The organism is Dyadobacter koreensis (assembly GCF_900108855.1).
Lineage (GTDB): Bacteria > Bacteroidota > Bacteroidia > Cytophagales > Spirosomataceae > Dyadobacter > Dyadobacter koreensis.
The window spans coordinates 890,664-948,334 of the sequence record NZ_FNXY01000002.1 but is presented as its reverse complement, the minus strand read 5'-3'; the positions used below and the strand labels follow the sequence as shown (position 1 = coordinate 948,334).

Sequence of the window (57,671 nt, the reverse complement as noted above, 5' to 3'; positions counted from 1 at the left end):
AAAGCCCCCGTAACCGAGAGCTTTTTTTGTATTAAAATTAAATCAAATATTATTTTCCCGGTATGGAAGTTAACGCAGGAACATTGTTTTCATATCCTTTGTAACCTTTGTTCTGGTTAATAACTCCCTGGGTATTTCCCTGAATAGTTGCGGATGGGATTGGCCAGAGGACATGGTACGGGCTCATAGTATATTCATCTCCATGACGGGTTTTCACACCTTTATTATAAAAATTACTTTTCTCCATCACACGGTCATAGAAAAAATTGTTGTCTGAAAAAGTTGCCAAACTATACGTTTTTCCATTGTAGGCAGCCTTGCCAGTTTGTGCTAAAATATAAGCAATCCTTGTAAGTTCAGTTTTCCGTGGTTCTTCATAATATAGTTCGCGCGCTCTTTCATCTAAAATGGTACCAATATCGATCTTCGCAGCAGCGATGGGCGCACATCCGGCTCTTTCCCGTACCGCATTTATATCCTTCGCGGCATTGGTCAGATCGCCTTTCCAGAAATATGCTTCTGCACGGAGTAAATGTGTTTCTGCTAATCTAAAAACGTACCAGTCTGTGTGCCCTCCTGATGCCTGAACTCGCTCCGGGTCAGCCACAAAAAGTTTGTAGTGGGGCCAGTCAAACCAGCAGCGAATGGTATCAATTGTTAATAATGCCCCGGCATCGGTTCTAAGTCGGAGATTTTTACCATAATCCACATCTTTCCCTTTTATAGATGGATTATTATACACCAGATCTTGCATTCTCATCCAGTTGCCCGGCGCATGGCGAAGGTCATTTTTATCATCCCAAACTCCCTGCGTCGAGTACCAGGTTGGGCGTAAGCGGCCAATGCCTCTTCCATACTTATTAACCTGATCAAATTCAATTGCATAAGTATCAATTGTTCCTCTGTTGCCCGACGGCGTATTGATGTTATTGTGCCAGAATGGAACAGCATTTCGCATACTCTGAATACCACCATCGAAGTTACCGTCAATCAACAGGCGATCGATTACTAACAGCAAAGCCTCTGAGTTTACACTTGCTGCTTTGTTTTCCGGACGATGTAAATCCCAAATTATATTTTTGGTCGCATCACCTGCATTGACCCCGAAACGGTTGGTCATTAATTTATGTGTCCCTCCGTCGATAACATTGTTTGCAGACTTTATTGCGTCATCAAACAGCCCTAATGAAAGATTAACTTTCGTTAAAAGATGGCTGACTGCTCCCCGGTTAACCATTCCCTTGTCGACTGCAACAGGCACCCATTTCTCAGCAAATTCCAGGTCTTCTTTCATTTTCTGAAGAATGACTTCTCTTTTGGTAGATTGAAAATCAAGCTTGGGTTCTATCACCTCATCCAAAATAAGCGGAACGTCACCAAACTGATTTACAAGCCTGTAATATCTGAAGGCCCTGTGAAAATAAGCAGTTCCCAAGAGCTCGTTCTTTTCCTGTTCATTTTTGTAAGTCGGCTGATCAATCCGGGAAATAGCTACATTAGCATATTTTATTCCTTTATATCCTTCCAGCCAATACCACCCGATTCTGTTATAATCTGTACTGTTGAGCTGTGCGTCCGGAGTAATCTGAAGATTCATATTCTGTGCAGGACCGGACTTGTCAGTAGTTCCATCAACAGCTATATCAGAAAATATACCTTCTGTGACAATTGGAGGGTTATCGCCATACCATTCATAACGCATATTGCGTTCGCAGGCAATAAGCGTTGCGCGCAATCCGGCAGGATCGTTAAAAGTATTTTCCGGTGCAAAAAATGACAATGGTTTCGGGGTCAACCGTGATTCATCACAGCTTAAAAGTGTTGCGGTAAGCAAGCAAAAGCTCATTATAAAACTTTTGCCTGAATTTTTATATCTAAATTTCATAGTTTCTTTCTCTTATATATGATTACAAAGTAATGTCGACACCAACTGTAAGAATTCGAGGCGAAGGGACATTATTATTATCGATATCAGGCTCAGCATCCCAGTAATCCCATTTTGGTGCGTAGTATCCTAGATTTTTAGCTGAGAAAAAGAATTTTAAGTTATCGATGCTAATCTTTTGCACAAGCTTTTTGGGCAATGTATAACCTAATGAAATATTATCGAGACGAATGAAGGACCGGTCTCTGTAAACATTAAAACCACTCGACCCTCCTTCACTTGAATAAAGTCTAGCCCATTCATTTGAAGGGTTTTCTTCTGTCCAGTATGGGAATTTGTACGAGCTTGTTCTATCAAGAAATCCATCTCTGTTTTTCATTTGATTGAACGCCGCCTTGTGTCCCCAATAAGAGTACACTGCAACCCCAACATCCAGAACTTTGAAAAGCTTGAAGTCGTTTCTTAAAGTCCACCGGAAACGTGGGTTGGTGTAACCCTGAAATACCTTATCCGCATTGGAGTATTTGCCGTCATTGTCAACATCCCGGATTTTAAAATCGCCAGGTTTGACGCCGTATTTTGCGGCTTCATCTTTTTCAGCAACCTGCCAGACTCCGTCGATTTTATAATCCCAAATTTCGTCAAGGGCGTGTCCGATAAACCGCCTGTTTGCCACATCGTCCTTCTCTTTTCCATTAGCATCCTTATCTCCGTATAGCGAAACTATTTTGTTTCTGTTTAATTGGAAATTTGCTGTCGACCTCCATGTGAAATTCTCATGGTTAATGTTCACAGAATTCAGGCTAAATTCAATACCCTTGTTTTGGACCTCGCCAAGGTTATCCCAAACTGAACTAAAACCAAGAATATCCGGAAGAGCACGCTGAACCAAAAGATCAGTCGTTGAAGATTTATAGACCTCAATAGACCCTTCCAGCACATTATTCAACACACCAAAATCAAGTCCAAGGTTAAATGCTGCTGTTCTCTCCCACTTTAATTTTGCATTCTGCATTCTGTTTACATACAACTGATTAACCAGATAGACGGTACCGTCAGGTCTTACATGTAAATATTTGCCTGTATTCAAATCAGATAAAGCCTCGTATAAACCTATATCACGGTTGCCATTACTTCCCCAGGACGCACGTAGTTTCCCATAGTTAATCCAACTGCTTTTGAAGAATTTTTCATCGGAAAATACCCATCCCAACGCAGCCGAAGAGAAAAGAGCTCGCGGGTTCTGCTGTCCGAATGCTGAGTAGCCGTCCCGTCTTGTTGATAAGGTTACCATATAGCGGTCTTTGTACGAATAGAATAGTCGCGCCATTAGTGCATCACCTGTGCTGTATTCGTCATTACTTGCAACAGTCGGAAGAATTCCACCGCCAATACCATGATAACCAAGTACATCCGTCGGAAGATTTCCTTTGTTAGTCATTGTATTATCCCATCGCTGGTATTTTTCAGCATTGGCCAGTAAGGTCAAATCGAAATTATGTGCCCCGAATACTTTATTCCACTTGATGATATTATCTACCTGCCAGTTGAATGTTTTCCTGTTTTGTCTGCTCGAACTACCACCAACCGCAGCCCATTCCGCATGTTTCGCCGATTCATGATTGAACCGCTCGTAAAATTCATAGCGTGGCGTATAATTGATGCGATAAGAAAATCCAAACGGTAAGGTTACAACGCCATAGAGTGTCGTGTTTAAAGTCGTGTATTTGACTCTGCGATCAATAAACTGACGGGCGTAATAAGGATGATTACCACCACTTGCCTCGTTGTTTGGTCGCCATTTGTAAGTACCGTCTTCATTAAATTCAGATCCCCAGGGAGAAAGTATACGTGCTAAATTATAATCAACAGGCACCTGACTTTCGTCTTTGTCTGCAAATTGCGTAGTCATACCTACCGACAAAAATTTGCTGACTTTTCCTTCCAGATTGACACGTCCGCGGACGGTACTAAACTGATCTCCGGTGATTATACCCTCATTCTTCAGATATCCCAACGACATAAAATATGAAATGGCTTCCTTTTTACCGGAAAGGCTTACGGTATGATCTTGTCTTATTCCGGTCTGGAAAACTTTTTTATACCAATCTACACTTTTGCCAGCCTTATAATTTTCTATTTCAACGGGTTGCATTCCGAGTCGCTGTAACCAGATCGTTGTCGGGTCTCCCTTAGAGCCATCGTAAGCAAGCCACTGATCGAGTGATATGTCCGAAGGTAAATTCGCCGGATTATCAAACTGATGAGGTTTGTACGTGGAGTTGATGTTCTTCATCACATCGCCACGCCAGGCCACAAATTCGTCAGGACCGAGAACAGGCTGATTTTTCGAAACATTCCCTATCCCCATGTTCGAATTGATATTAATTACAGTCTTCCCGTCCTTTCCTTTCTTTGTTGTAATCAGGATAACGCCACTGGCCGCTTTTGCTCCGAAGACCGCTGTCGAACTTGCGTCTTTCAATACGTCGATGGTTTCGATATCGTTTGGATTAATATCGGATAAATCTCCGTAATAAATCGTCCCATCTAAAACAAGCAATGGACTTGTAGCTGCGTTAATCGAATTTCTACCACGTACTAGCAAACTACCACCTCCTTTTGCAGATGGCGACATTCCAACATTTAATCCGGCAACATTACCTCTAAGAATGTCCTGGACTGAGTTAGGATTTTCATTTTCCAGTTTGGCGGTATTAATTTGAGAAACTGCCCCTGTAAGGTCTCTCTTTTTTTGAGTACCGTAACCTACCACAACTACTTCGTCCAAGGTTTTTTGGTCAGATGCGATTGTGATGTCAATATTATTAGTGCCTCCAACAACTTTTTCCTGGGTAAGAAAACCAACAGCAGAAAAAACGAGAATGGCATTATCGTCAGGAACACTGATTTCATATTTTCCGTCAATATCAGTGGTGGTCCCGATCGAAGAATTTTTGACAACAACAGTAACACCCGGAACTGGTGTATTGTCGTCTTTCGCCAGGACTTTCCCGGTAATTTTTTTGTCTATCCGGGATTGGATCAGGATGTTAAGATTGGGATTAATCCCGCTGGCCGTAGAAAAAACGGGGGGCAGCAGCATTGCTAAAAGCATATAGCACTTTCCCGCTTTTGAATGAGATGATAGAAATCCTCTATTCATTGGACTTAAGTAAAATGGTGAGTAATTTGTTTAGGAATAATAGCACAAGATTAAAATCAATTAATATTTCAACCGATTGCATATCAAAAAAACCTGACGAAATTGTACCATTCCAACCCTTAAAATCCTTTATTACTATTTTTTAGGGGAATTATTAAAATATTCAAATATGTGTCTGCTGGGCTCAAAATCAGTATTTTTAATGCTAAAAAAATTATAAATCAAAAAGCCTGGAAATTTATGACGAGCATAAAATTCCAGGCTTTTTAATCTCAAATGACAACCATCAAACTGTTATAACTTAGTATCCGGGATTTTGGGCGAAAACAGAAACTCCTTCTGCATTTTTTGCGCTACGGTCAATCTGTGTCTGAGGAATAGGTCTCAGTAAATGCCTGTCGGCTACGTTGGCCGCTGCCTGAGGATTGTATTTTTTTACACGGTCGACCAAATTGCCCCAGCGTTTAAGATCCATCCAGCGTGACTGTTCACCGGCCAATTCTCTCGCCCGCTCTTCCATTAAAAACTCAAAAGTCATTTCGGAATCTTTAATTAACATGGCGTCTTTTTTACCAGCCCATCCAGCTCTTGCACGCACAACATTTATGGCAGTTGTTGCATCTTTCACATTACCAACACCCAGTTGAGCTTCAGCAAGCATCAAATAGGCTTCTGCCAGTCGGAATATGAAGTAGTCGCGACTTCCCGCTTCATACGTCATGTCCGGACGTTTTGTATCAAAAAACTTCTTTAAAGTTGGAAACAATGCTTCTGAATATTTGCTTGGCACCAGAACCTGGTATTTTTTCTTAGCTCTGTCTGCTTTTGACATCTCAAAGCCAGGAATGAATATCGCTGTATCGCCGGCGGCAAACGTAACACTGGCTTTTGAATCGTCGAATGCGGTATTATAAGTACCCGGCTTATTGGACAGCCACGTATCTTTAAATGTCTTTTTGTATCTTGAGTCGTTCACTCTTTCACCAAAAACAACGTCTGTGAGATATGTAGTCGGTCTGAGACGTTTGAATGGACGCCCGTTCAATATATCGCGCTGCATACCGGCCTGAACGTCATACTGCATTCCAAAGAAAAGGTGCAGGTTATTTCCACCATTGGTCGCGCCGGTATTATTTGTAAGGTTGGTCAACGGATCAGATGTATATTGTGCTGCCCACACTATCTCTGTATTTCTCTGGTTGCCTTCATCAAACACACTGGCAAAATCGTCCTGTAATTTGAAGCCGTAATTGGTTGTAACACTCTTGGTAAGTTCGATCGCTTTGGTAAAATCGTCAGCCGCTTTCTGCGCAGAATATGCTTTTGCCAGATAAACTTTTGCCAGTCCCATTTCAGCAACCGGTTTGATAATACGGCCATATTGTGCCGAAGTCGCAGGCAAGGCAGAAATCGCTTCCGTCATGTCCTTGATGATGGCTGCATACATTTCTGCATCCGTATATCTTTTCGTTTCCTTAGTAGCTACCACAGTTTCGGTCAAGCGTAAATCGACGCCTCCATATTGCTGGAACAAGATAAAGTAATAATGTGCACGAAGAAATTTCATTTCAGCTACCCTTAACTTTTTGACGTCATCACTGACACCGGCAACGTTAGGAGCTCTGTCAATAATCGCGTTACAGGTATTTATTCCACGATAGAATTCATCCCATAATATTGCCAGATAGTCAACCGTTGGGTTCATTTGAGTGTCATAAAAATGAAAACCTTTATAACCGCCATCCGCTCCGGTGGCATATATATCAGTTCCAAATTCGGTCATGGTCAGCCCAAGCTGCGTTGCGTAATAAATCCGCAAAGCGGAGTATGCAGAATTTACGCCGTCCTCAAATCCCTTCGCGGTATTAAGGTAGTTCGTGTCAATTCCTGATACTACTACTTCGTCCAGCAAATTATTACAGGCCTGCCCCGATAGCATCAAAGCAGCCATGGCAACAACTTTTGCAGGTTTGGTTATATATTTGAAATTCATGTCCTAGTCAATTAATATTTTTACAAATTTCTTAAAAAAACCTATCAGAACTTAACATTTAGACCAACGGTCCAAATTCTGGTAGCAGGTGTAATTCCATTATTAACGGAGGTTCCATCCGTTTCCGGATCCACACCATTATACTTCGAAATAAAGCTGGACCAGATTTTAGGTTGCTGAATACTGGTAAAAATTCTAAGAGATTCCAGACCCAGTCTTTTGGTTACATTATTGGTAAAAGTATATCCCGCATTAATGTTACGAAGCTTAATAAACGATCCGTCAAAATAAATAAGCGTGGTATTATACTGGGGAAACTCCTGGCTGCTAAAAGGACGCGGATACTGTGCGTTCGGATTGTCCGGTGTCCAGTAATCTACTTTAATCTGCTGATAACGACCTGCCAGAGCATTGTTGTTCTGATGAAAACCACTTATGATTTTTTGTCCGAACCTTCCAAAAAAGAATAACGACAAATCAAATCCTTTGTAAGAGAAACGGTTGGTCAAACCCATACTAAAATCCGGAACGTCCGACCCGAGCAAAACACGGTCATCTGCGTTGATCACCCCATCGTTGTTCGTATCCTGAACCTTCACCTGACCCACACCCGCGCCCAATGCGTTGTTCTGATCACCCGGGTAGTATTTCTTGGCTTCTTCCGCCTCATTTACTTGCCAGATACCGATTTTTTTATAGTCAAAGAAAGAATTCAGAGGCTGTCCAATAAACCATTTATTTCCTACATCATCCACTTTTCCGTTATAAAGAGAAAGAATCGCTTCCGAATTTTTTGTGAACTGCAAATCTGTATTCCACTTGAAGCCGCCTTTGGTATTAACGTTTGTCGTCGTGATACCTAATTCAACCCCTCTGTTTCTTGTTTCACCAACATTACGGGTCACTGCGCTGAATCCAATTGAGCCCGGAAGCTGATCGGACAGAAGAAGGTCAGTTGTGTTTGTTTGATAAACCTCAACAGATCCCTGAACACGTCCTGCCAAAATACTAAAATCAACACCAATATTGGTAGAAGCTGAGCTTTCCCAGCGAAGATCACTGTTTCCGATTGTACCTGGTCTGTATCCAAATGCACCTGTATTATCCCAGGCATACACCGTTCTGTTTAGCAAGCCCTGTGTCTGATATGGAGCTACCCCTTGGTTTCCCACTTTACCCCAGCCTGCTCTCAATTTTAGCAAATCGAGCCACGAAGTACCTTTCAGGAATGGCTCGTTGCTGATGTTCCAGCCCAAGGCAACACCCGGGAAATTTCCCCATTTTGTATTTTCCCCAAAACGGCTTGATCCATCACGACGCAGAGTTAATGTTACAAGATATTTATCGTTAAAATCATAATTGATCCGACCAAGGAAAGAGCTAATCGTCCATTCTGTTAAACCACTGACAGTCTGCAAGATGGTGCTAGCATTTCCCATGTTATAAAACTGCTGTGACTCTACCGGCACCCCTTGAACCTGCGTTCCATAATTTTCAAAGCGGTCGCGCTGAATAGACTGAACAAACGTTACACCCAGATTATGTCTGTTGGCAAATGTTTTGTTATAGCTAACGATATTTTCAAGTGTCCAGTTAAATCCGAAACGGTTCAGGTTACTTGCCTGCGCATCACCGCCTTTACGTGCATTGGTTTGCGCGCCGACGAATCTTCCCATACGCGAAACTGTAATATCCGGCCCAAAATTCACACGGTATTTTAAGCCTTCCAGAATTTGTACCTCTGCATAAATGCTATTAAAAATCCGGTATCTTTTTGTGTTATCAACTTGCGCCCCTTTTACAATTTCAGCCAATGGATTGGTCAATAGTGCATCATTGGTCGGTGCAAAGTTAATCCTTCCATCTTCCAGGAATGGAGATCCAAGCGGATTTTGATTAATAGTAAAACTATATGGATTCAGGGTTTCTCCATTTCTGTTACTGTACATTAAGTACGACGAAATACCCACACGAAGTTTCTTGTTGATACTATGATCTATATTTGTTCTGACAGATGTACGGGTATAATCCAAACCTTCCGTTATACCTTTATCCTGAAAAACACCTGCTGAAATATAAAACTGGGTCTTCTCATTTCCTCCCTGAACACCCAGAGTATGGTTTTGCTGAAAACCCTTTTTTAAAATAAGATCCTGATAATCGGTGCTTCGTCCTTGCTCAATCCCCGCTTTTACGTTGGGGTCACCACCTAATACGGCAATTTTTGCATCAGCCGCCGGATCTGATTTACCGGTTGGTACATATACGCCATTTGCATCAGTATAGATAATTTCACCCTTGCTGTTTTTCGTTGAACGATAGGCTTCTCTCACATACTCGGCAAACTCAGCGCCATTGAATAGGTTAATTTTATTCAAAGCTTCTGATTGTCCAAAATAAGTATCATAGGTGACGGTTGTCTTACCCTTTACTCCACCACGTTTTGTAGTTACGAGTACCACTCCATTAGCGCCGCGGGCACCGTAAATAGCCGTAGCTGTAGCATCTTTCAAAACCTCCATTGACTGAATGTCATTGGGGTTAATATCCTCATAACCAGCAGACAATGGTATTCCATCCACTACATACAGAGGATCATTCCCGGCATTGAAAGAACGACGGCCCCGAATAAGAATTTTTGGTGCAGTCCCCGGTTTAGAACCTGCCTGGCTCACGTCCACTCCCGCTGTGCGTCCCTGCAAAGCCTGTCCCAGGTTAGTGATTGGCATTTCAGTGATTTCTTTGGCAGAAACCGATGAAATCGCTCCCGTCGTCTGGCTTTTCTTCTGCGTACCATACCCTACGACGACCACTTCGCTCAGGTTTTTCATGTCACTCGCCAGAGTAATAGTTATTTCGCTTTTTCCACCGACCGGTATTTCCTGTGTTACAAAACCAACAGATGAAAACACCAGTATCGCTGAATTATCGGGTACATCGATTTTAAATTTCCCGTCTGCGTCGGTATTTGTTCCTGATCTGCTTCCTTTCAGAACCACTGATACGCCGGGAACAGGCGTATTATCATCGGCTGAAAGCACCTGACCGGATACGCTTTTGTCAATTTTCGTACCCTTGGTGTTCGAGGAAGAAAGCACCGGTGATCCGTGAGCTACAACGCCCAGACCCATCACACCTACCACGGCACATCCTAATAAGTATTGCCTGATACAAGTAAAGTGTTTTTTCATATAAACTGGTTATGTTAGATTTTAAGATATTCTGAAACTCAATGATGCTGACGACTATATAACGCGATACCCTTATTTAAATGATGAAATTTTTTCTATAAATATTCATAAAGTAATTTGATAGTTACATAGTTTTTAATTCTGCCTGCCAGAATCTATTTTTTCATTGGGGGCAAATAAGAATTGGTTATTAATGCTGCGATGAAGTATTTTTTTGAAAGCCTTTCTAAGGGTTTACGGTATTATTCCTTTTTTACGAACTTCAATTGCATTAGAATCGGAAAAGTAACTTTCATGTTCGAAAAAATTCTATTATTTCAATTATATTATTTCTGACAAAAATTCATTTCAACCGATTGCATAATCTTGAATAAAAACAATAAGACTATTTTTTGCACGTAAAGTACAAAATCAAATTATTAAGTTGAGATTAGATAAATGGAAAGACAATTGAAAAGAAACAGGCAAATTTATTTACGCAAACGTTCTCGGGAACGTTGCCGGAATAGGGATTCTTAAATATTTAATTGTAAATTTCGACTAAATAGTTACTAATTTAGTCTGTCGTCTATTCGAATTCCTTGATAACTAATTGTATTATATTAATATTAACTAAAATTAAATAATCTTAAATTTACTTAATTCTGTACATTGAACACTTCCTTAAAGCACTATAAATCCTTACCTGTCAGTTCATTAAAACAATGAATGAAAGTTAATGTAAATACCTGTACTGCACATTCGCCAAGTGCTAAGAAAATACGGATTTAAATGTCAAAAATTATCGCGCGAAAATCATCTGACCGTAATCGCTAATTATTTTCTAATTAAAAGTGGGCAACGACACTTTTTCCGGCCAAACCCTCGGTTGGTAAATCGAAAGAAATTAATGTTATATTTTTAGATTTGTCGTAAACAGAATTCCACTGATTACCGTTTTTGCCAAGATTTCCCGTCACTTCCAGTTCAATGGATTTTAATTTTTCAGTAGGATCAGATACGACGATCTGCGCCACCTTATTACCTGCCATACTTACCAGTACAAGGCACGGATGTAATGCTTTCAAAGTAACTTTTTCGGTAAGTTTTAATTGCCCGGATTTGTAAAACACAATTTGTGCCTGGCTTAAATCCTGATTCAAAACTGCTTGGAGGTCGGCAGTATTAGAAAGGATTTTAACAGCTTGTTTTTTACTATATCTTTCAAGCTGTTCCGAATTGGTACCGGGAATTACAATATAAACGTATGAAGCATTTTGCGGTCTTTTCCCGTGATCCATCCAGACAGTAAAAACATCCAGTTTCACTTCCTCATCCGTTGCCCAGGCCTGATGATTTATTTGCCGCCAATTTCCACTCGCCGAAGTATTGGAAATATTGATCGGAGTCGGTTTGGGAAAAATATATGCGACACTATCATGAAAAATCCAGTTTACCCCATTTAACTGACGTGCTCCTTTTTTAAGTTCTTCCGTTCTTCCCGCAGCATTAACAGTGACCGGTCCATTTAATAAACATTGATTTAGCGTAGTGGCAACATGCAGATCTGAATCAGCGTTTATTCCAGCTCCCAAACTGACAATTTCTTTATCAAAAAAGAACCATGCTTTTCGTGCTTTCAATGGATCGTGCACGCTGGCAAAATCAAATGCTGCAATTCCATAACGGCCATCCGTGACACCACCCGAAAAATCGGTAAGGCCTTTTTTCGCAACTTCTTTGAAGCCGGCAACATCAGGTTTTTGCAAAATGGTGGTTCCCGGAATTTTCTGCCAGTCCCAAACAGGAAAAATCTGATAATATTCTTTTCCCGTTCTGGAAATAAAATTACTCCCGTCGCCATAATGGTGATTTTTCAATCCTTCTTCATTATGCGGTTGCTCCATATTGTTGGCACGGCTGGAATGCATACGAACTGATACATAATAATCCGGTCGCTGATGTGTGTAATAATGAGAATGCCAGAAATAATAGTCCTTTGTTAAGTTCGGTTTCACTTCCCCTTTTCGTATTGCGACGATATATTCCAGCTCCTTTTTACGGTACAAAGATGCCTTCAAAAGATCTTCAGGCAATTCCGGACCGACTGAATTCAAAGCAGCCTTCCTGCTAATCCCCCGGTTTTCGGCACCGGGATCAGGGTATTTCCCATAAATCAATGACTGACAAATTCCATCCAGATAGTAATCGATCAGCAAGTTCATCGCTGAGTCAGGCAATTTATATTTCGTCCCTTCGATCTTGACTGCCCAGTAGGCGAATGAACTTGCATAACCCGTACCGTAAGCCAGCGTTGAAATGACGTTATCCGTACGATGATGAAAACTCAGATCCGGTTTCATCCCACGTCCCGTAGAAACTTTAATTTCGGAAGCCATTACTTGAATAACTTCCGCCAGTATTTCTGCATTTCTTTGAAACAGTGCTTGCTTTCCTCGCATCCCCGCAATCTGAATCAGGTCACCGCCCGGCCTTGCACCCGATGCTTCCAGATTAGCCCGTCCTGCAATTCGTATGCCTTCCACTTTTTGTTTTTCGGTAAGGTCATCGTCCATAACCAGCAGAATATTGATCATTAAATGGGGAGTGCCCATCTCATTCCACCACCAGTTATCACAAATAAAATCGTGGGTGATCCAAAAATCCAGCGCTTTTGAAAAAGCATTTTTTACATCTGCTTTATCAAAAAAAGGCGAGCCGGATTTTTTGTATGCCCTTGCTAGTTCCAACATATTCCGCAGATGTTCGCTATGTTCAAAGCCGGTTCTTGACACATCCTGATAATTAATTTCCGGCCAGGTTCCGTCTGCTCTTTCCGCTTTTAACAATTCGCCTATTTCATCTATTTTTATTGACGGTTTCAGCAGATCTGCCACTACGCGTTTCCTTATTACTTCAAGGTCAGGATCATTCGCAACTTTTCCAGCTTCTACGGGAATCGATCTGTGCGGCTCAGAAACGGGGTTGTTTTGAGAAAAGCTTTGGAAACCGATAAACAAAAAAATAATCAGGAATTTTTTCATGGACTTGGAGTTAGGAAATCGCTGCGTTAAATCAGATCAATTATCAATTCACTTACTTTCCACCGACCAGGTCGATAAAGCAGAAGCTGCCGGCATCTTTTCAGACGTCGTGAAAAAAGCATTGAAAGAATGTTGCGAATTTTCAGAAAGTGTGGTTTCAAACCCGATAAACTGCGTATCCGGATTTGGCGCATCGTAATCGTGCGTTGGCGCTGTCGGCCAGGTTTTTATCTCAATTTTCTCTTTTGTATCAAAGATTAAATACATCTTTTTCCCGTGCTGGGTCAGCTCTACCGTCTGGTTATCCAGTATTCTCACCGACGCAGGCGTTAGTAAGTTCCACCGTACGGTAACTGGTTTTTCCGATGTTTTAATTTCATCCCGAACAACAACGTAAGATTGATTTTTAATAGATATTCCCCGTTTTGCCGATGCAACCTGGCCTTCATAAATTTTGGAAAGATCAGAAATAACAGCTGGCTGACCAGGCTTCGCCGACCAGGCGTCGATTTTCGCATAACCCTTTACCTTTTGCAGTTGCCCGTTAAAAGTCAACGTATTATGCGCAAGATTATTCAACCTGAAAACTTCCCAGCGCTGCGAATTTTGCGCGCGGTTCCAGAGATCGACACCTTTTGTTTCCAGGGAATTATAGTCCTGCATGCCAAAATCCATTGCCCAACGTTCTCCATTGGCATCCAAAACAAAAGATCCGACATCCATATGCGCATGATTTACAGAAGGAGAACCCGCTTTAAATCCGACAAAAATCGCATTGGTATCCGACCAGGAAGTTCGCATCAACCCCACCGGATTTTCACCCTGCCCCACCCAGACTTTCTCTTTTGGCTCCTTGACTGACCCAAGATCTGTTTGTGCACCCCAAATCAGCAAAGCCGGAATAATTCTATTTCTCACATAGCTATTACCAGGTTTTTTAAGCAATTTTTTCTAATTATATAGTAAAGACGGATCTTTGGTTTTATCGGCAAACCAAAACATGGCAGGACTTAACCCATCCCGTAAACCGCTATCTCCCCAGTTATGGGCCATTCCTGTCGGGCCGATTAAATTTTCAAGGAACCCGGCTGTTTTCAAAAATCCGGGAAATCTATTTAATCCGAAATCAGTATTGAGAGATTTTTCTAATGAACTTATAAACAACACATTAAAGCTTGTACCATATTCCCAGTAGCTAAATCCTTCCGGGTAAGCACCATCAGGCTTGTAAGATATTGACATGGATTTTGGAATGGATGCTACTGCCCTGTTGATAACTTGCTCTGCTAGTCCAGGTTCATTTTCAGCAATCGCCAGGGCACCAAATGTCATTCCTGCATTACATACCTGGTTCCAGTTATTTTCTGCTTTGACAAAAGAATTATACTTATTATCGAAAGATGGATTTATTCCTTTTGTTATAATGGCCTCACGGATGATTTTCCGGTTTTCTTCTGATAATTTATCAAAAAGCCAGTCATAGCCGATCGCAACGGCCATGGTCATTTCTGCCACATCCAGAAAATGGGTCGGATTCCAGTCTTCAAAGTTAGATACCGCGATCAGCTCCTTTTCCGCACGTTTCAGATATTTTTCATTTCCCGTAGTTCTGTAAGCATAAGAAAGCTGAAAAACACGCCGCAGACATTCACGTGATTTATCCAGCAGGCGCCGTCCGATCTTGATCCTTTCAACAGGCGGGAGTTCAATAATTTTATCACATTCAGCCAAGATTCCCTGATGTATGGCATTCCATTCTTTATGTTTTCCGATCTGTTGTAAAATCGACTTTTCCTCTCCTTTCACCAGTAAAAGTCGGGGATGTCCTCTTTCCAGCGATTTAAGAATGTTACTCAGCGGTGCTTGTTTATCATCTTGTGCAGACGCACCCAAATGAAAGAAAAGAAAAATAACGATCAGAAATTTTTTCATGGTCCAGGAATTTGGTGATAGTTAAATCAAAAATCCCGTCATTCTCCGGCCTAAATCAAGCTAGGCGAATGACAGGATGTTTTATTTTAGCGTATATCGCTTCATACTGATCTTTGCACTTTTGGTCCCGTTATTTACAGAATTCATATAAATGTAAGCTCTGTATTTTCCATCAGCAGTCTCGACCCAGGCACCAGCTTCTGCACGCATATTAATTGCATAATCAGGCGAATTGGTAATATCAAGTTGCTGAAAATCAAGATCATCAATATAGACACCAAACTGAAGACGAGCCAAGTGAAAATCACGTAAAGCCCAGACTTTGTTGATTTTGGCCGTACGACTTACACCCGCTGGCAACTTTACACCAGGCAAATAATCCTTGTTGGAAGGTGCTACCAGCGCATGATTGAAGGTAATATTAGGAATGGAGCGGTAAAGATATACGAGATCAATTTTATCCGCTTTTGTAGCTGCTTCCGCCGGACTGTAAACTGCCATGTCGGCAATAGAAATATAAGCAGCTGTACTATCTTTTACATCCAGATCCAGCACCATATCCATTTCTGCGATTTTATATGGTCCCATCGCATATGTTACCGTTTGCCCGTTGCTTGCATTTGCTGAAAATTTAAATGTGACTTCTTTTCCGCGTGCAGCTGTTGGAATACGGTAAAAATAGCGAAGCGTAGCAGCGGTCGTATCCTTGGTAAAAGTTACCGTTGTTTTAGCGCCCTCATTGACGGAAACACTCCCCACCTGAATTCCGATATCCTGGCCGCTCCCGTTTGTATAATAGGATTTATTGTCAAGATAAGTACTTTCCGCGCCTCCGATGGAAGCTTCCACCTGCGCAGAAACCAACTTTCCTAATGATTTCGGAATTGCCATCGCGTAAGCAAATTCGATGTTTAAACCCACAAGATTTGGCCCAAGTGTTCTTTTTATAACATCATTTTGCAGTTCATTTTTAGGCGCAATGGTCAACCCGTCGTCATCTTCATTACAAGCAGTCAGCGAAAGTATGATGGACAGCACCGCTGCCAAATAGGATAAATATCTATATTTCATGATCTTCTGAAAATTAAAAGATTAAGGTTTTTGAACCGTGACCGTTACCGTATAGGTTTTCTTCACTTGCCGGTTCCCGGAAATAACCGTGTACTTTTTAGGATTCGCTAAATCAGAAAAATCCACTTTTCCAGTGATTTTCGGTTCAAGCTTCGCGTCCGTTACCAGCGAGAACTGGGGATAGATATTTTTAAGGTCGGTACCATAAAACACCTCAACATTGACAGTAAGCGCGGTCGTGTCGATCACTGCATTTTTTGTTCTCACAGTTTGAAAATCAGAACCAAGCAATTCAAAATTACTGACATAACATTGTGTCCGGGAAGTGATCAGCAGACCATCTTCGTCCACTGGAAAATCTTCTTTACAGGCAAACAAAGCCATGCTTGTCAAAATTACCGCTCCGATAAATCTTATATTTTTTAACATCTTTTCTGCTGTTTAGTATGGTTGAAATGCCAGAGTTTGAAACTATAACCAAGGCGTATTTTGTGTAAGGTTCGGGTTGCGATCGCGTTCACCGGGCGGAATTCGGAAAATGTAATTCTGCTGATAGACCCGTTCCGAAACATTTTGAAAATACCGGTCAATGTTTGCCCCGTGCGTATCGATTCGCCAGACACCTTCGGTTAACGGCGCGCCCCAGATTCTCTCCATCGCTCTCCATCTGCGGATATCGAATCCACGTTGCCCTTCTCCATAAAGTTCTACGATCCGTTCCTGTTCAATGGCAGAAAAGAACGCTGCACTGCTTGCAATTTTGTCCGCCTTTAATGGAGGAAGATTTCCTCGGCGGCGTACTTTATCCACTAGCGCGATTGCGTCTGCCTGTGGTCCTTTCACGGCGTTAGTCGCTTCCGCATACATCAAATATACATCTGCCAGACGCATGATCGGATAATTATAGTCACCATCGCTTCTGCCCTGACCGGCATAATTCCGGAGAAATTTTCTTAACACATAACCTGAGTTACTTCCATCCGTATTATAGGTCGTATAATTCACTCCATTTATATTAACAGGCTGGTTCCAGGTTTTATAAATAAACGGGCACCATCCGGTCGATTTCAGGGAAATCATTCCGACACTCACCTCATAATCCCACATAATTGAAGATTTCATCCGATAATCACGGTTTCTGTAAGATGCAGGGTTGACAGCAGAATTCGGAGCTGTTCTGGCACCAGCAGTTGCAGGATTCATTGGAACCAATTTTGGAGCAAAATCGCCCGTGATAGTCGATTGATAGCGGTCTGCAATCTCATATCTTGGAGAAACCCAGCATTGCGAACCTTCATGTGAACGGCCAGCGACATCTCTCATCAATTCTTCGCCTTGGGCTGTTCCCGTTCCGCCATGTGTAAAACCCATGATAATTTCGGGATCATTGTTTGCGAGTGGCGTGAAGAGATAATAATAATTTGGAAGTTTTTCTGCCTTGCCCAGAGAATCGATCTCACCTGGTTCTCCACCTCGGAAAAGCGTCAGTCCATAATCGTTGATCACCTTATTAAAATCGGCAGCAGCACCGTTGTAAGCAACCTCTGCGGCATTTGCATCCGGTTTAAAAGTGTCGAGTTCCGGCCATCCGAACTTGTTCCAGCATGCCCAGTATAATTGTAGTTTTCCACGAAAAGCAAGAGCTGCCGGCTTTCCTGCGCGGCCCGTTGCTGAGGCTTTTGCTGGTAATTTATCAAAAGCATAAGTAAAGTCAGCCATAATTGAATCCTTCACCTGCGCAATCGGTGCACGGCTCAAACCGGAAACTTCCGAATTATCATAGATCACTTTATTGATATAAGGAACGTCGCCCCACATGGAGATCAGCCTGAAATATACGATACCACGCAGAAGCCTAGCCTCACCCAGAATCAATTGCAGATTAGGTATAGCTTCCGGTTTTGCTGTAGCCATCATTTTGTTCACATTTTCGATTACATAATTCGCACGGTTGACACCACCGTACAGATAGCGGTACATTTTATCAAAGCTTCCGGCATATCCACTCGGATTATAGTTTCCGTTATGATAAGCATCGCCAAGCCTTAAATTCCCACTTGTGGCGCTCGTGCCTCTTGTCCGGAAATATTCACCATGCCCATCCAGATAATAATCACGATCAAAAAGAGGTCTGATTGAAGAGTAAGCGCCTTGTAAGGCAAAAGTGGCATCTGCTTCTGTTTTCCAGAACACGTTGGCCGCGAGTTCCGTTGTCGGTTCCTGTTCGAGCAGGTCTTTAACGCAGGCACTGGCGAACAGCATTAGTCCTGAAAGAACGGAAACAATTAATATTTTGGAGTTCATTTTTTTCATAGTCATAACTTTTTTAAATACCGATGTTGATGCCGACCGAGTATGATTTATTCAAAGGATATGCATCACTTTTGTTGCCATCCATCTCAGGATCAAGGCCCCGGAATTTGGTAAATGTTGCCAGGTTTTCAGTCGAAGCAAAAATTCTGAAATTCGTTATACCGATTTTCCGCAACAATGCCGGAGGCAGGTTATAACCAAGCTGAACGTTTTTCACACGTAGATACGCCAGGTTATCCAACCAGAATGTTGTTTCCTCCCGGTTTGCATTCCCGGCGAGTCGTGGCCAGGCACCGCTGCGGTTTTCGACACTCCATGGATTTTCCCAGTGTTGAACAGTGGATGCATAACGCTGCGTACCGAAGTTCACGTTATTGTAGTTATTGATCCAGAAATCCTTACGCCCTGCCGACCCTTGCAGTAAAAAGGTAAGATCGATTCCCTTCCAGGAGAAATTGGCATTCATGGAAAAGTTTGTTGTCGGTCTGTTTCGCTGGGTTTTGGGATAAGCTTTTTTATCATTGTCGTCAATCCGTCCGTCTCCGTTTATGTCCTTGCGAAGAATATCTCCCGGAGATGCTCCCTGAGGAGTTGCGTTGTATATATCCTGCCAGGTCTGGGCAATTCCTGCATCTTCGTACGTATACAGATAGCTATATGGCATGCCGATGAAAACCGTATTTCCCGAAGTTGTTACGCCATTTACGGAGGTTGTTGCGCCACGACCTAAAAACTCATTCCATTTTTCAAGTTTCGTAGCGTTGTAAGAGCCGTTAAAATTGAACATATAGGTAACCTCTCCCATTTTATCACGCCAGGCCAGATTAATTTCCACACCGCGGTTTCTAAGATTACCGATATTCCTTCGGGGAGCATCATAAGCTCCGGTCAGCAAAACTGACATTTCAGAAGGGCGATTCATCCCTGTTGTCAAACGATCATAGTAATCAATATCGGTAGTCAGCCGGTTGTTCAAAAAACCCAGATCCATACCAATATTCAGCACTTTCGTGGTCTCCCAGGACAAATTAGGATTGATAAGCTTTTTGTTGATAAAACCTTTGACAATCCCTCCACCGATCATATAATTGCTGGCTGCCAAAGTTTGCTGCTGTTCGTAGCGATCCACCCCGCTATTATTCCCCAAGCTCCCGTAAGAGGCGCGAAGTTTACCGTTTGTAAGAAAACGGGAAGTGAATGAATTAATGAATCCCTCTTCTGTAAACCTCCATCCTAACGCGGCCGAGGGGAAAAACCCATACTGGCTGCCCGGTAAAAACTTGGAAGATCCGTCAGAACGAAAATTCAATTCCAGTAAATATTTGTCAAAAGCTGCGTAATTCACACGGCCGATATAGGACCGAAGACCTTCGGTCGAAGAGTTTCCACCCGTACCTTGAATATCAGTCAGCGCAGCGTCGACTTCATGCAATGTCGGATATAAACGGTCATTTCTGGAAGTAGACTGAAAGCGGTCATACCAATACTCTTCACTATATACGAACATCGCGCCGATCTCATGATTTTTGGCGATCGTTGTGTTATAATTCAACCGTCCGTTTAGCATCGTCTTAAAACCTGTGTTCGTAAAATTACCAACACCGGCATTGGCACCTACATATACTCTGCTACCGAAACTGTTTGTTTGGAAGTTGTATGACTGATTTGGCATACTGGCATTCCAGCGAAACTGATTATAATAATTTAATGCATAATCAACCCGTGCAGTCAGCCCTTTAATCGGAGTCCAGTCAAGATAAATGCTTGTATTCGCTTCCTGGCGGTTCTGCTTGTTGAGGTTGTTCACGTAAACTGTATATGGATTATAAGCCTGAGGATCTTCATTGTAAGCCATAACTCCACCAAAATAACCTGTCACAGGATCATAAGGGACGATACCGGCGATGGCATACTGCATATCAAAACCAGCCGTGTTTGCAGGGTCGTCGTCTGTGAACCCGTCTTCGAGCGCATAAGTCAGTTTTGACCAGTTTCCGTTAAACTTAATACCTGTATTAATGTTTTTACGGATTTTGTAATCGTAATTGAAGCGGGCGTTGTAACGTTTGTAATCGTTATTAACCTGTAAACCTTTTTCATCCATCAGACCAACGGATATAAAGAAATTGGATTTATCACTACCGCCCGAAGCAGACAGGTTGTAATTCTGAATTGCTCCGTTCCGCATAATCACGTCCCACCAGTCGGTGCTCGGATATTTTAACGGATCGATCATCCCCAAAGCCATCCACTGGTCAATCGTGCCGTCCTTGAAAAGCCAGTTAGAACGGAGCGTATTAACCGCAGCTGCGCGCTGATGCAATGTCAGAGCGCGGGGATAATCAGACATGAAATCGTATGCCTTTGTCGGAACCTGAACTGCATAGTTCCCGGTAAAATTGATCGTTGCTTTTTCCTGCCCTTTCCCGGATTTCGTTGTGATCAAAATGACCCCGTTAGCGGCTCTCGAACCATATACGGAAGAAGATGTGGCGTCTTTCAAAACTGAAATTGTCTCAATATCATTCATGTTAATCCGGTTGATATCGACATCGGGCATTCCGTCGACAACGACCAGCGGACTGCTGTTATTAACTGTTCCCATCCCGCGAATGATCAAAGCAGCGTTATTTCTGCCTGCCATACCTGAGTTTTGCGTTACAGCCAGACCGGGTACAAGTCCGGATAAACCAGATGAAACGTTGGACAGCGAACGGCTTGTGATCTTGTCATCGATTTTAATTGAAGAAACAGCGCCTGTTACATTCACTTTTTTCTGCGTTCCGTATCCCACAACAATGACCTCTTCCAGAGATTTATCCTCCGCTTTCATTGTCACACTGACCGTTTGTTGATTTCCAACGGCCATATCCTGCGAAACAAATCCAATAAAACTAAAAGTCAATACAGAAGAACTGCTGGATACTGTAATTTTAAATTCGCCGTTCGTATCGGTTGAAGTTCCATTTGAAGTTCCTTTTTCAATAACGTTGACGCCAGGCAACCCTTCTCCTTTTTCATCAGAAACTTTACCCGCAACAGTTACTGCCATTGCTGCAACTGCATTACTCATAACATGCTGCATTCTTTGCGCATACACTTGTTCTACGGGCAATCTAACAGACGATTCCGGCTTTTCAGCTTTGGAAGAACTCGGTATTTTGATCTCTTCAGTGACTGTTCTTGAACCGGCAGCGGTAACATAGATTGTCTCGTTTACTCTCTTGAAACTTAGTCCTGTCTCCTTGGAAATATATCTTAACAACTCGCCAAGGCTTTCATTATCAAAGTTTCGTTTCAGTTTTTTATTAATGACCAGCTTTTTATCATATTGAAAATTCAGATCCGCTTTTTCAACGATCGTGCTAAATGCATCTTCAAGTTTAACATCTTTCAGTTTTATAGAGATATAAATCTGTTCGATGCTTTTTTCCTGAAATTTCCTTTCAGCAGCAACAGCTGACTCCGGGAGCAGGGACCAAAACAGCAGACCAGTTATCGCGAAGATTTTGAGCCATGCGAACGATGGCGGAGGTAGAGCTTTTGTATCCATAATTTAAAATGTTAGGTAAGTTTGTTTAGAAATTTGTGCTTAGGTTTAGTTTTCTATTTTTCCATTTATTTTATGTTTACGGTGTCATTTTTAATCTCAAATGAAAATTGATTTGGATATCGGACCACGTTCAAAATGTAGTCGAGCGACTGATTGTTAAACTTTCCGCTGAAACGCCATTCGGGATCAAGCGCCAAGTCCCGGTCGATCTGGATTTTCACGCCATACCAGTTTTCAAGCTTCTTGATTACGTTCCGGAAATCTGATTTTTCGAAGTACAACACGCCGTCCTTCCATGCCAGCTGAGTTTTGCTGTCAAACTCTGACACAGCAAGATGTTTGGCGGATTTATCAAAAGTTGCCATTTTGTTTTTTGTCAGAAAAACCTCCTGGCTTTCCTTCTCTAAACGGGAATTTGAATTCACCTTCACTTTGCCCTCTACTACTGCGACACGGATATCGCCGGTTTCAGGATAGGCTTCGATGCCAAACGTAGTTCCTAAAACCTGTGTTGTTATGCTTCCGGTATGAATGATAAAAGGAGCATTCTTATCGGGAGCCACTTCGAAGAAAGCTTCACCGATCAGACTCAATTCACGTTTGCCGGCAGGGAAAACCTTTGGAAAAGTTAAAGTTGAGCCAGAGTTTAGCCGGACTGTGCTTCCGTCGATCAGCTTAATTAAAAGACGTTCCCCTTTGGAGGCGGTTCTGGAGATGATCTTCGCCTCATTTGAATTCAAGCCAGAGAACCAAATCTGCCTAACCGCAAAAACGGAAATAAATAAAACGCAAGCTGCTGCGATTGTCCAAACCCAGCTTGTTTTGACGAAGAAAGGTTGTGATACCTCAGCTTCTGCGGAAGAAAAGTCAATTGCATTTTGCAGACGCTTCCACTCCAAATCGACCAATTCATCTGTTGTCCCATAGTCTCTAAAATTTAAGGCAGTGATGAGTTCTCTCGCCTTATCAACCTCTGGTATCAGGTCTGGATTAGCCGCAAGCCAACGCTCCCACAAATGATCACTTTCGGGAGAATTCCCTAATATCCAGGATTTAAAATCAGCGTCCAAAGCGAAATCGCGCGCTTTAAACCGGGAATACTTTTGATGTTCCAATAGAATAATATTTGATCTTTATTATTCATAAGATGGAAACCGAAAAAAGTGACCCTCGTAAAATCACTTTTTTTCATAAAATATTTACAGAAAAACAATGATGCTACATAAGTAACTGACAGACAGAATATTTACCAAAATTCAAAATAAAATTTAGGAGCAAATATTTCAATCTTTTAAGATATCTATCACCGGATCTAACGGAAAACTAAAAAACAGGAATAGCAGAAGAGATATACTTTTGGAATAAGGCGCGAGGTCTTCATTAAGTGCGTCGAGCGCTTTGTAAATAAGTTTGTAAACAGCCCGGGTAGAAATGTTCATAACTAACGCGATGTCTGAAAATGACTGGTCACTGTAAAAACGGAGAAAAAGCGCTTCTTTTTGCCGATCGGGTAGTTTACTTATGGCGGCCTGAAGTGTATTGATGTTGTCACAGCAATTCTGATCATGGATTATCCGGGCTTCAGGGGACAGATCCGCATAAAATGCAACATCATTATTATCAATGCTTACAAATGTATTTTTTGTTGCATTCATCCTTTTGATAACCAGACGGCGAAGGGAAGCAAGAAGATAATTTTTAACAGAATCTGAGTCACCTAGCGACTCTTTCCGTTCCCAGATTGTAAGAAAGAGAATTTGTATGCAATCTTTTATTTCATCCTCGTCAGGATTCAGACGCATTCCGTAATTAAGCAGCGGCCGATAATATTTTCTAAAAACCTGTTCGAAGGACGCTCTGTCACCAGTTTTCAGAGATTCCCATATGGGCTCGCTGATAATCTTCTTCATGGACAGATAATTTCGCTCCTGATCATCCTTTGGAGTTTGCGATGGAATGGATTTATCTTCCGGTTTCATAAGAGATTGATAACAAATAACCGTGGCCTTACAAACCGGCTGATTTCCGGCACAAAAGTGACGAATAAACCCGCAATTACCCCTTAAATATTTTACAATTTTTCAAAGAATTATTTTATTGAAGCAAAGGACATTTTAGCGGATATAAAGCAGAATAAGGCAAAGCAAGCCAAGCACGGCCATAGAAATCACACCAAGAATAATATTTTTTGGCCTGATCATTGAAGAATTTTTATCAGAAACAATTTCCCCGGGCTCCCGCTCTTTTATGATTTCAAGCGAATTTCTGATTCTGTCCCAAATTGAATTTACATCCTGATTTGAAAGCGTGTCAGTCTTCCATTCAGAAGTAATCAAAACCAGCTCTCTCGCCTGTTCCACCGTATCTTTTTTGTTAGGATATTTTGTCATCCAGTTTTCCCAAAAAGAGCGTATAGGAGGATCATTTGGGAACCGGACCCACCTGATAAAAAGGTTTTCCATCGCTAACTCTTCGGCCGAATACTCCGAGTAGGGTTTCATCTGTCGCACATTAAGAGTGTATAGGAAATATTTGTTTTCTGACACAAATCAAAATATTCCCGGCAATTATTTAAAAATGTGATTGGTGTCAATTTTAGTCTGTTGATTATTTAAAAAAAGGAGATTAACAGACTTTTATACTCAAAGAATTTAAAAAGTCATTAGAACAAAATCGTGATCGGAGCGACAAAATTTAAGTAAACCCTTTTAGCTTTTTCGCCGTAAACGATTACGATTTTCGCACTTGAATTGAGAAGTTTGAGGCTGCCTGCCTGCAACCTCCAATTGGAGAAGCACATAGCTTTTGCTCACTCATTTTCGGGAAAAAATTTAGCTTTTTTTAAAAAAAATGAAGACGGATTGAATAAATCTCAACCATCTGAAACCCGAGAGAACCTAAGATTTTCGTTTACGGTGTCCGGATATTCATGGTTTATCCGGCCAAGCATATTCTTTTAACTCCAAATTGAAAACACTTATTCTTCTTTTTCCAAGGTTATCTAAAATGTCTTGGATGGTAAAATACTAAGCCAGTGACGAGCACATGGCAAATTTCTTTAACTTTGCGAACATTTTCATAGAGACGTAGTACCAACTTATATACAATGACTTCGCATAAGATACGCCAGTCTTTTCTGGATTTTTTCCGCAGCAAAGGGCACCTTATTGTTCCCTCTGCCCCACTAGTCGCAAAGAACGATCCCACCCTGATGTTCAACAACTCGGGTATGGCGCAGTTCAAAGATTTCTTTTTGGGCAACGGTACACCTCCGTCACGTCGGATTGCCGACACGCAAAAATGCCTTCGCGTTTCGGGTAAACATAATGATTTAGAGGATGTTGGATTCGACACTTACCACCACACCATGTTTGAAATGTTGGGTAACTGGTCGTTTGGTGATTATTTCAAAAAAGAGGCAATTACCTGGGCGTGGGAGTTATTGACCGAAATTTACAAACTTCCGAAAGAACGTTTGTACGTTTCTGTTTTTGAAGGAGATGCAAAAGACGGCGTTCCGTTTGATCAGGAAGCCTGGGATTTGTGGGCTCCTATTGTTGGTGAAGACCGTATTATTTTAGGCAACAAAAAGGACAATTTCTGGGAAATGGGTGATACCGGCCCATGCGGACCTTGCTCTGAAATTCACATCGACTTGCGCCCTCAGGCTGATGTTGACTCAATTTCTGGAAAATCGTTAGTTAATAATGATCATCCGCAGGTAGTGGAAATCTGGAACCTGGTATTTATGCAGTTTGAACGTAAAGCCGACAGCTCACTGATTCCTCTTCCTTCTACACACGTCGATACCGGGATGGGTTTTGAACGTCTTTGTATGGCTGTTCAGGCGAAAATGTCTAACTATGATACCGACGTTTTCCAGAATACAATTAATGTTTTAGAAAAATTATCTGGAAAAGCATACGGCAGCGAAGAACCGTTTACCGACATCGCCATGCGCGTTATTTCTGACCATATCCGGGCTGTTGCTTTTGCTATTACCGACGGACAATTACCTTCCAACGTAAAAGCAGGTTATGTAATTCGTCGTATTTTACGTCGCGCCGTACGTTATGGATATTCATATTTAGGATTTGCAGAACCATTTTTTCACAAATTAATTCCTGTTCTTTCTGAACAGTTTAAAGATGTTTTCCCGGAGTTGACTGCGCAGGAAGAATTTGTGACCCGGGTAATTCTTGAAGAAGAAAAAAGTTTCCTTCGCACGCTTGAATCCGGCCTGAAAAGGCTTGATATCATCATGGCGAATTTGAAGGAAAAAGAGACGAATGTTATCGCCGGAAGTGAGGTTTTTGAGTTGAGCGATACTTTTGGTTTCCCGGTTGACTTAACGGCTCTAATCGCACGTGAAAAAAGTTTCATCATCGATGAAGCCGGATTCCAGGATGCATTGGCTGAACAAAAAGCACGTTCCCGCAAAGATGCAAGCAAGGAAGCCACAGACTGGATCGAACTTCGCGAGTCGGATGGGGTTGAGTTTCTCGGATATGATTTTGAGGAAACGCACAGCCACATTGTGAAATACCGTAAGGTTAAAACAAAGACTGGCGAAGAATATCATATCGTTCTTGACCGCACACCTTTTTATGCGGAAATGGGTGGACAGGTTGGTGATACCGGCACATTGCATTTCAATGTTAACGGAGACTCAAAAGTTGTCAACATTGTAGATACTAAAAAAGAAAACGATCTTTTTGTCCATATCTCAAGAGATAAAAATCTTGATGATGCACTGCAAAACGCAGGTATTGTAGTTGCGCATATTGATGAGGAGCGTCGTCATAAAATTAAAGCGAACCACTCGGCGACGCATTTGATGTTGTCATCGATGCGTGAAGTTTTGGGGACCCATATCGGACAAAAAGGTTCTTTTCTGAACGATGAATTACTACGCTTTGACTTTTCCCACTTCTCAAAAGTTACTGACGAGGAATTGAAGAAAATTGAAGACCGCGTTAATGAAAAAATTCGTGAAAACATTCCGTTAAAAGTGATGACCAACGTGCCGATCCAGGAAGCAATTTCGATGGGTGCAACGGCAACTTTCGGTGAAAAATATGGCGACTTCGTCCGTGTGATCATCTTCGATCCGGAATTCTCCTTCGAACTTTGTGGGGGAACACATATTCCTTCGACAGGTGAAATTGGTGTTTTCAAATTTATTTCGGAAGGTTCTGTATCTGCCGGCGTTCGTCGCGTTGAAGCGGTAACGGGAGAGAAAGCACTGGAAATTATGCGTCAGCAGGAAGATACGCTTAATCAGCTGAAAGACCTTTTAAAAGGTCCGAAGGATTTGGTGAAAGCTGTTGAAAATTTGCTTGACGAACGTACGCAATTGCAGAAGAAAATTGAAGCTCTGGAAAATGAAAAAATCCAGCAACTGAAAACACAATTACTTGCAAAAGTAAAAAGTTACCAAACTTTTAATCTGGTCGTTGAAAAAGTAAATGTCCCAGGTGCAGAATCCCTGAAACAGCTTTCTTATGAACTTAGGGAACAGGTAGAAAACCTCATCGCTGTATTTGGAACTGAAATTGCAGGAAAGCCGCAAATATCAGTCTTCATTGCCGAAAATGTGGTTCAAAGCTCTGGATTGAACGCAGGCAGTATTGTGAAGGACCTTGCAAAAGAAATTCGCGGCGGCGGAGGCGGACAGCCATTTTTCGCAACTGCAGGAGGATCTGACGCAAGTGGTCTTGACAAGGCACTGGAAAAAGCACGAGAGCTTTTCTAGCTCATAATTATATATAAAAAAGCCCGTCGCTTTCGAGAAGCAACGGGCTTTTTTTATGTATCGGCACTACTCTTTTGCTGACAATTGTCCTCTGATCGCACCATTCGGATATTCGGCCGTATGGATATTTACATAATAAAGTCCGGCTTTCAAATCAGCAACCTGATCAGCCGTTAAAGTATCCGTAAAGGCAAATGGAGACGTAAATGTTGTTCCCAAATCAATCACAACTGCGCCTGTCGTGTCAACTGCTCCCTTATGGATATGCCATGCGGTCGGGATAAACGCAGCAGTCGAATCACTGCTTGTTGAATCCGTAGCCGCCGAATCGCTGTAAGTAATGTTCAATTTCAAAATGTTTGTTTCCTGATCTAATGTTCCATCCACAGCGCCGGTTGCAGTCAAATCGTTTGCGGGTCTTTCATTTGCTCCTGAGAGTGTTGTAGTAACTTTCAATGTCGGAAGAACTTCAACTGGCGGTGTTACATCCTCATCATCATCCTTACAACCCCATGCAACACCCAGTACACAAATACCGATAAACGCAAATTTCTTCATACTCGCCAATTTGTTCATACTTATTTATTTTAGTGAAAAATTGTTTGACGAGTCGGCTATTAATAAAATAGTGCCTTCCGGTTCAAAACCAATTCTACGAACTCAAAAGCCAGAATCTACAAAAATCTGCAAAATTATATTGTTGTAACAAATGTAGAAAGCATAACACTTTTTGTAGAAAGAAACCACAATTTACTCCCTGGTTCTCTATTTTAAGTCGCCTCATGATTTTTCCAGCGATTATGCGACCAAAGCCAGCAGGAAGGATTTCTTAGGATCGTCTTTTCTAATTCCCGGTAGTATGCTTCCAAAATCTCTCCCGACCTGATTTCCGTGCCACTGTCACGCATTAATTTAAACTTGAATTTATACCGATGTCTTGCCATTTTTTCAACATCAGTATAAACGATCGCGCAATTTAATTTCTGACCAATCCGCTCACATCCCGCTTGAACAAAAGTCGTTTTTCCAAGAAAATGAACCGGATTTTTATAGGGAGGAACTGGTCGTTGATCAGCGATCATCACATAAATCCTGGGTTTCCCATAATTTTCTTTTAGCACCGTTCGATACCAATCCGATTTTTTTACTAAACGGACGCCAAATCTGGATCTTAGCCTGAGCATACATTGATCAATAGCCGCATTTGAAATCGGAGAATAAACTGCTATGACTTCATAGTCTGTAACCAATGGAAGCGTTAACAGATATTCCCAGTTGCCATAGTGCGAAGCTAACAGAAGAATATCCTTGCCTGAGCGGTACAATCTTGTCAGCAGCTGAATATTTTCATACCTGACGAAATGACTGATTTCCTTCGTTTTTAAATTGTTCAGCAAAAACAATTCTACCAGCAAGTCACTTAAATGCCGGTAATAAGAATTGACCAATCCCGCTTCCTTTGACTTTGGTATTTCAGGAAACGAATTCCTGAAATTTTGCAAAATTACGTCTTTACGGTATCCGACTATTTTTGATAAAAAAATAAAAAGAATTTCGGAAAAAGCTTTATACACCCAAATCCGCAGCGGCTTGTTGACATTCGTTTTTTCGGCGTGGCTATCACTGCTAATTGCCATCGATTGCACTTTCACCGGCTCAAAGAATGAAGTGCATACCGGCATTGAAACCAAAATACAATCCTCTAAAATCTTCCCCTCGGCGCTCTTTCCATAGATAGTGACTTATCAGGCCATCGCCTTTCCCTTTGGAATAATCCACGTAGTTCAGGCTTGGCCCGCCGAATATTTCAAGCTGGGGCAAAATCTTAAACGCTGGCAATATACGTAACGTATTTTTGAAGTGATCGCCACTTTTAAAATCTGATAACGTTTGTGTAACAACCTCTGTATTTATTCGGAATTTGTTGGAAACTGTAATATGTGCGCCCAATCCGGCCTCGATACCGTACAGCGATTTATCGTCATTCTTGAGATTATAGCCGACCCCTAAAATCCCATACAAAACGCGTCCTCCTGAACGGAAAGAAGCCATAGTGGTGGCAGTTTCATCAATAGTCAGACTTATCGACTTTTCTCCGTTTTTCACAAAATTCAGTAGCCCAATAGGATAATCGCTGCTGTCGGCAATATTGATCAAACCCGCCAGCTGAACTCCTTTTACATTTTTCGCGATGTTCATAAAACCGGAAATCTGTGTATTGACATCTTCTGTTCTATTCAAAAAACCGGATAATTGAAGTCCTTTCACGCTTTTGCTTGTTACATTGCCAAATCCGGCTACCTGAACCGCACCAGCTTCCTCACCAAAATTCATAAATCCTGCGATCTGGATCCCCCTGGATTCGTGACGGGTTATGTTGGCAATACCGGCAATCTGCACACCTTGTGAAGAATTAAGAATGATATTGGAAACACCACTGATCTGCACGCCTTTCGCACTGTCCTTTATCAATAGGGAAATTCCGGAAATAGCGACACCCGTCTCCGCTTTCGACAGTCCGGCGATTGCATGCAAGGAAAACATATTCGTATAATCCGCTGCATTTTTCCCGTTGGTGCTCAGCGGGTAAATCAGGCCAATGTGAGCAACACTTGTGCGCTCCTCAGTTTGTGCAAAAGCGGTAATTGAAAAACATAAAAAGAAAAAATTGAGCATGAAGATGCCCGGGAAAATATTTGTGTACTTGTTCATTGTGTCTAAATTGAGATGAAAGTTTAAACACATACCGCTGCGGAGTTATTAATTGCAGGCCTTCAATTTTTCCTGGTTGCCGTATGTATCAAATTGACAACCGGAGCGAAGATTACCCTAAATTTTCGAGGAAAAATTTGTTAAATTTTTAAGAAATTATCAGAGAAACACATTCAGTCAGGTTTGAAATTGCGAAGAAAAAGATCATAAATCAGCGCTCAGCGCCATAATTCCACAATAATCCGACTTGCCAGCCAACCCATCCATGCGTAGAATTATTGATTTTAAACCGGTAACTACCCTCGTTAGCCAGAGTTTGATAACCTTTCCTGAATTCCGTTTGCTGCGAATTGAAGATATTGAAGGATGGACCAGCAAAGACTGAAATCCGCTTACTTATTTTGATATTGAGACCGGTCTGAAAACGGTACATAACTGGAAGATCTTTCCATTGTCCGAGATAGAAATTCTGGTTTATAATCTCGGTATTTAATGAAAGTGATTTGTTGAATACAAACTCTTTTCCGACACCAAAACCAAACGTGAAAGCCTTATTACCGGCTCCCAGACCGGTGCCGACCGTAAAAATATTATATAATTTTCTGTTACCGGATTTCCAGGCCAAATTTAAGGGCAAGACTTCGTTAGCATAGATCGCAAAAGCTCCTTTTCCTTTTTTTATAATATTGATCAGGCCAATGCTGTAACCAGACGAAGTATCCGCAAGGTTGATCACACCGACTTGAACGCCCCTCAGATTTTTAGTGTAATTATAAAGTCCGGCCAGCTGCAACCCATACATTTCAGCCTTAACCGAATTTCCCAATCCTGAAATCTGAGCTCCCGAAACACTCTTTTTCCCAAAATTTATCCCGCCGGAAATTTGCAAGCCTCTTATATTTTCCTTTGCTAAATTAAACATTCCACTTATCTGACCGCCATTTGCTTCACTTCTCGCGATATTTCCAACACCCGAGATTTGTGCGCCGTGCATTTCCCCGGATACCCTGCTTAGCCAGCCGGAAATCTGAACACCGGATAATGACTTGTTTATCTGATTGCTCAAGCCGGAAACCTGGACACCTTTTAACGAATCAAGTACATGATTATGAAAGCCTGCCATTTGGACCCCATGAACATGCCCTGAGACAATATTGAAGATTCCGGCGATCTGGACGTAACGGACATCTTTTTTGGAAATATTAAACCAGCCGGCAAGTTCAACGCCATTCACGCCAGCAGTATAACCGCCCAGAATATTCAGCGAAACTTTATTACTAACCTGAGAGCTCATTTTTCCGTGTGTGCTCAGTCCAGGTGTAAACGAAGCCTGATATGGAAGCGAGACAAAAAAACGGCTGATATTTCTACTTTGCAATCGTAACTTCGAAGACACAAACATACGCGCCAGCCAACTTCCTCCGCCTTCTGAATAGCGTACAAAAACAGGATCCAGATCAATCGCTTTGGGATAAATAGTTATTGTAAGGTCGTTTTCGAGCTCCGAATTGACAACAATTGTCGTATCTGCGTACCCGACTTTACTGATCGTCAGAGACAAAGGAAAATTCCGGTCTCGCAAGCGAAGCCGGAACGATCCGTGATCATCTGAAAGCGCAGAAGCAAGCAGCTGCTTGGAATATACACTGGCATAATCCACTTCTTTGCCCGTTTCGTTGTCGAATATACGACCGGTGAGATGATAATTTTTCTCCTTTGGAGGTCTTTGAATAATGATATAATCACCCGTTTCTTTATACTGATAAATTCCTGTTAATAAAACATCCAGGACTTGCCTGACCGTCTTGTTTTGCATATTTAAAGTTACCAGACTATCCCCCGGGACAATATTACTATTATAGGAAAAATAAAAATTCTTCTGTTCACTGACTATTTTTAAAACTTCAGAAACAGGTTTCTGTTTTACCTGGATTGAAACGGTGCTGTTAAGCAATTTCTGGGCACGACAAGAAATAGAAAGCGAAAGAATGATCGCTACCAGGTTTATTGCCCCCAGACGAGTAAAAGTCCAATTCATGCCGAAAGATACAGCCTATTTTAAAATTATCTGCCCATCATTCCGCACAACGGTTATGTTAAAAGTTTCACTGATAATCATCAGAATTTCATCCAGCGACTTGTTTTCGAATGTTGTGTTAATGGGAAGATCTCTCCGTTCGGCACTGACGACGATGCGTTGCTGATATGCATCATTCAAAACCCCGGCGAGTTTCCAAAGTGGTGTATCTTCGCAGACAAGTTTGTCTGTTCTGTAATATTTATAAAATTGATCTTCATTTCTTTGGGGAGTCAGCTCCGGAACATCTTTCCAAACAGTAACTTTTTCCATTGGTTTAATTTTAACCCTTTGCTCCTTTTTCGTCACTTCAACAAGCCCTGTTTCAACGATTACCTCTGTTTTCTCTAGGCTGCTTTTTACATTGAAAGACGTCCCGACCACGCGAACGATCACGTCGTTTGCCTCGATAAAAAAAGGTTTCGACTTGTCGGGAGTTACCTGAAAAAATGCCTCTCCTTTGAGCTTGACTTCCCTGGTTCCGCCTGCAGTAAAATTTTCGGCATAACGGATCGTAGCATTTTTATTCATCGTAATGACTGACCCATCTGGTAAAGTATCGACCAGCGTCTTCTTACCTGAATGCACTGAAATCTGCTTTGAGAAATTATTTTTAACCGCAATCAGGTAAGTAAACCAGCTACCTCCCGTCATAAGAACAAGCGCGGCAGCAATTCGCAGATATTTAAAAAGCGGGTTAGTTTTTAGTGGAATTACCGCAATGTCAGTCTGCAGCATTCTGTCCTTAAAACGAATCCAGGCCAAGTCTTCATCCACTTCAGAGTGTGCAGCAAGATGTATGCTTCGGTCCCAGATCGTTTTAAAATTTTCAAAATAAGTCCGATTCACCGCATGCGAAGCAACCCATACCTCCACCGTTTTCCGCTCCTGTCTGTTTGCTTCGTTGAGCAAATACTTTACCAGCAGATCATCCATATCATTCGTTTCTTTTCGCATGATCTTGTTTTATAATTCTATTAGAAATAATATCAAAGCAACAGGCAGAAAATCCACTAGTTTCAACCGTAATAGTTTCAAAGCCTTGCCCATTTGATTTTCCACTGTCTTAACAGGAATTTCAAGCTTATCAGCAATCTCCTGATATTTCAATTCCTCAAACCGGCTCATCTGAAATATGGTCCGGCATTTCTCAGGCATTTCAAGTAAAGCCAGTCCCAGCCTCTCTTCCAACTCTCCCAACTCGATCTCATAAACCGCATTATTGGAGTCCGCCAGCTGGTTAATCATGTAAGCCTGATAAGCGTCGCGGACTTTGACATGTTTCAAATAATTCAGACTTTCGTGATAAACAGACCGATATAAATAACCTCCAACTGATTCGCGTATCTGTATATGCTCACGTTTTTCCCATAAACGACAAAAAACATTTTGCACCATTTCCTCAGCCATCACGTCGTCGTGTATAATGGTTTTAGCATATGAAAACAGATTCTTAAAATTTGCTTTAAATACTTTTTCAAACTCCTCTTCTGTTTCCTGGCTCAGCAGGTAAGTATCTTCTTCGGTTATATTCATTACAATGAAGTAATTACGAATCAAAAAATGCGAGATTCCGATTGTTCATATCCATGACAACCACACAGACGCTTACCCTAAATTTTATGAAGAAAATGTACCGATTTGTACAGCGTAAAAAAAAGGGCTGCAAAATTGCAGCCCGGTAATTAAAATTCCATTTGCTTGGATCAGGGTTTTTTACCTGCTTTCAAAGAATCCTTTTTGTTAGATTTAAATCTCTTATCCGGAGTACCGTCTTTTTTCAGGTTTTTATTTTCCGCATAACGCTTATCAGGCGTTCCGTCTTTTTTCAATTTCGCGCCGGTAGACTGGGCATCTGCTTTCGCGTCACTTTTTGCAGCTTTTACTTCCTGGTCAGCTTTCTTTTTTGTTGAAGCAGCCTTTGTCGCCGGTGTTGCGGTTTGAGCGTAAGCTGTTCCTGTCATTACCAAAAACATCAGCATTATAATTCCTGCCAATTTTTTCATCTTGATACCTGTTTAAGTGTGATACTGTTTTTAAAAATTACCAGGGTAAGTTACGAATTTGTTTAAATTACAGCACTTTACCAATAAAATTTAATCATATTTTAACAGCACAACAAAGCCATGCGAAAAGTTTCACATGGCTTTGCAACGTACAATATATTCCTTTAATCCACTTATGCTTTGTGAGCGAACATGCCTTGGTCAATATGAATGCCTAACCCCTGCGCAATTCTTGCACCCAATTCAGGGTCAGCGCGGAAGAAATGGCAAAGCTGACGGTTCAGGATTTGTTCGCGTTTTGGCCCACTGACATTTTTCAACGATCCCAAAAAATTATTTACCTGCGTGGTCCTTTCTTCATCGTTAAACACTTTACGAAAAAGATTTCCTGCCTGTGTATAATGATCGTTTTCATTTTCTCCATTGCGGTCATACCAGTCTGCCACAAGAGAATACATATTTTCCGAAGGTTCCTTATAGCTCTGATCTACTTCGATGTTATCAAAACTATTTGGAAAATAATTCGGGGCATCTTCGCCGTTTCCATCATAACGCATCGCTCCGTCACGTTGGTAATTATTGGTCGCATAAGGGCAACGATTCACGGTAAGTTGTTCATAATTAGCACCTAACCTGTAACGCTGTGCGTCCGGATAAGAAAGTAAACGGCCCTGCAGCATTTTATCAGGAGAGTATCCGATACCATCGACCACATGTGAAGGACCGAATGCAGCTTGTTCCACATGTGCAAAGAAATTATTCGGTATTTCGTTTAATTCCAAGACACCCACATCGATCAGCGGAAACTCACTTTGCGGCCAGATCTTTGTCACATCAAATGGATTCCAGCGGAACGCTTGGGTTTCTTCTTCTGTCATCACCTGAATTTTCAAATCCCATTTTGGAAAATCTCCGTTATCAATCGCCTCAACCAGATCACGCTGTGCCCAGTCAGCATCCATTCCCTTCATTCTTCCAGCCTCCGCATCGGTGAAGTTTTTAATTTTCTGCCGGGTTTTAAAATGGAATTTCACAAAAACACGTTCGTTTTCAGCGTTGATCATCGAAAATGTATGACTTCCAAAACCGTGCATATGGCGATAGCTATATGGCGTTCCGCGGTCGCTGAAAAGGATCATAATCTGATGCAGACTTTCGGGATTAAGCGACCAGAAGTCCCACATCATTGTCGCGCTTTTGGTATTCGTGCGCGGGTCACGTTTTTGTGTATGAATAAAGTCGCTGAATTTTTTCGGGTCCTTGATGAAGAATACAGGCGTATTATTTCCAACGAGATCCCAGTTTCCATCCTCTGTATAAAACTTCAGGGCAAAACCTCGAGGATCACGTTCTGTATCGGCTGATCCCTTTTCACCGCCAACTGTTGAAAATCGAAGGAAAGTTTTGGTCTGTTTCCCAATTTCATTAAAAACCTTCGCCTTGGTATATTGTGTAATGTCATGTGTGACGGTAAATGTGCCGTATGCACCCGACCCTTTTGCATGGACAACTCGCTCTGGTATACGCTCGCGGTTGAAATGGGCCATTTTTTCATGTAAAACGAAATCCTGTAACAAGATCGGTCCGCGCGGGCCAACGGTCTGACTATTTTCGTGTTCGGTGTAGGGTTTGCCTGAGGCCGTTGTTAATTTTTTCTTTTCGTCTGTCATAGTAATATCACTTGAACTTTTGCTGTAACTTTTTAGAAGAAGTATGCTACAAATAAACCTGGTCGATCCACATAAATCAAACTGATAGTTTCTATCTTTGCATAGATTTAATTGATACCACCTAACAGCGACTATTGTCAATCACTTGTTAAGCCCGGTTGAACTGTTTTTTTTCAAATAGAACCTTCTCATGAACATTCAACAACTAGAGTATATAGTTGCCGTCGATAATCACCGGCATTTTGTGCAGGCTTCGGAACATTGTAATGTTACGCAGCCAACATTATCCATGATGATCAGAAAACTGGAAGATGAACTTAGCGTTAAGATTTTCGATCGTACCAAACAGCCGATCGTTCCCACCGCAATCGGACGGCTGATTATCGATCAGGCCAAAACGATTCTCTTTGAAGCAAGACAGATGACGGAAATTGCCAAACATTTCAATGGCGATTTGTCAGGCGAATTAAGAATTGGTATTATCCCGACGGTCGCTCCCTATCTGCTTCCACATCTTGTACAGCCTTTTATTGAAAATTATCCCAACATCAGGCTTCATGTTTCTGAAATGATCACGGAAAGAATTATAACAGAACTAAAACTGGGAAACCTTGATGTTGGCATTGTTGCCTCACTTTCCGGCGACAGCGGCCTGCAGGAAATACCTCTTTACAAAGAGATATTTTATGCCTACGTTTCCGAAAATACAGAGCTTTACAACAAACAATATATTCTTCCGGGAGATATCGAACCGAATGATTTGTGGCTATTGGAGGAAGGCCACTGCTTTCGAACTCAAATTCAACGCCTATGTGAATTAAGCCGCAGCAGTCAGTTTGGCAATAGTTTTCAATACCGTTCGGGCAGTATCGAAACACTGATCCGGATGGTTGAAAAAAACGGAGGCATAACTATTTTACCGGAACTTGCTGTAACCGAATTATCAGAAGAAAGAAAAAAGCATATCCGTCATTTTCAATTTCCCGAGCCGGCGCGTGAAGTTTGCCTGGTCGTAAATCGTGAGCAAGTCAAAACACGGTTAATCGACGCGCTCAAAACCGGAATAACGGATTATGTGCCGAAGGAAATTTATGATAAAAAGGTGGAAATGAGAATTCTCTAATTAATCCCGAACCTATGAAAGTTGCTTTTTTCAGTACAAAATCTTACGACAAAGAATACTTCACCAAATTCAACACTGATAATGTTCATGAACTGACTTTCTTTGAAGTGCCGCTTAATGAGCAAACCGCTGTACTCACAATTGGTTTCGAAGCGATTTGTGTTTTTGTAAATGACATCATTAATCGGGAAACGATTAAAATTATCAAGCAAAATGGTATCAGTTTAATTGCCTTGCGCTGTGCAGGATTTAATAACGTTGACTTAAAAGCGGCCCATGAAAATCAGATAAAAGTTGTCCGCGTCCCCGCATATTCTCCCGAATCGGTGGCAGAACATGCGGCGGCGCTGATTTTGACTTTAAACAGAAAAACCCATAAAGCATATAACCGCGTCCGTGAAGGAAATTTTTCAATTGAAAATTTAACGGGTTTCAACCTTTTTGCAAAAACCGTTGGTGTCATCGGAACCGGTTTAATTGGGAAAGCATTTTGTAAAATTATGCTTGGTTTTGGCTGTAAGGTTTTGGCTTATGATATCAAAGAGTCGAGCGATCTTGTCGCAAAAGGAGTGGTCTACAAAAGCCTTGATGACATCCTGAATGAAAGTGACATCCTTTCGCTGCACTGTCCGTTAACACCTGAAACCGCTCATGTTATCGATGCGAATGCTATTTCAAAAATGAAGGACGGCGTGATGATTATTAATACAAGCCGTGGTGCTTTGATCCAGGCGAAAGATGCAATTGAGGGATTGAAAAATGGCAAAATCGGGTATCTGGGAATCGATGTATATGAACAGGAAGCGGATCTTTTCTTTCAGGATCTTTCAGAAAGTGTCATTCTGGATGATGTTATAGCGCGGTTGATTTCTTTTCCTAATGTTTTAATCACCGGTCATTTAGGATTTTTCACAAAAGAAGCTGTGGAAGAAATCGCGACAATAACCCTGAATAATCTGACATCTTTTGAAAACAACAGGGAATTAGTGAATGAAGTAAAAAGTTAATTACAGACAATCAATTTCCTAGCCAAAACCTTCGAAGAGCTTCCTGTTTATAACAAGTAAGTTAGTCAAAACATATCTTTTCTCCATTTGGAGTCTCCGGAAATTATCAGGAAACTCCCAAAGGAGTTACATTTGCAGTGAATTAACATTCTGGCTAGAAACAGGAACCTTCAATGAGGTTAATTTTGGGAGTCCAACCATTGATTTTTTGAAAAAAAATCCAATCTATAAATCTGCGATATAATTTCTGCCACCCAAATATTTCATTTGTCTGACAATCTGATTAGTCCTTTTATTAACGTAGGCCGATGGATTTTTTATAGAAAACCGTACCGGATTGGGTAGAACCGCAGCAATTCTTGCGGCTTCATATCGCGTAAGGTTTTTCGCAGATTTTTTATAGAAACGCTGTGATGCTGCTTCGACACCGAAGGTCATTTTTCCCATTTCCGCAACATTCAGATATACTTCCAAAATACGCTGCTTATCCCAGATCAGCTCGATCAAAACGGTAAAATATACTTCCAGACCTTTACGGATATAACTTCTGCCGTGCCATAAAAACACGTTTTTCGCTACTTGCTGTGATATGGTACTCGCGCCGCGCGCTCTTTTTCGTTTCTCGGTCATTGCGTCATAAATTTCGTCGAAATCAAATCCCCAGTGATTCGGAAAATTCTGATCTTCTGATGCAACGACTGCGAGTGCTACTTCTTTTGAAATGTTATCATAAGACTCCCAATCCTTGTAAATCTCAGTATCCTCATCCTCTCTGAAAGCTTCAATTTTTCGTGTAACCATAAAAGGCGTCACCCAAACCGGAACAAATTTCAGCACTACGACCCAAACAATGGAAATGACAAAAAAGTAAATAGAAAATTTAAACGCATAAGACAGCAAACGACGGAGCATACAATAATTATTTCCTCAGGATAAGAAACCAAACCAATAAACACACGTACAAAGAACAGAAACAATTCAGGTTTAGACAAAGAATTAGCCGGTCAGAATTGCATATTTTTTCCACACACGCTATCTGAGATTACTATGAATGAAGATCTGCTCAGTTTTATATGGCAATTCCAATATTTTGATGCGTCTGATCTGCGCGTTGAAACCGGTGAACGTCTGCAGATTACAAAAACTGGAAACCGGAATAGTAACGCGGGTCCTGATTTTGCTAATGCGCGCGTCAGGATCGACGGTGTCGACTGGATAGGCACTGTTGAAATTCATACAAAATCCTCAGATTGGATGCTGCATGATCACACCGGCGATATTGCCTACGAAAGTGTAATTCTGCATGTAGTCTGGGAGAATGACATGCCGGTTTATCGCCCTGACAAAACCTTACTTCCCGTTTTATCTTTGAAGGGGCTGGTGAGGCTCTCCATCCTAGAAAGATATGCTTCACTGATGGGCACACATGGAATTTATGATTCTGTAGGCATTGCTTGTCAGGAACAATTCGGTTCTGTTCATGAACTTCAAAAATATTCGATGCTGGATAAGGTTTTACTCGAACGGCTCGATCAAAAAGCTTCGAAAGTTGTGGAATTGTGGCAATCCAATCAGCAGGATTGGGAAGAAACCTCCTACCAATGGCTGGGACAGCATTTTGGCTTTAAACTCAACGATCCGGCCTTTTTACGGTTAACGCAGATTGTACCGTTAAAAATTTTACAAAAACACCGGAATCAGGTCAGGCAGATTGAAGCCTTGCTTTTTGGCTCAGCAGGTTTACTACCTGAGATCTCTACGGAATCAGAATCAGAGGAAATCTATGTTCAGGAATTACGGAGAGAATATACTTTCCTGGCAGGGAAATATCAGTTACGGAATTTTCAAATGAACACACATGAATTCAAATTCCTCAGGCTGAGGCCTGCGGGATTTCCCACAATTCGTCTTTCTCAATTTGTCAGTCTGATCCATAAAAACGGCCCACTATTTTCCGCTTTAACCAACGCTGATTCTGTCAGAGATTTGCAAAAATTATTTAGCCTGAAACAATCAGATTACTGGATCCATCATTTTCAATTTGGGAAATTATCTAAATCCGATGTACCCGTGATGGGAAAAGATGCAATTAATCTTCTGATCATTAACGCCGTCGTTCCCTTACTGGTTGCTTATTCAAAACAACGGCATCAGCCAGAATTGCTAGAAAAAGCCTTAAACTGGCTTTCGGAACTTCCGGCTGAAAATAATCGGATTACCCGTGAATGGGAAACATTGGAAATGAAAGTAAAAACAGCCGCTGACTCCCAGGCATTAATCGAGTGGTACAATCATTATTGTTCCGCTAAAAAATGTCTGGATTGCAATGTCGGTGCGGCATTGGTACGTTCTTCCTAAACTCTGCTGACCAGATTTACGCCTGTCAGCAAAAAAACAGAACCAACTAAAAACGGAACAACGGATTCCCATTTGGAAACCGTAAGACCCAGAACCGGTTTTTCGGAAAGAAAAGCGACACAAGCAAATAACAAAACTGCAATTCCCAGCAAGGTAAGAAGTGCTCCAAAAAAACGTTTAAACTGTGTACTTTCCATTTGGTATAGTAATGAAGGGATTTGTTCGGTTTATATAGGTTTGCAAAAATATGAAATTGAAAAATTTATTCAATCCTTAACGGATATAATAAACCCGGTTATTGAACAGAAAGGCCCATTTTCTTTCCTTCTTCAACCATAAAGTCATACGCAGGCTGATATTCGTTAGGAATAATCCCCTCCAGAATCGCTTCCCGGATGATTTCTTTCATTATACCCACTTCTCGGGATGGCTTCAATCCAAATGTTTCGATTATAATTTCACCGGTTATCACAGGTTGAAAACTACGTAGTTTATCACGCTCTTCAAGGTCTTTCAGTTTTTGCTCAACGATATCAAAATTATGCAGAAAACGTTTGACCTTGTCCGGGTTTTTGGAAGTAATATCAGCGCGGCAAAGTTTCATCAGCGCTTCAATATCCTCACCTGCTTCAACTAATAATCTTCGCATTGCAGAATCTGTAATTTCTTCTTTTGACAACACAATCGGACGCAAATGCAGACGCACCAGTTTTTTCACAAAACGCATTTTTTCATTTTGCGGCAGCTTCATCCTCCGAAATATCACCGGAACCATACGCGCTCCGATTTCTTCATGGTTATGAAATGTCCAGCCGGCTTTTTTGTCAAAACGTTTGGTGGCAGGTTTTGCGATGTCATGTAAGATTGCTGCCCAGCGAAGCCATAGGTCGTCTGTGTTTTGACTTACATTGTCAAGAACCTGAAGCGTATGGTAAAAATTGTCCTTATGTCCCTTACCATCAATTGTTTCCACACCCAACAACTCAATCATTTCAGGAAAAATGATATGCAAAAGCCCTGCATGAAAAAGCAGTTTGAAGCCATAGGAAGGTGTCGGAGATAAAATAATTTTGTTCAGTTCATCCGAAATCCTTTCCATGGAAACGATGCTAATCCGGTCCTTCATGCTGATAATGGCATCGAAAGTATCAGGTTCGATATCAAAATTCAGCTGGGAAGCAAAACGGATTGCGCGCATCATTCGCAACGGATCATCGGAAAACGTAATTCCAGGTTCAAGAGGCGTACGGATTATTTTTTTCCTTAAATCCCGTATTCCCTCAAACGGATCGACCAGATCACCGAAGTTTTTCCGGCTCAGGCTTATTCCCATCGCATTGATCGTAAAATCCCGGCGATTTTGATCGTCCTGAAGTGTGCCATCTTCGACAGCGGGCTTTCGGGAATCCGGACTGTATGATTCTCTTCTGGCTCCCACAAATTCCACTTCCAGGTCGCCCTGACGGATTTGCGCGGTTCCAAAAGTTTTGAAAATGCTTACATGAACATCGGGGCCGAGCTGTTGCGCAACAAGCTCCGCTAACGCTATTCCGCTGCCAATCGAAACGATATCTATATCTTTACTTGGTCTTTTCAGTATTAGGTCGCGGACGAATCCGCCAATAATATAAGCTTCAACACCCAGCTCTGCAGAAGCCCGGGCCACTATTTCCAATATCGGATAATTTATTAGCTGCTCTTTAAAATTCATGCCGCAAAGGTAAGCAATTCTTGTTCTCTACATTTAGTTTGGAACAAACCAACCTGTGATCCGTTATCCGATTATTAAAAAAACATCCCGCAGGACATTTTAAAATTCATATAACTTTAACAAAAACTCTGCCAGAAATAACGACTGAATTGATAACTTCACCCCTTGCCGAATCTTGATAATCTTTGTAGATAATGCCATTTAAAATAATTTTATACTTCGCTGGCCTTGTATTGCCATTCTCATTTTGCATGGGGCAATCCGATATTAAACTTATCGCACATCGTGGTGGAATTGTGGACAGCACTTATACGGAGAATGGATTTCCTGCTTTAAAAAAAGCTGCCGAAGCAGGATATCAGATGATTGAAATTGATATTCGAAAAAGCAAGGATGGTATTCTACTGGCAAATCATGACCCGAATTTTTCAAGATATTATGGTTTCCCAGGAAAAGTGACAGAGACCAACTGGGTGGAAATTCAAAAATTATCCAGCAAAACGGATCAGAACACGCCGTTAAAACTCGAAGATATTTTCAGATTCTGCCAGTCTAACGAATTGGATATTATGCTTGATAATAAAATAGATGGCTTGGATGTTGCTATTTTCAATCAGCTGATCAGCTTGCTCGATCAATATAATCTGAGAAAAAATGCATTGATGATCGGGACAGACGAGTCGATAGAATTCTTCACTGGAAAAATCAAACTAAGCTGTACACGAAAACAACTCGAAGAAAATAAAAAGAGAACGGACTACAACGCCGGTCACTATTTTCTGTTTGAACGACCTGCTAATTTGAATAAGGGTGACGTGCTTTGGGCGTCCAATGAAAAAATTCTCGTTGTTGCCGCTATCAACAAATACCATTATAAAAACCAGACTGATTTGTATAAGCGCGCCGAATCAGACTGCAAAAAAATGCAGGAATACGGTGTCAAATACTTTCAGATTGATTCTGAATTTGGTCAGTTTTTCTGATCCGCAAACTGTTTAGTTACAACAAAATTTTCAACCTGAATTCAATTTGCCAGGCTTTCACCAGACCCATTGCGATTGAACATTTGTTTTTTGAAAAACCGAAGCTGCGATCATAACAATGAGATGAACGGGCGCTAACAATACCGTTGTAACAATCAAAGCGGCCAGCCAGACAACTGCGATTAGACTGCGTAAAAGAAATTCAAAAATACTATTCATGCTAATAGAGAAGATTTACTTATAAGAAAGTATTCGTAGGATGGGTAGACTACGTATATGAATCATATACGTTTCCAGAAATTAAATAGATCGAAGGAGGATAACTTTAGATCAAAAATAGTCTAAAAATTATTGAAATAGTAATTTTTTATAATAATAATTGTCACAAATATTATTATAGATGCACATAACTAACTAATTATCAGAAATATAAATAAAATAACAAAAACTTAATTTTCTCCATTAAGGTTCTGAAAAGTAATTGAATATCGTAAAAATCAGCTGTTTACCATAAACATAGCCGACTGCGGAAAACGACTGAATAACTCTTTTTTCAGATCATCGCTTATCGTTAAAGTCGAAATCGCTTTGTCCATACAAGTCAGCCATGCAATCGCATCCTCCTCGCCGATCGGATGGGGAATATGGCGCGCGCGTAACCTGGGATGACCATAAACCTCTGAGTATAAACCAGGGCCACCTAAAAACTGCGTTAAAAATAAGCGCTGTTTTTCTTTTATTTCGTCTTTATCACTTTTAAAAAGACGAGCTATCAATTCATGTTCGAAAACAAAATCATAAAATCTATCCGTTAAAGTTCTTAACGTTTCTTCTCCACCAATCCGGTCATATAATGATGCATTCTCCATATACAATTTCAGTTTTTTCGATTTTCAGAACGGCTCATGCTGCCAAACAATCCGGGCAGGAATAAAAATGGGAACATTCTGAGTAACAGAACAGCAGTGAATTCTTTATAGTTTAACTGAATCTTCAAAACATCTCTTTATCAGCAAAGCATTCCGAATTCCGACCATCTGAACGATACAAATATGACGAAGAAATTTATTTTTTTCATGTTCTGCCTTCAAATCGGAACCCCGAGTTTTGCCCAAAAAAGGCCGGCAGCTCATGCAAAGCTTCAAAAATTGCATATACCAAAAAACAGCAGACATATTTTGCAGGAAGATGGGCAGCCGTTTTTCTGGCTGGGAGATACAGCATGGGAATTATTTCACAGGCTCGATTTTTCAGAGGCGGAAATATATCTTAAAAACCGCTCAGAAAAAGGTTACAATGTTATTCAAAGTGTTGTTCTTGCAGAATTTGACGGATTGACGCAACCTGACCAGCAGAAACAATTACCTCTTATCGATAATGATCCGACGAAGCCAAACGATCTTTATTTCAAACATGTCGAAAAAGTCATCGACAAAGCAAACAGTCTTCATATGTATGTTGGGCTTTTGCCCACCTGGGGTGATAAATTTAATAAAAAATGGGGAGCAGGTCCTGAAATTTTCACACCTGAAAATGCCAGAATATACGGTGAATATCTTGCGCTAAAATTTAAAAACAAAAAAATAATCTGGATTTTGGGCGGTGACAGAAGTCCTGAAAGTGATAAACATACCGCTATCATTCAGGCAATGGCAGAAGGTATTAAAAAAGTTATTGGCGACGAACAGCTGATTACTTACCATCCGATGGGCGCAAGTTATTCGTCAAAATATTTCCATAAAGAAAACTGGTTAAGCCTCAACATGTTTCAGTCCGGGCATGGCGCGAAGGATATAAAAAACTATCTGATGATCCGCAATGATTACAATTTATCTCCAGTCAAACCAACACTGGATGGTGAGCCGCGGTACGAAGACCATCCGATAAACTGGAAACCGGAATTGGGTTATTTCAACGATTTTGATACCAGACAAGCAGCCTACTGGGCGGTTCTTTCAGGTGCTTGCGGACATACTTATGGGTGCCATGACATGTGGCAGTTTTTTAATTATGAACGAAATCCGCCTGTCGCAGCGGCGCGCACAATCTGGAAAACGGCACTGGATCTTCCGGGTGCTTATCAAATGGGCTATATGAAAGATTTTTTCAGCGCACTGCCCTGGCAAAATCTTGTGCCGGATCAGTCAGTGATAAAAAACGACAACCCGGAAGATGCAGGTTTTCAGATCGCAGCTGTTTCTGAAAGTAAAGATTTGCTGATCGCTTACACGCCCTATGGTCGCCCTTTTAAAATCGATATGACAAAACTTTCCGGAAATTCTTTTTACGCCTACTGGTTTAATCCGCGGGACGAGACGAAAATTAGAATCGGCGATATCAAAGCCGATGAAACGCTGGATTTTAAACCATACGCCGCAGGACCGGGAACCGACTGGGTATTAGTTATCCTCGACAGTACAAAAATTACAGGTCATAAAAATGACATGACATTCTTATTCAAACCGCAAATGTTTAACAGATTCGCCTGATCGGGCAAGTTCGGTTAATGCTTCAATTCCAATTTCAAGATGGGTTGTCACATAATCCGCCGTTACTTTCTTATCGCTTTCTTCTGTTTTCACGCCTTCCGGAACCATCGGATTATCTGAAACAAGCAGCAGAGCACCATGCGGAATTGAATTGGCAAAACCAACAATAAAGATTGTGGCCGTTTCCATATCGATTGCCATAGCCCGGATTTCGCGAAGATATTCCTTAAATGAATCGTCGTGTTCCCAGATTCTGCGGTTGGTGGTGTAAACAGTTCCAGTCCAATAGTCGAGTTTATGTTTTGCAATACTGGCTGAAACCGTGCTTTGAAGACGGAACGATGGCAGCGCAGGAATTTCGCTTGGCATGTAATCATCACTTGTTCCTTCTCCGCGGATTGCTGCAATCGGAAGTATTAAATCACCCACCTGCGTCTTTTTGAGACCTCCGCATTTCCCTAGAAAAAGCACCGCTTTCGGACTGATCGCCGATAACAAATCCATCACCGTTGCCGCCATCGGACTTCCCATTCCGAAGTTAATAATCGTAATATCGTTAGCCGTAGCAGTCTGCATCGCCCTTCCATGCCCTCTAACTTCAACCCCGAACTTTTCGGCGAACATGGTTACGTAATTAAAAAAATTGGTAAGCAATATATAACTTCCGAATTCTTCCACGGGCGTACCGGTGTAACGTGGAAGCCAGTTTTCTACGATTTGTTCTTTTGTAGTCATCATTTTCTTATGTCTGTTGGCTTAGGTGAATGTGATGATTATCTTCGCCTATGGAATCATTAAATCTGCCCGTTTTCGAATATAAAGTTAAAGAAGTGAACGGCAAACCTCATATTTTTGACATTATACGAAGAAAATTTGTATCCTTAACGCCTGAGGAATGGGTTCGTCAACATTTTATTCATTTGTTAATAAACCAATACGGATATCCCAAGTCGCTTTTTGCTATTGAAACAGGCATGCGTTACCATACGCTTGCTAAGCGAACAGATATCATGATCCTCTCAAAAGACAGCCTTCCCTTTCTGTTGGTGGAATGCAAGGCGCCCTTCATCCCCGTTACTGAAAATACTTTTGCGCAGATCAGCCGTTACAATTTTACATTGCAACCAACATATCTTGCCGTGACCAACGGTATGAACCACTATTGTTTCAAAGCTCAGGATGGAGCTATAAAGTTCCTGGATGATTTCCCCGTTTACAGAGAATGGAATTAATATCTTCTGAATAAAAATGGGAAAGCCTGCCAGACAATTCGTCGGCAGGCTTTCTTAAAGAGGGTTATTCAGTTTTCTTTTGGACAGCAATTATTTAACTGCAACCAACTTAACGTCAATTGTGAAATCGTCATTGATCATTTTGTCGCCAAGAGCGGCCGCATCAAAGAAAGATTTCGAGTTGTATTTAATATCGTATTTCGAACGGTCAACAACCAATTTGCCGGTAATATCAGCACCAGTTGCAGTAGGTTTAACAGTAACAGGGAACGTCACAGGTTTTGTAATTCCTTTAATTGTCAGGTTACCAGTTACATCATACGTACCAGCAGATTTTGCAACAGCTTTTGTAACTACGAAAGTAGCAGTTGGGTGTTTTTCAACACCGAAGAAATCTTCGGATTTCAAGTGTCCGATCAATTTTCCGTTATATTCTTTATCTGTAAGGTCTGTATTTGTGATGCTTGTAAGATCAGCAACAAATTTACCCCCTGTTAATTTAGCACCATCCATCGTTACAGTACCTTCTTTCAAGGCAATTTTGCCTGTATGCTCACCTGTAACTTTTTTACCAGTCCAAACTAGTTCACTTTTAGAAGCATCAACTTTAAGATTTGTAGCTTTAACTTTTCCATCAGCCGCGTTAACAGCAGTAAAAGCGAACAAAGAAACTGCAACAGAAGCAGCAAACGATTTCAAAGAATTCATTGTAGTCATGATTAAATTAAATTGATTGTTTGTTATTGTATTATTGTTGTTTTAAGAATTACGTAGTTTATCCAGTAACGAGCTGATCATATCAGCTTCCTCAGGCGTTATCCTGGCCAAAGTATTTTCCCATTCTTCAATTTCGGGATCGAGACTTTTTAAAAGTTCCAAACCTGTTTCAGTAATGATCACATCAACAGCGCGACGATCGTTGGGGCAAGATTTACGATCCACCAGTTTTTTCAGCAACAATTTGTCGATCAAACGGGAAGTATTTGAATTTTTGTCAAGCATACGCTCAGCAATATCACTAACTTTGATCGGGTTGGGATGTTGCCCGCGTAAGATCCGCAAAACATTAAATTGCTGCGAGGTGATATCATGTTCCCGAAAGATCTCCATCTGCTGATATTGAATCCAGTTGCTGGTGTAAACCAGGTTCAGGCCAAGTCGCTGATAGGGGCTTCGAAATTTTTTCTGTTTTATATCGGTTTCAATAGACATAGCTTAAATCAATTATGTAATACCGTGTATATACATATAATGTTGAAACATGTAATCAGTCGAATTAAGTTCCGGTTCGTAAAAAATATTTAAAAACATTTTTTACATATTCAAATAACTTATCACAAATAACTTATAATTAAATAGTTAACAGTAAAATACAATATTGCAATTTTTATGTTTCAATTATCCAGACCATTGATTCTCGCTTCCAACTCCCCCCGCAGAAAACAATTATTAGAGGAAACAGGATTTGATTTTTCAGTAGATGTTATCCCCACAGATGAAAGTTTTCCGGAAAGTATACACACAAATGAAGTCGCTGGTTATATCTCCACACATAAAGCGGAAATGTTCCGGTCATTACATACCGATAAATTAATATTGACGGCAGACACCGTTGTGATTATTGATGATATTATTCTCAACAAGCCGAAAGATCACATAGAGGCTTTGTCTATGCTCAATATGCTTTCCGGAAAAACGCATGAAGTAGTTACGGCGGTGAGTTTACTGGCAGATGACAGTATTTATACCGTTTCAGATACGGCGAAAGTAACTTTCCGCTTACTGGAAAAAAGAGAAATAAACCTTTATATTGAACGTTATAAACCGTTCGATAAGGCTGGTGGTTATGGTATTCAGGAGTGGATCGGCATGGTGGGCATCGAACGGATCGAAGGTTCATTTTATACCATCATGGGACTGCCTGTTCACATTGTCTATCAGCTTTTGAAGCCTTTTATTATCCAATAAATCTGATGCAACCGGCTCTTCCCAAATTTATTCCCCATGTTTGTTATGAAATATTCGTCCGCTCGTTTTGCGATTCGAATGGGGATGGCGTTGGTGATATCAATGGGATAATCTCGAAACTTGACTATCTCGCGGAACTTGGCATCGAAGGTATCTGGCTGACACCGATTCATCCGGCGCCAAGCTATCACAAATATGATCCTGTCGACTATCTTGGAATAGAACCGGAATTTGGGACGATGGAAGATTTCAAACGGTTATTATCCGAAGCACACAAACGAAATATGGTGGTTTACCTCGATCTGATTGTCAATCATAGCAGCACCGATCATCCATGGTTTGTGGAAGCAAGTAAAGGAAAAGATAATCCTTACCGGAATTTTTACTGGTGGCTATCGCCAGAGAAAATTGAGGAGCTTGGTCTGGCAGAAAGGCAAACATCCGATGATTCAGATGAAGTTTATCCATGGCATATTGTGGAAGGCGATCCGGAAAAATACTACGGCCTTTTCTGGAAAGGCATGCCGGACCTCAATTACAGCTCGGACGTATTAAAAGGTGAACTTGAAAAAATTATAACTTTTTGGCTAACAGAAGTCGGCATAGACGGTTTCAGACTGGACGCTGCACGGCATATCTATCCGATTTGGGAAAAAGAAAAAAATCACGAATTCTGGAAATTCTTTAATGATGTGGTTCAAAAAGTCAAACCTGGTTCTTTTACCGTTGCCGAGGTTTGGGCGGAAACCTGGGAAGTCGCCCCCTATCTCGAAAACTTAAATGCAACATTTCACTTTGATCTGAGTTTTGCCTTACAGCGAATTGTGATTCAGGGAAAAGATGAAAACATCGTTCAGCAATTGCTTAATAGTTATGAACAATTCCGGCCTCATAATCCAGAATTCATTGATGCCATTATGCTTACGAACCACGATCAGGACAGAATCGGCAGTGTTGTAGCAAATCACCTTGAAAAAATAAAACTGGCAGCTTGTCTGCTTCTGACGTTGCCGGGACAGCCTTATATTTACTACGGAGAAGAGATTGGCATGTTGGGCACAAAGCCAGATCCATATATTCGCGAGCCATTCCTTTGGTCGGATCTGGCGGATGATCCCCAAAAAACAAACTGGCTTCACGCAGAGTTTTCTACCTTAAAAACAGTTATCCCGCTTGTGAAACAAGAAAAAGACAGTAACTCGATATTCAATCATTATAAAAAATTAATTGCCGTCAGGAAACATTCGCCGGCTCTGGCCCAAATTGTGAATCCAAATCTGGAAGAAGTCGAGTCGCTGGATGATGAGATTATCGCCTACATCCGTACCCACGAAACTTCTCCGGTTTTAATTATTCATAATTTGAATGAACATGTGAAAAATATCGGGCTGCCTCCAAGTAAAAAAGATTTCAGGAATGTACTTTTTTCAACATGCAGCGAAATTCCCGAGATTGGAGACAGTGTTGAGCTCGCTCCTTTTTGCAGTATCATTTTATCTAAATCAGCGATACAATTACCGGATTAAATCTTGTTACAGTAGTTAAGGGGGGATGTACTTCTTTATATCAGCATCTATGAAAAGCTATTTCCTGCATATGAAAAAATATATTTTCAAATCCTTACTTTTATTTTCATCAATAATAGCCATCCCTGCCTTCGCTCAAAAGAACTATCCAACTTTGGGAAAGGTGACCTACAATGATCCCAAGCTTGAAAAACTTCTGCCGAAAAATTCAAAACTGGAAGTGTTAGCCATGGGTTTTGACTGGTGTGAAGGTCCGGTTTGGGTAAAAAACGGCGGTTATCTTTTATTTTCTGACGTTCCAAAAAATACTGTTTATAAATGGGATGAAAAAAATGAGCTCTCCGTTTTTTTAAAACCATCCGGTTTTACGGGTTTAGGAGAATATAGCAACGAACCTGGGAGCAACGGTTTGATAATCGATAAGAAAGGAAGACTGATTTCCTGTGAACATGGCGACAGAAGGATTTCGGCTATGCCCTTATCAAATGCCGGAAAAATTACGCTTTCAGATAATTTTGAAGGCAAACGTTTCAATAGTCCTAATGACATTGTTGAACATCCAACGAACGGAAGTTACTATTTCACCGATCCACCCTACGGATTGGCAAAACATGAAAATGACCCGACCAGAGAAATTCCTTATTTCGGAGTGTATCAAATCACGCCTAAGGGCGAGACTAAACTGGTAATTCGCGACTTGTCCAGACCGAACGGACTCTCATTTTCTCCGGATGGTAAAACATTGTATGTAAGCCAATCGGATCCTGAGAAAGCTATTTTAATGGCTTATCCTCTTCAAGCTGATGGCTCAGTTGGAAAAGGAAAAATGTTATACGACGCAACTCCAATGAGCAAAACCGGACTGACAGGATTACCTGACGGATTTAAATTAGATATTGAAGGAAATATTTGGACATCCGGACCCGGCGGTATTTTAATTATTTCACCGGATGGAAAATTATTAGGCAAGATTGAAACGCTTGAAATTGCATCAAACTGCGCATGGGGAAACGACGGATCCATGCTCTATATGACTGTCGATGGATATTTATGCAGAATAAAAACCAGTACAAAAGGCGCGAACTGGTAAAAAAATGTCTGCTTCAATCAATCTGAAGCAGGCATTTTTCATTTATTCCCGATTCCTCGAAGGTTTAGAAGCGTATCTTCAACGCTTTTCCTGACGGCTGGCCAATTCGATTTCCCATCTTTATAAATGCGAACATACGCTTTATACAAAGTCAGCTGGTTCCCGTCAAGCCGATTTAATTCCTGATTAATATTTTCCCGGTCACCGGAAGATGCCGATTTAAAACGGTCGAGCAGACTTTCTTTCTGCTTTTCGTTTATTTCAAGCTCGTAAATAATCCGGTCTGCGACCTTATCCATTTCAGCATATTGAACACTAAGATTTTGATCCGTAGCCGGCGAGGCAATTTCTCTCCTGTCATTCCTGATTTCGGAATTTATATTTCTTTCATCCGTCCTTCCTGTGTTATACGAATTCGAAGTTTTAACAGCAGTCACCGAATCTCTTGAAGCGCTGGCATAGGATCGCCTGCTGGAATAATCCGCCCCATCCGACTTGCTCAAACTGCTTTTGAGGTTAGCGCAGGAAAAGTTCACAAACGCAGCGAGAATTAGTATGATAAAAATAGATATCCGGCGCATAGTGATTGGAATTAAAAATTATGTCTTAATCCTAAACTGAGGTTAGGATTGAAATAGAAAACTTTTGGAAGCAACTCAATATAACCTCCACCTTCAATGAAGAAAGATGTTGGTTTTTGGGCAAAGAAAAACTCCAGCCCACCAGTGAATGACGGTCCGGTAGAAATGTTATTGGTGTGAACCTCTCTGATTCTGGGATTTGGATAATATCTACGCGAATTGATTTGCACACCCACGCCGCCATAGGCCAGCATTCTTTCGTTGAACATTGGTACAAACCACAAATAGGTCCCATTCAGCATAAAACCGATATCCGCATATTCACCCTCTCGATAGGTATCCTTATTTTTTAACAATCCGGTATAAGTCCCTACGGTAATGTCAAGTGCATTTCTATCTCCATATTTACGAAGAACAACGCCCACAGGCTCACCTAATTTAAAACCAAGCGCCCATTTTTCCGGCTGGGCATTAGCAATTGAAAAAGAAAAAATAAATGCAAAAAGTAAAAGAGATCTTTTCATAAACGTGTATGAATTTTATTAAAAATTGGGTTACTCACAAGTAGGCTTTACTGGCAAAGCTGCACTAATAATATATAATTAAAACCGGGCCAATGCCTCCACCAACTGAATATTTTCTTAGACGATTAAGTTTAATTTAGGTCACTTAATTCCTTGTCAGATTTAAGGTATTAAATGTTTCCTTTTAATCAAATTATGGCTATGCTTTTGTTTCAGGATCAATTTATTTCTAATATTGACCCATATTTCCTTTATTATAAACTAAAAATTTGCCCGGTGGTTGACAAGACAAAGAGTAAAATCTTTAATTCCAAAGACTTAATTGCGTATTTTCTTGTAGCCGGAACAGGGGCAGTTGTTCAGTTGCTTTGCAGCAGTTTATTCAAAGATTGGTTTGGACTAACTTTCCAGGAATCTATTTTACCGGCCTATGCAGCTTCATTTATAGTGGGTTTTGCACTGACTAAATTATTTGCATTTAATGCCAGAAAAACCAACCAGACTAGAAGAGAAATGGTTAAGTTTCTTATGGTTGCCGTTTTTTCCGGTTTTGTTACCTACATCTTTTCAACTGCAGCCTATTATGTTTCGGACAACTACTTCGAGCAATACAATTTCTTGCTGCCGTGGTCGAAAAAATATGTTAACGTAAATGAAATGGCATGTTACATCGTCGGGATGGGATTCAGTTTTATAAGTAATTACATCTTGCATAAAACCTTTACTTTTAAAAGCACGGGTTTTTACAACCGGTTAAAGGTATTGATCCGATAAATTAGTTAGATATAAATCTTAAAAAAACCTAAAACACAGATTTCAAGAATCGAAGTTTTAGGTTTTCTACTTTTACAGAAATCGATGGATTTTAAATTCTTTCCACGATAATCGCGGAAGCTCCGCCACCACCATTACAGATCGCAGCAAGGCCGTATCTCCCATTTTTTTGTTCCAGAACAGATAACAAAGTCGTCACAATTCTGGCACCGGACGCCCCTAGCGGATGCCCCAGTGATACCGCACCCCCAAAAACATTTACTTTCTCCGGATCCAGTTGAAGTTCTTTAATATAATAAAGAGCAACTACTGCAAAGGCTTCGTTGACCTCAAAATAATCGATATCGGATAATTCGAGTCCAGCTTTTTCCAGTACTTTTTGTGTTGCTAAAACCGGGGTGGTCGTAAACCAGGCGGGATCTTGTTCAGCATCGGCATAAGCTACAATTCTAGCGACGGGCTTCAGACCTTGCTTCTCAACGGCCCCCCTACCAGCTAAGACCACGGCTGCGCCTCCATCATTAATGGTAGATGCATTTGCTGCAGTAACTGTTCCATCGGATGAAAAAGCCGGTTTTAAGGAAGGGATTTTTTCAAATTTAACTCGTTTGAATTCCTCGTCCTCATGCATAAAAGTCGATGCGCCGCCTTTTGGAGAAAGAATTTCAACCGGAACAATCTCGTTTTTAAAATAGCCACGTTCGCTGGATTCAGCGCTTAATTTATAGGAGCGAATTGCAAAATCATCCTGTTGCTCGCGAGTAATGTCATATTTCGACGCCGTCTTGTCTCCGCAAAGTCCCATTGCACTTTGGTCATATGCATCAACAAGTCCGTCTTTCGTAAGTCCATCTACAATTTCCCCATTCCCATATCCGTAACCATTTCTGGCTTTCGGTAAATAATAAGGAATTTGGGACATATTTTCCATTCCACCGGCTACTACAATGTCCGCATCGCCAAGCTGGATAGCCTGAGCACCTAAAACTATCGCTTTCATGCCTGAGGCACAAACTTTATTTACGGTTGTACAGATAACATCCGGAGATAAACCGGCAAAAATAGCGGCCTGACGCGCGGGCGCCTGCCCCAGGTTTGAGGAAATCACATTTCCCATGTAAACTTCCTGAACTGATCCGGGATCTATTCGGGCCCTTTCAACTGCTCCTTTCATAGCAGCAGCCCCCAATTTTGCGGCATGAGTTGTCGACAACATTCCGCCAAAACTCCCAATCGGCGTACGAGCTGCGGCAATAATAAAAACTTCCTCTTTCATGTTTCAGTTTTGTTGATAATTCGTTGAATCATGAGGTTTTCACGACACTATTTTACTTCAACATTAAATATAACAATCCTGACTTAAAAAGAAGAAGTTTTTACTTTGAGTCAATTCAGAGCTCCTCCGAATTTTGCGGCAGTCTATCATATTCTCCTTTCAAGGCATAATAACCAAAAATCATCAGCCCCGCGCAGATCGGGATAAAAATGATGATGATAATCGACCATTGTAATGTCGTATTGGTTCGTGCAATTCCTTCGGTTGCCGCGGCAATTTTTTCGATCGCCTGCATAACTAAAAATATAATTATGGTCGGACCGAGAACAATCCAGAGAATGCCTAAAATTCTTTTCAAAGCGTTCATATTTTCTTGATTTTTTATAGTCAGATTTAAACATAAAGTGTCGGGACGCGACATTAATCCATCACTTCGCTGTCACCCTTATTATTGATATATACCGCTCCGATTACAAAAGAAAGCGCGGCGATTCCGATTGGATACCATAAACCTGACAAGGGAGTTGAACCCTGAAAAGAAGCAACCAATGTGGCTATAAAAGGAACCAGTCCACCGAAAACACCATTACCAATATGATAAGGCAAAGACATGGATGTATAGCGAATTTGCGTAGGAAATAGCTCTACCAAAAAAGCAGCAATCGGACCGTAAACCATCGTTACAAGCAGCACCTGAAAAAATACCAATCCAATAATAATCCAATAAGTGACGGAGGATAAAGTAACATCTGCGAACGAAATTTTCCGCTCCTCGGCAGCTAATGTTTTGTCCGCATGAATTGTCTGAACGCTAATCTCCTTAAATGTCCCGCCACTTTTTAGTGTCTTTACAACCGTTGACGTAATCACAGAATCCGCTTTATCCTCGATATACTCACTGGAAATCACCGGTTCCGAAACCGATACTAACTCAGTTTTTTGAAATTCTCCAACATTGGTTGCATCGATGAAATATTGATAAATCGGGCGGTAAAAAATGATCCCCAACAACATCCCGGAAAGCATAATCCATTTCCGTCCAACTTTATCACTCCACGAACCAAATACAACGAAAAACGGGGTTGCAAACAAAATTGCCCATAAAAGGATATATCTGGATTCATTAAAATCCAGTTTACATGTATTTTCAAGAAAAGATTGCGCGTAGAACTGTCCTGTATACCAGATTACCCCCTGCCCCATTGTCGCGCCAAAAAGCGCAAGCAGGACCATTTTAAAATTCGCCTTTTTCTGAAAGCTTTCTTTCAGTGGATTGGCCGAAATTTTTCCTTCTGATTTTAATTTAGAAAACACGGGTGACTCGTGCATTTTCATCCGGATATAGATCGAAACGCCAACCAGAAGAATTGAAAGCAAAAAAGGTATCCGCCATCCCCAGTCAGCAAAAGCTTCTGCGCCTAAAATATTTTTAGTCCCTACGATCACACCAAGCGAAAGAAATAATCCAAGTGTCGCTGTTGTCTGTATCCAACTTGTAAAAAAGCCGCGCTTGCCCGGAGGCGCATGTTCGGCGACGTAAGTTGCGGCTCCCCCATATTCACCGCCAAGCGCCAGCCCCTGAACCAGTCGCAGTATTAAAACAAGGATCGGCGCAGCATAACCGATGCTTGAATAGGAAGGAATCAGTCCGATCAAAAAGGTAGATCCACCCATTAAAACAAGGGTAAGCAAAAATGTATATTTCCGGCCAATTAAATCACCCAATCTACCAAAAACCAATGCGCCAAAGGGTCTGACAATAAAACCCGCCGCGAAAATCGCTAAGGTATTGATCAGTGCCGAAGCGCCGGCATCACTCGGAAATAACTGATGTCCGATTATGACAGCGAGACTGCCGAAAATATAGAAATCGTACCATTCAATTAAGGTTCCCAGAGAGGAGGCTGCAATCACTTTGGTGATGCTTTGTGTAGCATTGTCGTCGAGCTTAGGCATTGATCAGGAAAAGGTGAGTAATGATAAAAAATGGAATGGGCTGCATCGTAAAAGGCGATGAATTAGCAGGATAAGTCATCAAAACCATTTCAATACTCATTTTTTAACGAAAAAAGCCCTCCAAATTAATTGGAAGGCTCCTGAAAAAGCTTCGATATTTTATAACAGCTGGCTATCTGTCCAGGTCGGTGTCGTCTTCGTTCAGATTTTCAAGCTCGACATCATCAAACTGATTTGTTAAATTCTCGACATCGTCATCTTCTGATTTTCTTAATAAATCAGGATTATCCTTTGGCAACTTGCCTTCTGGCGTATTTTCCGGGAAATTCGGGTATACTGGTGGTTCTAATATTGGCTTACTAGTATCTAACACATCCGGATCTTTTCTCTTGCTAATCATGATATTTTCAGTTTAAGATGTTGATTACTACACTAATTTGTAAATGATTTTCAAATAATCGTTCCTGAAAACATTACCCTGAAACCCCTGTTTTTTGTGTAGAGAATTTTCCGTTTTTGTAGAAGATGCGCGCAGTAGAAGGGGGAGATTTCGGACTGCATACTATAAATGTCATTTGGTAATCTCTGAAAACGTAATGAAATTGCCTCCTCTTGCATAATACTGATGCGATAGCGCATCCTGAATATAAAACGCACCAAAAAATTCGATTCTTAATTCCTAAACCATTTAAAAATGTTAAAAAAAATTACTACTCTGCTCCTTCT

The 57,671-nt window shown here is 41.2% G+C and carries 48 protein-coding genes (1 of these 48 only partly in view); 12 read left to right on the top strand and 36 right to left on the bottom strand.

Annotated features, from left to right (window positions below; all coding sequences use genetic code 11):
• Positions 1–49: 49 nt before the first annotated feature.
• From BMY70_RS08495 to BMY70_RS08435, 14 genes are all read right to left on the bottom strand, one after another.
• Positions 50–1,846, bottom strand: a complete 1,797-nt coding sequence (locus BMY70_RS08495; protein ID WP_229209529.1) for a RagB/SusD family nutrient uptake outer membrane protein — start codon at positions 1,844–1,846, stop codon at positions 50–52.
• A gap of 61 nt (positions 1,847–1,907) precedes the next feature.
• A complete protein-coding gene (locus BMY70_RS08490; protein WP_229209528.1) occupies positions 1,908–5,051 on the bottom strand; it encodes a SusC/RagA family TonB-linked outer membrane protein in 3,144 nt (1,047 codons plus the stop codon).
• A gap of 301 nt (positions 5,052–5,352) precedes the next feature.
• Positions 5,353–7,044 carry a RagB/SusD family nutrient uptake outer membrane protein gene (locus BMY70_RS08485; protein WP_090334580.1) on the bottom strand — a complete coding sequence of 564 codons (1,692 nt, stop codon included), beginning with the start codon at positions 7,042–7,044 and terminating at the stop codon, positions 5,353–5,355.
• 44 nt (positions 7,045–7,088) lie between these two features.
• On the bottom strand, positions 7,089–10,235 hold the full coding sequence (locus BMY70_RS08480; protein WP_229209527.1) for a SusC/RagA family TonB-linked outer membrane protein: 3,147 nt from the start codon (positions 10,233–10,235) through the stop codon (positions 7,089–7,091).
• Positions 10,236–11,062: 827 nt separating this feature from the next.
• Positions 11,063–13,258 (bottom strand): polysaccharide lyase family 8 super-sandwich domain-containing protein, encoded by a 2,196-nt coding sequence (locus BMY70_RS08475; RefSeq protein ID WP_090334577.1) that lies wholly within the window; start codon positions 13,256–13,258, stop codon positions 11,063–11,065.
• A gap of 48 nt (positions 13,259–13,306) precedes the next feature.
• Positions 13,307–14,176, bottom strand: a complete 870-nt coding sequence (locus BMY70_RS31245) for a heparinase II/III domain-containing protein (RefSeq protein WP_229209526.1) — start codon at positions 14,174–14,176, stop codon at positions 13,307–13,309.
• A 33-nt stretch (positions 14,177–14,209) separates the two neighbouring features.
• Positions 14,210–15,190: a DUF4962 domain-containing protein gene (locus BMY70_RS31240; RefSeq protein ID WP_229209525.1), complete on the bottom strand. Its 981-nt coding sequence runs from the start codon at positions 15,188–15,190 to the stop codon at positions 14,210–14,212.
• An 81-nt stretch (positions 15,191–15,271) separates the two neighbouring features.
• A complete protein-coding gene (locus BMY70_RS08465; protein WP_090334575.1) occupies positions 15,272–16,261 on the bottom strand; it encodes a DUF4466 family protein in 990 nt (329 codons plus the stop codon).
• A 21-nt stretch (positions 16,262–16,282) separates the two neighbouring features.
• Positions 16,283–16,690 carry an SGBP N-terminal domain-containing protein gene (locus BMY70_RS08460; RefSeq protein ID WP_090334571.1) on the bottom strand — a complete coding sequence of 136 codons (408 nt, stop codon included), beginning with the start codon at positions 16,688–16,690 and terminating at the stop codon, positions 16,283–16,285.
• A gap of 42 nt (positions 16,691–16,732) precedes the next feature.
• Positions 16,733–18,574, bottom strand: a complete 1,842-nt coding sequence (locus BMY70_RS08455) for a RagB/SusD family nutrient uptake outer membrane protein (protein WP_090334568.1) — start codon at positions 18,572–18,574, stop codon at positions 16,733–16,735.
• A gap of 13 nt (positions 18,575–18,587) precedes the next feature.
• Positions 18,588–22,127: a SusC/RagA family TonB-linked outer membrane protein gene (locus tag BMY70_RS08450; RefSeq protein ID WP_090334565.1), complete on the bottom strand. Its 3,540-nt coding sequence runs from the start codon at positions 22,125–22,127 to the stop codon at positions 18,588–18,590.
• Positions 22,128–22,192: 65 nt separating this feature from the next.
• On the bottom strand, positions 22,193–23,242 hold the full coding sequence (locus BMY70_RS08445) for a FecR family protein (protein WP_090334562.1): 1,050 nt from the start codon (positions 23,240–23,242) through the stop codon (positions 22,193–22,195).
• A 168-nt stretch (positions 23,243–23,410) separates the two neighbouring features.
• Positions 23,411–24,106, bottom strand: a complete 696-nt coding sequence (locus BMY70_RS08440) for an RNA polymerase sigma factor (RefSeq protein ID WP_090334559.1) — start codon at positions 24,104–24,106, stop codon at positions 23,411–23,413.
• A 135-nt stretch (positions 24,107–24,241) separates the two neighbouring features.
• Positions 24,242–24,628, bottom strand: a complete 387-nt coding sequence (locus tag BMY70_RS08435; RefSeq protein WP_229209524.1) for a hypothetical protein — start codon at positions 24,626–24,628, stop codon at positions 24,242–24,244.
• Between the two features lie 605 nt (positions 24,629–25,233).
• Between BMY70_RS08435 and alaS the strand changes: the two genes are divergently transcribed.
• Positions 25,234–27,882, top strand: coding sequence for an alanine--tRNA ligase (gene alaS / locus BMY70_RS08430; RefSeq protein WP_090334556.1), 2,649 nt, complete (start codon positions 25,234–25,236; stop codon positions 27,880–27,882).
• 66 nt (positions 27,883–27,948) lie between these two features.
• Here the strand turns inward: alaS and BMY70_RS08425 are convergent, their stop codons facing one another.
• The 8 genes from BMY70_RS08425 to BMY70_RS08390 all read right to left on the bottom strand — a co-directional run bounded on the left by BMY70_RS08425 (position 27,949) and on the right by BMY70_RS08390 (position 36,347).
• Entirely contained in the window at positions 27,949–28,440 is a 492-nt protein-coding gene (locus BMY70_RS08425) for a CHRD domain-containing protein (RefSeq protein ID WP_090334799.1), read from the bottom strand.
• 212 nt (positions 28,441–28,652) lie between these two features.
• On the bottom strand, positions 28,653–29,519 hold the full coding sequence (locus tag BMY70_RS08420; protein WP_177196978.1) for a lysophospholipid acyltransferase family protein: 867 nt from the start codon (positions 29,517–29,519) through the stop codon (positions 28,653–28,655).
• 19 nt (positions 29,520–29,538) lie between these two features.
• Positions 29,539–30,594, bottom strand: coding sequence for a hypothetical protein (locus tag BMY70_RS08415; RefSeq protein ID WP_090334550.1), 1,056 nt, complete (start codon positions 30,592–30,594; stop codon positions 29,539–29,541).
• Positions 30,595–30,805: 211 nt separating this feature from the next.
• Positions 30,806–32,632 (bottom strand): STN and carboxypeptidase regulatory-like domain-containing protein, encoded by a 1,827-nt coding sequence (locus tag BMY70_RS08410; protein WP_090334548.1) that lies wholly within the window; start codon positions 32,630–32,632, stop codon positions 30,806–30,808.
• Positions 32,633–32,647: 15 nt separating this feature from the next.
• Entirely contained in the window at positions 32,648–33,628 is a 981-nt protein-coding gene (locus BMY70_RS08405) for a FecR family protein (RefSeq protein ID WP_090334546.1), read from the bottom strand.
• 9 nt (positions 33,629–33,637) lie between these two features.
• Positions 33,638–34,207 carry an RNA polymerase sigma-70 factor gene (locus tag BMY70_RS08400; RefSeq protein ID WP_090334544.1) on the bottom strand — a complete coding sequence of 190 codons (570 nt, stop codon included), beginning with the start codon at positions 34,205–34,207 and terminating at the stop codon, positions 33,638–33,640.
• A gap of 170 nt (positions 34,208–34,377) precedes the next feature.
• Positions 34,378–34,677: a hypothetical protein gene (locus tag BMY70_RS08395; RefSeq protein ID WP_090334541.1), complete on the bottom strand. Its 300-nt coding sequence runs from the start codon at positions 34,675–34,677 to the stop codon at positions 34,378–34,380.
• Positions 34,678–34,850: 173 nt separating this feature from the next.
• Positions 34,851–36,347 carry a catalase gene (locus BMY70_RS08390; protein WP_090334539.1) on the bottom strand — a complete coding sequence of 499 codons (1,497 nt, stop codon included), beginning with the start codon at positions 36,345–36,347 and terminating at the stop codon, positions 34,851–34,853.
• A gap of 190 nt (positions 36,348–36,537) precedes the next feature.
• On the opposite strand from BMY70_RS08390, the gene BMY70_RS08385 reads away from it, so the two are divergent.
• Both BMY70_RS08385 and BMY70_RS08380 read left to right on the top strand, forming a co-directional pair.
• Positions 36,538–37,470 (top strand): hydrogen peroxide-inducible genes activator, encoded by a 933-nt coding sequence (locus BMY70_RS08385; RefSeq protein ID WP_090334536.1) that lies wholly within the window; start codon positions 36,538–36,540, stop codon positions 37,468–37,470.
• Positions 37,471–37,484: 14 nt separating this feature from the next.
• On the top strand, positions 37,485–38,477 hold the full coding sequence (locus BMY70_RS08380) for a 2-hydroxyacid dehydrogenase (protein WP_090334534.1): 993 nt from the start codon (positions 37,485–37,487) through the stop codon (positions 38,475–38,477).
• Positions 38,478–38,702: 225 nt separating this feature from the next.
• Here the strand turns inward: BMY70_RS08380 and mtgA are convergent, their stop codons facing one another.
• The gene (gene mtgA / locus BMY70_RS08375) at positions 38,703–39,389 is read right to left on the bottom strand and encodes a monofunctional biosynthetic peptidoglycan transglycosylase (protein WP_090334532.1); all 687 of its coding nucleotides are present in this window, start codon (positions 39,387–39,389) and stop codon (positions 38,703–38,705) included.
• 135 nt (positions 39,390–39,524) lie between these two features.
• Between mtgA and BMY70_RS08370 the strand changes: the two genes are divergently transcribed.
• The gene (locus tag BMY70_RS08370) at positions 39,525–40,835 is read left to right on the top strand and encodes a DUF2851 family protein (RefSeq protein WP_090334529.1); all 1,311 of its coding nucleotides are present in this window, start codon (positions 39,525–39,527) and stop codon (positions 40,833–40,835) included.
• On the opposite strand, the gene BMY70_RS08365 is transcribed toward BMY70_RS08370, so the two are convergent.
• Both BMY70_RS08365 and BMY70_RS08360 read right to left on the bottom strand, forming a co-directional pair.
• The gene (locus tag BMY70_RS08365) at positions 40,832–41,032 is read right to left on the bottom strand and encodes a hypothetical protein (protein ID WP_090334525.1); all 201 of its coding nucleotides are present in this window, start codon (positions 41,030–41,032) and stop codon (positions 40,832–40,834) included. The genes BMY70_RS08370 and BMY70_RS08365 overlap by 4 nt on opposite strands.
• A gap of 98 nt (positions 41,033–41,130) precedes the next feature.
• Positions 41,131–42,546, bottom strand: coding sequence for a CCA tRNA nucleotidyltransferase (locus BMY70_RS08360; RefSeq protein ID WP_090334520.1), 1,416 nt, complete (start codon positions 42,544–42,546; stop codon positions 41,131–41,133).
• Positions 42,547–42,740: 194 nt separating this feature from the next.
• Between BMY70_RS08360 and BMY70_RS08355 the strand changes: the two genes are divergently transcribed.
• Positions 42,741–43,529, top strand: a complete 789-nt coding sequence (locus BMY70_RS08355; RefSeq protein ID WP_090334518.1) for a glycerophosphodiester phosphodiesterase — start codon at positions 42,741–42,743, stop codon at positions 43,527–43,529.
• A gap of 57 nt (positions 43,530–43,586) precedes the next feature.
• On the opposite strand, the gene BMY70_RS30840 is transcribed toward BMY70_RS08355, so the two are convergent.
• Together BMY70_RS30840 and BMY70_RS08350 are read right to left on the bottom strand one after the other, a co-directional pair.
• A complete protein-coding gene (locus tag BMY70_RS30840; RefSeq protein WP_177196977.1) occupies positions 43,587–43,748 on the bottom strand; it encodes a hypothetical protein in 162 nt (53 codons plus the stop codon).
• Between the two features lie 278 nt (positions 43,749–44,026).
• Complete coding sequence (locus BMY70_RS08350) at positions 44,027–44,398, bottom strand: globin domain-containing protein (RefSeq protein ID WP_090334516.1); 372 nt, start codon at positions 44,396–44,398, stop codon at positions 44,027–44,029.
• 183 nt (positions 44,399–44,581) lie between these two features.
• Between BMY70_RS08350 and BMY70_RS08345 the strand changes: the two genes are divergently transcribed.
• A complete protein-coding gene (locus BMY70_RS08345) occupies positions 44,582–46,018 on the top strand; it encodes a glycoside hydrolase family 140 protein (RefSeq protein ID WP_229209523.1) in 1,437 nt (478 codons plus the stop codon).
• Here the strand turns inward: BMY70_RS08345 and BMY70_RS08340 are convergent.
• Entirely contained in the window at positions 45,983–46,753 is a 771-nt protein-coding gene (locus tag BMY70_RS08340) for an AMP nucleosidase (protein ID WP_090334513.1), read from the bottom strand. The two genes, BMY70_RS08345 and BMY70_RS08340, sit on opposite strands and share 36 nt — an antisense overlap.
• A 50-nt stretch (positions 46,754–46,803) precedes the next feature.
• Between BMY70_RS08340 and BMY70_RS08335 the strand changes: the two genes are divergently transcribed.
• Positions 46,804–47,250, top strand: coding sequence for a type I restriction enzyme HsdR N-terminal domain-containing protein (locus BMY70_RS08335; protein WP_090334511.1), 447 nt, complete (start codon positions 46,804–46,806; stop codon positions 47,248–47,250).
• A gap of 90 nt (positions 47,251–47,340) precedes the next feature.
• On the opposite strand, the gene BMY70_RS08330 is transcribed toward BMY70_RS08335, so the two are convergent.
• Both BMY70_RS08330 and BMY70_RS08325 read right to left on the bottom strand, forming a co-directional pair.
• Complete coding sequence (locus tag BMY70_RS08330; protein ID WP_090334508.1) at positions 47,341–47,958, bottom strand: YceI family protein; 618 nt, start codon at positions 47,956–47,958, stop codon at positions 47,341–47,343.
• Positions 47,959–48,009: 51 nt separating this feature from the next.
• Positions 48,010–48,462 carry a MarR family winged helix-turn-helix transcriptional regulator gene (locus tag BMY70_RS08325; RefSeq protein ID WP_090334506.1) on the bottom strand — a complete coding sequence of 151 codons (453 nt, stop codon included), beginning with the start codon at positions 48,460–48,462 and terminating at the stop codon, positions 48,010–48,012.
• 177 nt (positions 48,463–48,639) lie between these two features.
• Here BMY70_RS08325 and BMY70_RS08320 point away from each other — a divergent pair, with 177 nt between their 5' ends.
• The 3 genes from BMY70_RS08320 (at position 48,640) to BMY70_RS08310 (ending at position 51,834) form a co-directional block, all read left to right on the top strand.
• A complete protein-coding gene (locus BMY70_RS08320) occupies positions 48,640–49,218 on the top strand; it encodes a Maf family nucleotide pyrophosphatase (protein WP_090334503.1) in 579 nt (192 codons plus the stop codon).
• A gap of 5 nt (positions 49,219–49,223) precedes the next feature.
• Positions 49,224–50,744 (top strand): alpha-amylase family glycosyl hydrolase, encoded by a 1,521-nt coding sequence (locus BMY70_RS08315; protein WP_090334500.1) that lies wholly within the window; start codon positions 49,224–49,226, stop codon positions 50,742–50,744.
• Positions 50,745–50,814: 70 nt separating this feature from the next.
• Positions 50,815–51,834: an SMP-30/gluconolactonase/LRE family protein gene (locus tag BMY70_RS08310; RefSeq protein WP_090334497.1), complete on the top strand. Its 1,020-nt coding sequence runs from the start codon at positions 50,815–50,817 to the stop codon at positions 51,832–51,834.
• A 38-nt stretch (positions 51,835–51,872) separates the two neighbouring features.
• Here BMY70_RS08310 and BMY70_RS08305 read toward each other — a convergent pair whose 3' ends face one another.
• Positions 51,873–52,415 carry a hypothetical protein gene (locus BMY70_RS08305; RefSeq protein WP_090334494.1) on the bottom strand — a complete coding sequence of 181 codons (543 nt, stop codon included), beginning with the start codon at positions 52,413–52,415 and terminating at the stop codon, positions 51,873–51,875.
• 11 nt (positions 52,416–52,426) lie between these two features.
• On the bottom strand, positions 52,427–52,939 hold the full coding sequence (locus BMY70_RS08300) for a hypothetical protein (RefSeq protein WP_090334491.1): 513 nt from the start codon (positions 52,937–52,939) through the stop codon (positions 52,427–52,429).
• A 201-nt stretch (positions 52,940–53,140) separates the two neighbouring features.
• On the opposite strand from BMY70_RS08300, the gene BMY70_RS08295 reads away from it, so the two are divergent.
• On the top strand, positions 53,141–53,713 hold the full coding sequence (locus BMY70_RS08295; RefSeq protein WP_090334797.1) for a GtrA family protein: 573 nt from the start codon (positions 53,141–53,143) through the stop codon (positions 53,711–53,713).
• A gap of 91 nt (positions 53,714–53,804) precedes the next feature.
• Here BMY70_RS08295 and BMY70_RS08290 read toward each other — a convergent pair whose 3' ends face one another.
• The 4 genes from BMY70_RS08290 to BMY70_RS08275 all read right to left on the bottom strand — a co-directional run bounded on the left by BMY70_RS08290 (position 53,805) and on the right by BMY70_RS08275 (position 57,345).
• Entirely contained in the window at positions 53,805–54,989 is a 1,185-nt protein-coding gene (locus BMY70_RS08290) for an acetyl-CoA C-acyltransferase (protein ID WP_090334488.1), read from the bottom strand.
• A 115-nt stretch (positions 54,990–55,104) separates the two neighbouring features.
• On the bottom strand, positions 55,105–55,356 hold the full coding sequence (locus tag BMY70_RS08285) for a DUF6814 family protein (protein WP_090334796.1): 252 nt from the start codon (positions 55,354–55,356) through the stop codon (positions 55,105–55,107).
• A gap of 53 nt (positions 55,357–55,409) precedes the next feature.
• Entirely contained in the window at positions 55,410–56,945 is a 1,536-nt protein-coding gene (locus BMY70_RS08280) for an MFS transporter (RefSeq protein WP_090334485.1), read from the bottom strand.
• A gap of 172 nt (positions 56,946–57,117) precedes the next feature.
• Positions 57,118–57,345, bottom strand: coding sequence for a hypothetical protein (locus BMY70_RS08275; RefSeq protein ID WP_090334482.1), 228 nt, complete (start codon positions 57,343–57,345; stop codon positions 57,118–57,120).
• 294 nt (positions 57,346–57,639) lie between these two features.
• Between BMY70_RS08275 and BMY70_RS08270 the strand changes: the two genes are divergently transcribed.
• On the top strand, positions 57,640–57,671 hold the 5' end (the start) of the coding sequence (locus tag BMY70_RS08270; RefSeq protein WP_090334479.1) for a carbohydrate-binding family 9-like protein. It continues 700 nt past the right edge of the window; 32 of the gene's 732 nt are visible here — the first part of the coding sequence; its start codon is at positions 57,640–57,642; its stop codon lies beyond the right edge, outside the window.

Excerpts from the sequence above, each read along its gene's own strand:
- BMY70_RS08420 (WP_177196978.1), bottom strand. The coding sequence starts at position 29,519 with ATGGCAATTAGCAGTGATAGCCACGCCGAAAAAACGAATGTCAACAAG.
- BMY70_RS08465 (WP_090334575.1), bottom strand. The coding sequence starts at position 16,261 with ATGAAATATAGATATTTATCCTATTTGGCAGCGGTGCTGTCCATCATA.
- alaS (WP_090334556.1), top strand. The coding sequence starts at position 25,234 with ATGACTTCGCATAAGATACGCCAGTCTTTTCTGGATTTTTTCCGCAGC.
- BMY70_RS08310 (WP_090334497.1), top strand. The coding sequence starts at position 50,815 with ATGAAAAAATATATTTTCAAATCCTTACTTTTATTTTCATCAATAATA.
- BMY70_RS08330 (WP_090334508.1), bottom strand. The coding sequence starts at position 47,958 with ATGAATTCTTTGAAATCGTTTGCTGCTTCTGTTGCAGTTTCTTTGTTC.
- BMY70_RS08485 (WP_090334580.1), bottom strand. The coding sequence starts at position 7,044 with ATGAATTTCAAATATATAACCAAACCTGCAAAAGTTGTTGCCATGGCT.
- BMY70_RS08400 (WP_090334544.1), bottom strand. The coding sequence starts at position 34,207 with ATGAATATAACCGAAGAAGATACTTACCTGCTGAGCCAGGAAACAGAA.
- BMY70_RS08435 (WP_229209524.1), bottom strand. The coding sequence starts at position 24,628 with ATGAAACCCTACTCGGAGTATTCGGCCGAAGAGTTAGCGATGGAAAAC.
- BMY70_RS08365 (WP_090334525.1), bottom strand. The coding sequence starts at position 41,032 with ATGGAAAGTACACAGTTTAAACGTTTTTTTGGAGCACTTCTTACCTTG.
- BMY70_RS08440 (WP_090334559.1), bottom strand. The coding sequence starts at position 24,106 with ATGAAACCGGAAGATAAATCCATTCCATCGCAAACTCCAAAGGATGAT.
- BMY70_RS08285 (WP_090334796.1), bottom strand. The coding sequence starts at position 55,356 with ATGAACGCTTTGAAAAGAATTTTAGGCATTCTCTGGATTGTTCTCGGT.
- BMY70_RS08305 (WP_090334494.1), bottom strand. The coding sequence starts at position 52,415 with ATGCGCCGGATATCTATTTTTATCATACTAATTCTCGCTGCGTTTGTG.
- BMY70_RS08410 (WP_090334548.1), bottom strand. The coding sequence starts at position 32,632 with ATGAATTGGACTTTTACTCGTCTGGGGGCAATAAACCTGGTAGCGATC.
- BMY70_RS08395 (WP_090334541.1), bottom strand. The coding sequence starts at position 34,677 with ATGAAAAAATTGGCAGGAATTATAATGCTGATGTTTTTGGTAATGACA.
- BMY70_RS08380 (WP_090334534.1), top strand. The coding sequence starts at position 37,485 with ATGAAAGTTGCTTTTTTCAGTACAAAATCTTACGACAAAGAATACTTC.
- BMY70_RS08295 (WP_090334797.1), top strand. The coding sequence starts at position 53,141 with ATGCTTTTGTTTCAGGATCAATTTATTTCTAATATTGACCCATATTTC.
- BMY70_RS08355 (WP_090334518.1), top strand. The coding sequence starts at position 42,741 with ATGCCATTTAAAATAATTTTATACTTCGCTGGCCTTGTATTGCCATTC.
- BMY70_RS08425 (WP_090334799.1), bottom strand. The coding sequence starts at position 28,440 with ATGAAGAAATTTGCGTTTATCGGTATTTGTGTACTGGGTGTTGCATGG.
- BMY70_RS08290 (WP_090334488.1), bottom strand. The coding sequence starts at position 54,989 with ATGAAAGAGGAAGTTTTTATTATTGCCGCAGCTCGTACGCCGATTGGG.
- BMY70_RS08475 (WP_090334577.1), bottom strand. The coding sequence starts at position 13,258 with ATGAAAAAATTCCTGATTATTTTTTTGTTTATCGGTTTCCAAAGCTTT.
- BMY70_RS08300 (WP_090334491.1), bottom strand. The coding sequence starts at position 52,939 with ATGAAAAGATCTCTTTTACTTTTTGCATTTATTTTTTCTTTTTCAATT.
- BMY70_RS08385 (WP_090334536.1), top strand. The coding sequence starts at position 36,538 with ATGAACATTCAACAACTAGAGTATATAGTTGCCGTCGATAATCACCGG.
- BMY70_RS08460 (WP_090334571.1), bottom strand. The coding sequence starts at position 16,690 with ATGTTAAAAAATATAAGATTTATCGGAGCGGTAATTTTGACAAGCATG.
- BMY70_RS08455 (WP_090334568.1), bottom strand. The coding sequence starts at position 18,574 with ATGAAAAAAATGAACTCCAAAATATTAATTGTTTCCGTTCTTTCAGGA.
- BMY70_RS30840 (WP_177196977.1), bottom strand. The coding sequence starts at position 43,748 with ATGAATAGTATTTTTGAATTTCTTTTACGCAGTCTAATCGCAGTTGTC.
- BMY70_RS08325 (WP_090334506.1), bottom strand. The coding sequence starts at position 48,462 with ATGTCTATTGAAACCGATATAAAACAGAAAAAATTTCGAAGCCCCTAT.
- mtgA (WP_090334532.1), bottom strand. The coding sequence starts at position 39,389 with ATGCTCCGTCGTTTGCTGTCTTATGCGTTTAAATTTTCTATTTACTTT.
- BMY70_RS08370 (WP_090334529.1), top strand. The coding sequence starts at position 39,525 with ATGAATGAAGATCTGCTCAGTTTTATATGGCAATTCCAATATTTTGAT.
- BMY70_RS31240 (WP_229209525.1), bottom strand. The coding sequence starts at position 15,190 with ATGAAAAAATTTCTGATCGTTATTTTTCTTTTCTTTCATTTGGGTGCG.
- BMY70_RS08280 (WP_090334485.1), bottom strand. The coding sequence starts at position 56,945 with ATGCCTAAGCTCGACGACAATGCTACACAAAGCATCACCAAAGTGATT.
- BMY70_RS08340 (WP_090334513.1), bottom strand. The coding sequence starts at position 46,753 with ATGACTACAAAAGAACAAATCGTAGAAAACTGGCTTCCACGTTACACC.
- BMY70_RS08480 (WP_229209527.1), bottom strand. The coding sequence starts at position 10,235 with ATGAAAAAACACTTTACTTGTATCAGGCAATACTTATTAGGATGTGCC.
- BMY70_RS08335 (WP_090334511.1), top strand. The coding sequence starts at position 46,804 with ATGGAATCATTAAATCTGCCCGTTTTCGAATATAAAGTTAAAGAAGTG.
- BMY70_RS08490 (WP_229209528.1), bottom strand. The coding sequence starts at position 5,051 with ATGAATAGAGGATTTCTATCATCTCATTCAAAAGCGGGAAAGTGCTAT.
- BMY70_RS08450 (WP_090334565.1), bottom strand. The coding sequence starts at position 22,127 with ATGGATACAAAAGCTCTACCTCCGCCATCGTTCGCATGGCTCAAAATC.
- BMY70_RS08320 (WP_090334503.1), top strand. The coding sequence starts at position 48,640 with ATGTTTCAATTATCCAGACCATTGATTCTCGCTTCCAACTCCCCCCGC.
- BMY70_RS08495 (WP_229209529.1), bottom strand. The coding sequence starts at position 1,846 with ATGAGCTTTTGCTTGCTTACCGCAACACTTTTAAGCTGTGATGAATCA.
- BMY70_RS08405 (WP_090334546.1), bottom strand. The coding sequence starts at position 33,628 with ATGCGAAAAGAAACGAATGATATGGATGATCTGCTGGTAAAGTATTTG.
- BMY70_RS08360 (WP_090334520.1), bottom strand. The coding sequence starts at position 42,546 with ATGAATTTTAAAGAGCAGCTAATAAATTATCCGATATTGGAAATAGTG.
- BMY70_RS08345 (WP_229209523.1), top strand. The coding sequence starts at position 44,582 with ATGACGAAGAAATTTATTTTTTTCATGTTCTGCCTTCAAATCGGAACC.
- BMY70_RS08415 (WP_090334550.1), bottom strand. The coding sequence starts at position 30,594 with ATGAACAAGTACACAAATATTTTCCCGGGCATCTTCATGCTCAATTTT.
- BMY70_RS08390 (WP_090334539.1), bottom strand. The coding sequence starts at position 36,347 with ATGACAGACGAAAAGAAAAAATTAACAACGGCCTCAGGCAAACCCTAC.
- BMY70_RS08315 (WP_090334500.1), top strand. The coding sequence starts at position 49,224 with ATGCAACCGGCTCTTCCCAAATTTATTCCCCATGTTTGTTATGAAATA.
- BMY70_RS08350 (WP_090334516.1), bottom strand. The coding sequence starts at position 44,398 with ATGGAGAATGCATCATTATATGACCGGATTGGTGGAGAAGAAACGTTA.
- BMY70_RS08275 (WP_090334482.1), bottom strand. The coding sequence starts at position 57,345 with ATGATTAGCAAGAGAAAAGATCCGGATGTGTTAGATACTAGTAAGCCA.